This window comes from Coriobacteriia bacterium, from assembly GCA_013334745.1.
GTDB lineage: Bacteria > Actinomycetota > Coriobacteriia > Anaerosomatales > JAAXUF01 > JAAXWY01.
In genome coordinates this window covers 1-57,671 of record JAAXWY010000009.1, presented here as the reverse complement: position 1 = coordinate 57,671, position 57,671 = coordinate 1, and the positions used below count along the sequence as shown (strand labels likewise).

Sequence of the window (57,671 nt, the reverse complement as noted above, 5' to 3'; positions counted from 1 at the left end):
AGTCAGGGGCCGTGTACGTGTCCGACACGTACAACTACCGGCTTCAGAAGTTCACCGCCAACGGCGTCTTCGTTATGAAGACGATCAACGGCGCCGGCGGCCTGGACACGCCCGTCGGAATCGCGGCCACTCCTGCGGGAAACGTCCTGACCACCGATGTGACCGACTCTGACGTCAAGGAGTTCGGCGTTGCTCGGCAGTATGTGGGCGGCACCGTTGTGTACGACGGCACGGTGCAAGCCAACATCCTCGTCAGCGCATACAACGCATCGACTCACGCGTATGTCACGGCCGCGATGACGAAGCCCTCTGGGCAGTACTGCCTGTCCCTACCGGTCGGCATGTACCACATTCGATTCACGAGTGCGTCCTCGCCGTCATGGAATCAGTACTACAACAACAGCGTTGCCATCGGGAGCGCGATCGAGGTCGACGTCGTCTCGGGCGGCTACACGGCCGTGTCTACGGATCTGCGGTTCAACGCGCCCTCGACTCAGCGCATCTTCGGGCAGGTCCGCGACCACAACTACTCCGGTATGGGCGGCGTGAAGGTCACGGTCTATAACGGTGAGACGCACGCTGCGGTCCGCAGCGCCTATTCCGACGCGGGGGGCTACTACAGCGTCTCCCTCTCAGGTCTGGGTCCGAACTACTACCACGTCGGGTTCAGTGAGTGCAGTCCGGCGTCGTTCAATCAGTACTACGGCTTTGATATGGGCGAAACCTCCCTGGAGTCGGCGGCCCCTCTATGGGTCGACTACAACTGGGAGCGTGACCTCTGGGTCAACCTACAGCCTATCGGTGCAGCCGCATCGTACGTGCAGCACGTGTCTGACGGCCGCCTCTGGGTCCCCGAGGACGTGAAGCGCGATTCGCTGGGCAACGTGTATGTGCTCAACACCCAGAACCATCGTATCGAGAAGTACGACAGCAATGGCACGTGGCTCGCCCAGATCGGCGAGCATGGTTTCAACGACGGGCAGTTCCGCTACCCCAGGGCGTTCACCATCGACGCCGACGACAACATCTTGGTTGCCGACACCAGCAACAGCAGGATCCAGAAGTTCAACTCGTCCGGCGCGTTCGTCTCCGTGTTCGCCTACGTGTATGCGCCCGCCGGAGTCGCTGTGGACGCGGGCGGCAACGTGTACGCCGCCGCCGAGGACCACAACTTCGTGGTCAAGTTCGACTCGAGTGGTACGGAGATCGATTCGTGGGGCACCTACGGCGGAGACCCGGGATCGTTCAACTACCCCGGTCAACTCGTGGTCGATGGCGACGGTCACGTGCTGGTATGCGACCGTGGCAACGCACGCGTCCAGGAGTTCACCAATGACGGTACGCTGCTCGACGTCTTCGGCGGCTCCGGCACCGGCACCGGCCAGATGATCACGCCCACGGGCATCGCGGTCGACACCCATGGGCGCGTTCTGGTGTCCGATGGCCCGCTCAATCGCGTTCAGGTCTTCACAGGCGACCACGAGTACGAGGGTGTATTCGGCGTCTACGGCGGGGGTGCGGGAGAGTTCCACACTCCCTACGGGCTCTCGGTCGACGCAGCCGGCAACGTGTGGGTTGCTGACGGAGAGAACAACAGGATCGAGAAGCTCCGCCTGCGCCTCGCTGCGCCGAGCTACGTTCGCACCATCGGCTCGTACGGCTACGGTGACGGGCAGCTCAACTATCCCAAGGGCGCTGCATTCGACGCCGACGGCGATATCTGGGTGGTCGATCAGGACAACTCACGCGTTCAGAAGTTCTCCGATACGGGCACCTACACCGCGCAGTTCGGTTCGTGGGGAGAGAGCGCAGGGCAGTTCCGTGTGCCGGGCGCGATCAAGGTCGGCTCTAACGGCGACCTGTACGTCGTCGACTGCTGGAACCACCGTGTGCAGCAGTTCCATCCCGACGGCACGCACGTCAGGTCGTACGGCAGCTTGGGTTACGGCGGCAGTGGCACGCTCTACTATCCCACCGACGTCGCAGTCGATGGAGCAGGAAACGTCTACGTCACCGACCCGAACTACTCTCGCATCCAGAAGTGGGACGTCAACGGCACCTACCTCGGTCAGGTCGGTTCGTGGGGGAGCGGCGAGGGCTACTTCCAGTCCCCGGTGGGCGTGGCTGTGGATGAGTCGGACAACCTCTACGCTGTCGACGGAAGCAACTACAACATCCAGAAGTTCAGCAGCAGCGGAGCTTTCGTTCTGCGGTTCGGTGGCTACGGCTCCGGCTACGGCAACTTCGAGTTGCCCCAGCGAATCGACGTGGACTCGGATGGCTACATCTATGTAGGCGACTCGTACCTCAAGACGGTCCAGAAGTTCTTCCCCGACGGCGTGTTCGCAACGCAGTTCGGTTCTGTTGGGGAGAGCAACGGCTACTTCAACACTCCGGTCGGCATCGACGTCGATGCGAATGGTCGGATCCTTGTCGCCGATGACAACAACCAGCGCATTCAGATGTTTGCGACGCGCGAGTCGCTGTCCGGCCGCGTCACCAGTGGCGGAACCGCCCAGTCGCACGCGGTTGTCAGCGCGTTTGACGCGGTCACCCACGCACACGTGAAGGGCGTCTTCACCGACGCGGAAGGCTACTACGACCTTGGCATGCTGCCGATCGGCGAGTATCACCTGCGCTTCACCGGTACCGACCCCGTCGAGCTGGAGCAGTTCTACAGCCACGGTGTCAGCATCTCTGACGCGGAAACGCTCACCGTCTCCGCTGCCGGGCCGCTGTCCGTCTCGGCGGATCTCGTTCCGTTCCTCGTGCCGCCCACGATCAGTTCGTTCTCGCCGGGCTCCGCTCGGGTCGGGACTCGAATCACCATCGCCGGTTCGCACTTTGAGGATGCTACCTCGGTCAGCTTCGGTGGCGTGGATGTCCCGTGGGGAACGTGGATCTCCCTCACAGACAGCATCATCTGGGCCGACGTTCCTGCGGGCGCGGTGTCCGGCAAGATCACGGTCACCGGTCCCGGAGGTACCGCTGAGAGCGCAGGCACGTTCAACGTGATTCCCGCTCCGACGGTCTCGAGCTTCACTCCGGAGTCCGGTCCGGTCGGCACGATGGTCACGATCACCGGCGCTGACTTCGTCAACGTCAGCGGCGTGCAGTTCAACGGCACCGACGCGGCCACCTACACCGTGGTCGGCACCGGGACCATTCGCGCGACGGTCGCGGCCGGAACGACGACAGGTCAGATCTCCGTGTCGAGCGCCGGTGGCACCGGCACGAGCGCGGCCGACTTCACCGTGACGACCGCTCCGCTCACCCAGACGATCAGCGGTGTGGTGTCGAGCGAGGCCGGACCGATGAACCGGTGCGTCGTCACCGCGTTCACTGCCGACGGGCACACGTTCGTGAAGGGCGTATTCACCAACGCCAACGGCGAGTACTCGCTGTCGATTCCGGCGGGCACGTATCACCTGCGCTTCACCGGCACCACTCCGTCGAACCTGACGCAGTACTACAACCATGCCGTGCGCATCACCGACGCCGCGATCGTTTCGCTCGATCCGGGCGGCGCGATGACGGTGAGCACGAACCTGTCGCCTCAGTAGGCGACCGAGAACGACCTCAGGGTTTCTGAGGGGGGAACGAATGGAAGGGGCCGCGGCGAGATGCCGTGGCCCCTTCTTCGCTGCTGTGCGAAACATCACACGGTGTTCACACGCATGTGGGTAGATTCAACAGACAGGCGGCTCGAGAACAAGGTGGCGGTACACAATGAACCCACGGTTCGCGCGCGTGGCGATTGCGTTCGTAGGTGTTGCCCTCGTGGCAGCGGCGCTCTACGGGGCCTCGCGCCCGGGGTATACCGAGAACCCCGCGTCGGCCACCATCCCTCGAGCGGTGGCTCAACAGGCCGAGAGGCCTGCCGCGCCGGCACTGGGAACCTCGGCGTCACTCGAGCCGCCGGAGCGGCTCGGCACATCGACCGCGCCCGCGCTCTCGAAGGGCTCACCCGATCCGGCACCGTCGCGCTTGGTGTCGGTCAAGCGCGCCGCGGGTGTCTCGGCGGCTGACTTCGAGAGTGCAGCGCTCGCCGAGGGGCTTCGGGTCGTCGAGACGATCCCCGAGATCGGTTGGGCGGTCGTCGAACCCGTCGATCCGAGCAGGTCTGCCGCTGACGCAATCGAATCACTCACCGACCGACCGTGGGCGACGCTCGCCGAGCCGGTCTCGACGGTCTATCCCGCTATGACGCCCAGCGACCCCAACTACGGTCTGCAGTGGGGCTTCAAGAACAGCGGTCAGCTCGGGGGTACGTCGGGTGCGGACGCGAACTCCGAGCCCGCACTGGACTGGTCGCGTGGTGCCGATACTGTCGTGGCCGTCGTCGACACCGGTGTGGACTTCCGCGCGCCCGATCTTGCAGGCCGTTCGTGGGTCAACGCCGATGAGATCGCGGGCAACAGCGTCGACGACGACGGTAACGGCAAGGTCGACGACGTCAACGGCTGGGACTTCTACCGTAACGACGCCACCGTCTTCGACGAGGTCGACGGCGACAAGCACGGCACCCACGTCGCGGGCACGGTCGGAGCTGCGACCAACAATGCGATCGCCGGCGCAGGTATGGCGCCCGAGACCGCGATCATGAGCGTGAAATTCCTCGGCGAAAGCGGGGGCAGTGACGTCAACGGCGCGGCCGGCATCGTGTACGCGGTTGACAACGGTGCCGACGTGGTCAACTGCTCGTGGGGCGGCGGTACGAGCACGACGGTGCTGTCCGATGCCATGGCGTACGCGGCAGCGCGCAACGTCCTCGTGGTCATCGCAGCAGGAAACAGTGCGGTGAACAACGACGTGACGCCGTTTTACCCCGCGTCATTGGAGTCAACCAACATCGTCAGCGTCGCCGCGCTCGAGCAGTGGGACGGATTGGCGAGCTTCTCGAACTACGGTGCGACCACCGTCGACATCGGTGCTCCTGGTCAGGGCATCTACTCCGAGCAGCCGGTTCTTCCCGGCGCACTGCTCGTCGAGCAGAACCCCTACAAGATCGTCTACTACGGATTCCCGGTCGAAAGCGTGACCGACGCGACCGCGCGGCAGTCGCTCGTGACCAACTCTATGTCGGCTATCGCCACGACGACGAGTGATCCGGTACTCGTGGTGGATGACGGTTGGGGCACGATCTTCGGCGAAGGAACGTGGCGGCGCGCGCGCTACACGGCGGCGCTCACCGCAGCCGGGTATACCAACGTCACCGTGCATTCGACTCAGACGAGCGGCACGCCCACCGCAGGGCTCATGGCCGGCAAGGTCGTGGTGTGGTTCACCGGGGCGACGACCGCCGGCTACGGTGCGACGTACATGACCTTCTCGAGTACCGAGCGCACCCAGTTGACCACCTATCTGAACGCCGGTGGTCGCATGCTCATCTCGAGCGGCGATGCGGGCTACGACACCGCATGGGTCGGCGGTACGGCTCTGACGTGGTACCACGCGTATCTGCACGCTGCCTACATCGATGACGACCCGTGGACGGGTACAGGGGCCGGGCGTGCGGGCTCACTGATCGACGGCGTCGCGTTCACAGTCGATGACCCGATTCGCGGGACGGACGGCTACGATGACGTCGGAGCCTACGACGGGTACGCCACGCCGATTGCGGACTATGAGGGCTACGCGACCATATCGGGCACGTCGATGGCGGCCCCGCACGTCTCCGGCGCGCTCGCGCTCGCAATCGCGCGCAACCCCGGCGAATCTGCGGCGGCGCTGAAGGCGCGGCTCATGGCGACAACGGTTCCGGTGGCCGCGCTGGCGGGCAAGTGCGTGACCGGCGGGCGGATGGACACGGCGGCGACGACGGGCGAGATGGCGGCGCCGAGCGGGTTCTCGGCGTGGTACGCGGGCGTCGGCAGCGTCGCGATGTCGTGGGTCGACGATGGCGCCGATCCACACTTCGCAGCGACGCGCGTGCTCGCGCGCACGGGGGCGTGGCCGGCCTCGCCGAGTGACCCGCTCGCGACGCAGGTCTACGAGGGCGCCGCACAAGCAGCGACGCAAACCGGCATCCCCAGCGGGACGCAGGTCTACTACTCGGCGTATTCGCGGAACTCGCTCGGTACGTGGACCGAGGTCGCGACTGCGACGGCGACGGTCAGCGACCCGCCGGGCACAATCTCGGGGACGGTTCTGGGGCTGGATGGGCTGCCGGCGTATCGGATGGTGGCCAGCGCGTTCGATGCGACGAGCCATGCCTACGTCAAGGCCGTGTTCACCGATGTGAACGGTCAGTACTCGATGACCGGGCTTGCCCCTGGCGGCTATCACGTGCGCTACCTGAGCAGCGCCGGTACGGCGGTGGGAGCGTACCCGTACTTCGACCTCAAGCGCACCGTTTCCGATGCGACCACCGTGGCTGTGGCGTCGGGTCAGACGGCGACCGCGAGCATGCGGATGACGCCGGCTCCTGCGGCGTCGTCGATCGTGGGGACCGTGACGGCGAGTGGCGTGGCGCAGGCAGGCGTGGTCGTCAGCGCGTTTAACGCGACGACGCATGCGCACGTGAAGGGCGTGTTCACCGACGCGCTCGGGCGCTACGCAATCGCCGGACTGCCGGCCGGCAGCTACCACGTGCGCTTCACCAACACCACGCCAAGCACGCTCACGCAGTACTACGACCACCAGTCCACGATCTCGGCGGCGAGCGTGGTGACGATGGGTGAGTCGGCGACTGTCACGGTCACGACCGACCTTGCGGCGGTGACGCCGCCTGCATCCGGCTCCATCGCCGGAACGGTGACGGCTGCTGCGGTGCCGCAGAACCGTGTGGTCGTGGGCGCCTTCAACGCAGTGAGCGGTGCGTACGTGCGAGCGGTCTTCACCGACGCGGCCGGCGCGTACCGCATCGGTTCGCTCGCTCCCGGCAACTACAAGGTGCGCTTCTCAAACACCGCGCCGAGCACGCTGACGCAGTGGTACCTGAATGTGGCGACGATGGGTGCGGCAACTCCGGTGGCCGTGAGTGACGGTGTGACGACGACGGTGTCGACGGATCTGCTCGGGCTGTAATGGCATGGTCGTGGGGCGGTGACGGGCGCCGTGCGCGTCCGGTATCGGCTACGAGTCGGCGTTCTCGGCCTGCGCGCGTGCGATCCAGTCGACGACGCCGCGTTCGAGCGCTCGCGACTTCTCGATGCCGCCCAGGTCGCGCACGGTCCATCCGAGCGCCTCGCCGAGTCCGCCGATGACGGCCTTGGCGTCCGCGTCGTCGCCAGCGATGCGTAGTGGTGAGGGCGGCTCGGGGCCGGGGTCGCCCATGTCGGCGGCGTTGATCTGGTTGAAGGCCTTCACGACGCGTGCGCCCGGCCAACCACGCTGCAGCGTCTCGGTGCCGGAGTCGTCCGCACCGTAGGCGTTGGTGACGCCATCCGGGCCGAACGCGATGGGGTTGGTGGCGTCGAGCACCGTCTTGCCGGCCATGCGCGCCGAGCCGAGCTCGGTGATGAGCTCAGGGAGCAGGCGGCCGGGGATGGCGAGCACGACGACATCGCCGAAGTCGGCAGCAGCCTCGTAGGTGCCGGCCGTGCGCGCGGGGTCGCCTGCTGCGAGCCACTCGGTGACCGCGGGCTTTGCCGCGTCGCGGGTGCCGAGCATGACTTCATTGCCGATTCGGGCGAAACCGGTTGCGAGCGACATGCCCACGTTACCGGTGCCAAGTACTGAGATACGCATGATGGGTGCTCCTCAGGAATGGGTGCTGTCGTGAGGTGTATTCCCGAGTGCGCGGTAAACGTGCGGTTGCGGCTCCGCGACGGTGGCTACGGCTGCGCGATCGGCTGTGCGTGGGCGCGGACTGCCGCGGCGACCTGCGGCTTCTCGGCGCGGCCTTCGGCGACTGCGATGACGAGGTCGTAGGCCTGGTCCTGCGGGATGTCGAGCTCGATGCCGTTGAGCGCCAGGAACACGAAAGCCGCGTGGAAGCCCACACGTTTGTTGCCATCGATGAATGGGTGGTTCTTCACGAGATGAAATAGATAGGCAGCCGCCATCTCGTAGATGTCGGCGTGGACGTAGTGTTCGCCGAAGCCTGCCTGTGGCATGGCGAGCGCAGACTCGAGCAGGCCGGTGTCTCGAATCCCATCAAGCCCGCCGAAATGGTCGAGTTGCAGGGCGTGCAGGTCAAGCACCTCGTCGATGGTGAGGAAGTTGGGCATGACGCCTACTTCGAGAGACGTTCGAATGTGGACCCGTACCGTTCGAGCGCGGCCTTTGCAGCGTACTCAAACGCGATGCGGCGCTCCTCCTCGATCGAGACGACCGGCGTGATGGTGAGCGACCTGCCGTCGGTGATGATGGTGAACTCGCTGTCCTCGGTCGCACCGATGAGCTCGAGGATGGGCTTGTCGATGATGAGGGCACGGCTGTTGCCGTGGCGGACGAGCTTCTTGATCATGGCGTGCTCCTGACGGAATGCCGATGTATATACGAAAGACTACCACAAGGGTAACGGTAGGGACACGAGATGGCGGGTCATCGGGAGCGCGGGCTTGCCGAGTCGAGCACTTCCGCGCGTGCCTGCGACACGCGATCGGCCGCTTCCGTCAGCTCGCCGCCGGTGTGCAGGTAGCGCACTGCCGTCTGCATCTGCCGCCAGCCGTGGATCTCCATGACTTCCCGCAGCGTGGCGCCCGAGCGTAGGTAGAGCGATGCGCTCGAGTGTCGTAGGTCATGGATTCGGGTGTCGGGCGGCAGGCCGGCGCGGGTGACCGCCGGCTTGAAGACGCGCGCGCGAAAGATGTCGAGGTCGAGCGGACCTCCGGCGGGTCCGGGGAACACGAGGCCCGCTGGCGATGGCGGGCAGCGGCCGCGCCACTCAGCGAGCATCTCGGCGATGTGGACGGGGAGGGGCACGGTGCGGTCGTGACCTGACTTGGTCGAGCGCTGCAGCCGGTCTCGGTAGTAGGTCTTGTCGATGCGGGCAGTGCGGGCGGACAGGTCGACATCTGCCCATGTGAGCGCGCGTTGTTCTCCGGCGCGGGTGCCCACGTACGCCGCGAACGCGACGAAGGGGCGGGCATCGGGCGGAAGCTCCGTGAGTAGCCGCTCGATCTCGGGCGGGGAGAGGATGCGCCGCTCATCGGCGGCTGGCGCGCCCGGTTCGAACCACGGGCTCGGGTCTACCATGAGCGTCCCCATGCGGTGGTGCCAGCGCAAGCACGCGCGCAGGGGCACGAGCACGTTGGAGAGCCGCTTGGGGCGCACACCGGCCCGCGACAACGCGACCGTGAGCTGCGCGATCGCGACGCCGTCGATCGCAGCGAGCCTAGTCGCGCCGAGCAGCGGGTCGAGATGGGCGCGGTAGATCGATTCATAGTCCGCGAGCGTTGAGGCGCGCAGCGGACGCGCCGAATGGGTTCGGTATGAGAGCCACGCCTCCCAGGCGTCGGCGAAGGTGAGTGTCGGGTGCGAGTCCATAGAGCGGAGGGTAGGGGTGCGGGCCAACCGAGAGCTGACCGGAAGCTTGCCGTCGTTGGCACGGGTCTGCCGCTGGCAGTATCGATGATATACTCCGTCATACGAAGGAGGATATCGATATGGATATCGTAACCATCTCACCGAAGTTCCAGGTAGTGATCCCGAAGCACGTCCGAGAGCAGCTCAAGCTCGTACCCGGGCAGACGGTTCAGGTGCTCGCGTACGGGGACAGGATCGAATTTCTGCCTGTGCGGTCCGCCCGTGACCTGCGTGGGTTCCTCGCCGACACCGGCGTCAGCTTCGAGCGCGAAGAAGATGATCGGCTGTGAACGTCGTCGACTCATCGGCGTGGATCGAGTACTTCAGTGGTGGGCCGAACGGTTCGGAGTTCGCCGGGGCGATCGAAGATGCGGAGGCGCTGATCGTTCCGAGTCTGACGATCTTTGAGGTCTTCAAGCGTGTCGCCGCCGTCGCGGGCGAGTCACCCGCGCTCAAGGCGGTGGGTGTGATGACCACCGGGCGCGTGGTCGATCTGAGTGCGAGCGTCGCGCTGGAGGCCGCACGCATCTCGCTGGAGAACGGCCTCGCGATGGCCGACTCGATCATCCTGGCAACAGCTCGACTCGAGGGCGCGATCCTGTGGACGCAGGATGCGCACTTCGAGGGGATGGATGGGGTCGAGTTCAGGGAGAAGAGGGTCTAGTTCCTGACCCCCCCTCGTGAGACCCGAAGTAGCTTGAGTTATACGCAGATTGCCACTAAACTGCGTATAACTCATTGAGGGAGGGCTGCGATGAGACGGCAACCACTCGAAATACAAACCCTCTACGCCGAGCTTCTCGAGCGGTTGGCGGCCCACGAGGCGTCTCGCGCCATTGGTCACGTGCCGGGTAGCTTCGTTCTGAAGTCAGTCAAGGGATCTGAGTACTACTACTTCCAGCATAGCGAGCCCGGCGGTACGAAGTCCCAAACCTACGTAGGTCGACGGGACGCCGCGCTTGATGCTGTCGCGCAATCCCACGCCGATGCACACTCCGCATTGGCGCCTGACGTCGAGTCGATCCAACGCCTGTGTTCATTGCTGAGGGTCGGTGGGGCCATGGTTACCGATCAGGGTTCGGCGCGTGTGCTCCGCGCGTTGGCAGATGCCGGGGTGTTCCGGTTGGGTGGGGTGCTCGTCGGTACGCATGCATTCGTTGTCTTAGGCAATCTGCTGGGCGTCGTGTGGGAGGGCTCCTCGTTGCGCACGCAAGACGTCGATGTCGCAGCGGACCTGAGCATGAGCATCGTCGTTCCCGAATTGACCGCCGATGCACCGGGAGCACTGGAGAGTCTGGAGATGGGGTTCCTTCCGGTTCCGGCACTCAATCGCAAGGCGCCGAGCACTTCGTACAAAGTGCGAGGGCAGGGGCTGCGCGTGGACTTCCTAGCGCCTGCGAAGCGAGAGGGTCAGAAGCCGATTGTCTTGCCTCGGCTGGGCGCCTCTGCGCAGCCGCTCAGGTTTCTCGACTTCGTGACCGAGAATCCGGTCACGGCAGCGGTGATCAACGGTGGTGGAGTTTCCGTCAACGTGCCAGATCCCGCGCATTTCGCGCTGCACAAACTCATCGTGGCCAACGAGCGGCCCGCGGCCATGCATGCCAAGCGAGACAAGGATCTGTGGCAGGCATCGCAGCTGCTTGAGGTGCTTTCAGAGGAGCGCCCCGGGGACCTGCGCGCAGCCTGCGCCGATGTAACGAGGCGCGGTGCCGGCTGGGTCCGCCGAGTGAGCGACGGCGCCAAAGCGGTTGAGAAGGTCGCGGCCGGAAGGGGAATCGCGGTCTTGGAGATGCTGCGATCGTGAGCGGGCAGCGCTCCTTGGACCGCGCCGTTGAGCGCCTTCGAGCGTTCTTCGCCGCGCGCGATGACGTTGACGCCGCCTGGATCTTCGGAAGCGCAGCACGCGGTCACGCGGGCCCGCTGTCCGACGTCGATGTGGCGATTCTGCCCGCGGTCTCTGTGCCTCAGGACGGCTGGTGGGACCTGCGGGCCGATCTGATGTCCCGGCTACCCGGCGTTCTCGGGGCGTCGGTCGACGTGGTCGCTTTGCCGGAGGCGTCTGTGACCCCGGGCTTCGAGATCGCCTGCGACGGAGTACAGGCGCATGGCGACCAGAGTCGGCTTGCAGCCGAGGCGCTGCTGCGTGCCGTGACTGAGTACTGGGACTTCGAAAGCGTTCGAGCACAGGCGCGCGCGACGCTCGCCGAAAGGATGCAGGCCTACCTGCGTGAGCGAGGCGCAATGGGTGATCGCGAGGAGTACAGCGCGGTTCTCGCAAAGGTTCGCAATGCTGAGCCCGCCGAGGGTGACGGGCTGTAGTGTGACGCCGTTCGCGGGACGTGAGCGGTGGGTGGCGAGGCGACTTGACCCGTCCCGATGCTCACTCTATGCTCCGACTTAGTCGAACGACTAAGGAGTGTAGTCATATGACTACAATGCAGCGAACAATCACTTCCGCCGAACTCGCGGGTCGCCTTGGCGAGGTGCTCGACCAGGTCGAACGCGGTGCTACCTATACCGTCACACGCAGGGGACGGACAGTCGCCGTCTTGACGCGCTTTGAGCGCGCTGGCGATACGGTGCTGGCCGAGGAGGCGCAGGCGTCGTACGGCAACTCCGCAGTGTCGCCGCCTGATGCCACGGCGGATACCGCGATGATGCGCTTGCTCGCGGGCACGTCCATCCGGCAGGTCCTTGCCCTGTTCTTGAGGGACCCGGCGGCGAGACTGCACCAGCGCGAGATCGCGAGACGCGCCGGTGTCGGCTTGCGATCGGCCCAGCTCGCTCTGAACCGGCTTTGCGACTTCGGGATTCTGTCTGGCGAACGTGACGGCAACCGGCTGTACTACGGCGCCGAACGCACTGAGCGCTTCGAGGGGCTGAGAGCATTGTTGTCCCGCGAGCTCGGAATTGCCGAAGTCATCAGCCGACATCTCGCGCCGCTCGGTGACGGGGTCTCGCGAGCGTTCATCTTCGGTTCTGTGGCATCGGGCACCGATTCCGTGAGTAGCGATATCGACCTGCTCGTTGTGGGCTCTGCTAAGGATGATGATCTGGTGGGGCCAATCTCCGCAGCTCAGCGTGAGCTTGGGCGCGAGATCGATCTCGTGCGCTACTCGCCTGAGGAGTTTGAGTTGAGGCGCATACAGGGCAACCATTTCATCGGCGCCGTACTCGAGCGGCCGACAATCGCGGTGATCGGGGCGCGTGAATGACGGGGCAAGGGAGCGTGGCCGCGGGGAGGCGGAGTCATTGACAGAGTCAGACGGTATTACATACGATACCAATACGGTGTCCCGGGTGGTTGTGGATACCAATGTGGTGATCTCGGGCCTGCGTAGTTCGCGTGGAACGTCGTTTCGGCTGTTGGAGCTTATCGGAAGGCGACAATTCGAGATCGCGCTATCTGTTCCACTGGTCTTCGAGTACGAGGACGTACTCAAGCGTCAGAGTGAGGAACTTGGGTTGACGGCGGAGGACGTCGAGGCTCTCCTTGACTACTGGTGCAGTGTGGCGCACTTGCAGGAGATTCACTTCCTCTGGCGGCCGGCACTTCGAGACCCGAAGGACGACCACCTGCTCGAGCTCGCCGTGGCATCCGGAAGCGGGCGCATCATCACTCACAACGTTCGCGATTTCGTGCAGTCGGCTTCGTGGGGTGTTGTGGCGACAACCCCTCGGGAGTTCTTGAAGGGATTGGGTGTGACGAAATGAGCACGATCAGCTTGCGTCTACCGGAGTCGCTGCACAAACGTGTGCGCGAGTTGGCGAAGGCCGAGGATGTCTCCATCAATCAGTTCATCGCCACTGCACTCGCCGAGAAGATGTCTGCGCTGATGACCGTCGACTACTTGCGCGAACGTGGAGCGCTGGGGGATCGTCAGAGGTACGATTCGGTGCTCGCCAAGGTTCGCGATGCTGAACCGGACGAGGGAGACGAGTTCTAGCGGAGCTCTCCGCGACACGTTATTGCGTCTGCTCAGCGGGCTGTGTTACCTTGTGCGTCCGCCGTTTCGGCGCAATTGAACAGTGCGGGGTGGAGCAGTCTGGTAGCTCGTCGGGCTCATAACCCGAAGGTCGTCGGTTCAAATCCGGCCCCCGCGACCAAGAAACTAGCAGGTCAGCATCCGAAAATGGAGCTGGCCTGTTTGCTTTGTTGGCGGCTTTCAAAGATCCTGGCCGGCAGAGGGAAACGGCGCCCTTGCACACCGGTGTGAGGCGTCGATAGACGGGGGAGCGAAACATGGCGATCGTGCGTAGTCTTGAGCAGGCCAACCTCGGACACCGTTCGACTCACACCGAAGTTGAGGCCACTTACACAGTGGTGAACGATGACTCCGGCGACAAGATGTTGCAGGTAGACACCTATGGATCTGCTGATCGAGCCATCCCTGGTAAGAAGAGTCAGTCCATCCGTTTTGCGCCCGAAGCCATCGCACAACTGAAGGCGATTCTCGACTCAGAGTTCTAGGACGGACTGCCGCAAGTCAGCTCAGCAGATCCTCTTCTGACGGCTGGCGCCAGAGTCCCCAACCCTGAGGTCGTCGGTTCAAGTTCGGCTTCTCGCAACCAAACACTCGAGAATCAGCATCCGAAAATGGAGTTGGCCTGTCTTCATTCTGTCGGCGTGGAACTTCATCTATCTATGTGTGGAACGCACTCTCTACGCTGTGGCTATTCGGTTGATCGGCCCGACGGTCAGGTTCTCAGCCCGACAGAGGGTGAGGTGTCGGGCTCTCGAGGAACGCCATGCAGACAGGCTGATCGCCGACCAGAAGGAAGCGTGAAGACGTTGGCGTTCCACACATTTGTTCCACGAATCGTGACTTGAGTTGTGATGTCACCATGCCGGCGGATGAGACAACGTCGCGGTCAAAGGCCGCTAACCGCTTGTAGCTGCAGCCCGCGATAGGACGGCAGCCGTTTCGAGGACCCAAGACGCCTGGTAGCATCCGTCCGAGCGCCGACGAGTTAGTAGAGGCATAATACTGGCGGTTGCTGGAAAGCGGGCCGCGACGGAACACAGCCGGATCAATCCTCGGACCCTCAAGATGTAACACCCACCCAGGTCTGAGCCGGGAGCAGTCAGGATCCAAGTCGGGGCAACTGGGGTTGCATCGCTCGGCGGGAATCCGGTGGGGCGTGCGTGGCACAGGTCAATCAAATGCCAGCGGATTGTCCGAAGCTCGCCGCTGTAACAAGGCGGTATCAGCGCCGTGCACGCCCACAAAGAGAAGATGTCACCTAGGCGGAGGGGTATCAGTGAATCTCATCGAAAGAATCGTGATCGATGGTCTATGGGGAGACAAGTCCGTTAATCTTCCGCTGCACAAGGACGTCAACTTCCTAATCGGGCCCAATGGCTCGGGGAAGACGACGATCATCAACCTGGTTGTTGCGGCGCTCACTGCCGATCTGACGGCGCTGACCAAGATACCCTTCGAGACCATCCGGATCGACTTGGTGCCCTACCCCAAGGGTCAGGCGCGACCGAGTATTGAAGTGCGTGCAAGGCAGCAGCCCACGGCCTCGGGCTCCTTTACCTTCGAATGGGTGCTCAAGAGCGCCAAGGGCGCAGAGCCCGAACCTTTCCTCGTCGAAGAGACGCCCCATCTCGTCCAGACACGCTTTGCCCGCCGCCGCGTTGGAGTCGTGCAATCGTCCGACACCTTTCGCCTTAGGCACAGACTGAGCGAGTTCTTGAATCTCACTTGGCTCTCTGTCCACAGGGCCCAACCCTTCCGTAACGCCGAAGCCGATGAGTCCTTTGATTCGACTGTAGACACCAAACTCAACGATCTTTCGGATCTCCTCGTCCGCTACTTCTCCGAGCTCGATCAGGCAAACAGTGTTGAGGTGAGGAAGTTCCAGGAGACGGTGTTCTTGTCGCTGTTGGCGAGAGAGAACATGCGTGTCAATGTTTCGTCCGTTTCGCCGACTGATCTTCCAACCGAACAGCGGGCCCTACTGGACATCTACGATCAGCTGCGAGTGCCGGCGACTGTCTTCAAACGGCCAGTCGAGACTCATTTTCGGCTAGTCACAGAGGCATCAACGAGACTTGTGGGAACAAGCGGCGAGTTCTCTTGGGACGATATCGCCGCCCTTGTGCTAAGTGACCGGACCCACGCGATAGTCAAGGAATGGAACATCCTGCGTGAGAGACAAGCTGCGATATCGGAGCCTCAAGTCAGGTTCCTGACAGTTGTGAACTCACTGGTCAGAGGCAAGTCCTTCTCCATCGGTGCCACCAATGAGCTCGAGGCGACCCTAGCTGACGGCGCGGCATTGCCCCTGCAGGTGTTGTCATCTGGCGAGAAGCAGATGCTCATCATCCTCGGCGAGGCACTGCTACAACGGTCTCAGCCGACGATCTACATCGCGGACGAACCTGAGCTGTCCCTTCACATTGAGTGGCAGCAATCACTGGTTCAGAACGTCCTTGGCCTCAATCCAGCAGCCCAAATCCTGTTTGCCACCCACTCGCCCGACGTTGTTTCCACGTACGGCTCATGCGCTGTTGATGCCGAGGACGTTATCCAGTGAGCCTGACTCGAACCAACAGTGGGCTGCAGAACCTCCATCTCTTCCTCAAGGCGGACGTAGTTGTATTCATCGAGGGTGGCACGTGCGTGTTTACCTACGACCAAGTAACCGCCGGTCAGTGCAGTAGCGTATCCGCAGATATGGTCTATTGGCAGCGCGTCTTCGCGCACTACCTGCCGACGACTCGTCTGTCCTTTCGCGCGGTGGGGTCCAAGCCCACCCTCAAGACGATTGCGGATAAGATCTCGAGTTTCGGCCTGAAGCACGTCTTTGTTGCGATGGATCAAGACGCTGATCGGTTCTCGAACTCATTGATTACGGCTCCCGGCGTCTTCTACTCATGGGGTTACAGCTGGGAGAACGACCTCCTTCATGCCTGCACCCTGACTGAGGGCGTTCTAGGGCTTTGCCCGATTGACAGGCTGACGTATGAACAACCCATAGCGCATCAGGTCAGACAAGCGCTCAGCGACTTCTACGACGAGGCAAGGTGGTACATCAAGGCCGATGTTGCGCTGATGGCTGTGACTGGCGAGGGTCTGTTTCACCGGGGCAAGTGGAAGAAGTATCTCGACTATCCCGAGAACCACTCGGCAGCGCCACGTTTCAATCGCGCAGGTCTCAGACAGGCGTTCGAAGACAAGCGGCGAAGACTCGGGCCGCGACTTCCTGCGGTCTCCAACCCGCAGGAACTCGACCCCAAGCGGTACTGCTTCGGTCACATGTTGGGCACGTTCCAATACAGACTCCTCACTCATCTGGTCAAGCGCTTCAGCGGGTCGCTTGGGTTCTCTGAGGATCACGCCAACACGCATGTCGCTCAGGCGCTCATGACGTGCTGGACTCAACCAGATCTGGCATCGCTTAGGAGTCATCACGACCTGCAGTTCGGAAGGTTGTAGCGCGGGGCTGATCCGGCACGCCGGCCACAACTAGCGGATTGCGGAATCTGGCGTCGAGATCGACGCGATTGCCGCCTCGTCGTATGAACATCGGGTTGTCAGCCCGAAGGGATGGTGGTGCCAAGGAATCGACTTTGGCGCCGGTGAAACTGCTCGTTAGGTACCCCGCTGAGTGGTTCCACGAGGACGTCCCGGGAGTGGGATAGTCCAGGCGCGTAGTTCGTCCTATCGGGGATTGTCCGGTGCGTGAAGTAGGTCGCCCGATCCTCTTCTACTCAACCCGACTGTCAGGCTCCCAGCGAGTAGGGATGCCAACAGGGTGGAGGTCGGCATCAGCGCAGCTGGCGGGGCCCCTTTCAGTTGTGTCGCGGGCGACCGCAGAGCTGAGCGTTCCACGCCGGAACCACTCAGCGGCTCGACGCAGAGCTCAGTGTGAGCCCTTCGCTTCGCTCGGGAAAGCCGAACCAGGCGTCCTGGATCATCGTGGTAAACTGGCTGAAGTGCGCGGACGTGGCTCAGTTGGTAGAGCACAACCTTGCCAAGGTTGGGGTCGCCGGTTCGAATCCGGTCGTCCGCTCCATCGCACCTATCGAAGGCTGGTCCGAAGGTTCCGGAGTGCGGGCCTGTACGGCCAGTCTTCTCTTCTTGAAAGGGCGCCCCGAGGGCGCCGAACACGGCGACGTGGCCAAGTGGTAAGGCAGAGGCCTGCAAAGCCTTTATCCCCGGTTCGAATCCGGGCGTCGCCTCCATGACCTCTTCCATTCAGGCGGAGAATGCACAATGGGGTGAGTTCGACGGCACGTAGAAGCATTGCGCCCTCATTGAAGAGCGTGATGCACAGACAGATGTCGGCGACGCGCACGAAGAAGATGAGGCCGGAGCTTCGAGCCCGACGTAGCATGCATGACCTGGGGTACGGATACCGTCTTCACGTGGCAACACTCCTGCGGAAGCCGGACATCGTCCTGGAGAAGCGCCAAATGGCTGTCATCGAAGTGCGAGGATGCTTCTGGCATCAGCACGGTTCCAAAGGATGCTGAACGCCTCGCGCCAACACGGAGCATTGGACTCCCAAGCTCGAGAGCAAACGTGAGCGCGATCGAGCCAATGAGAGGGCCCTGGCCGCGCTCGGCTGGCGTGTCATGGTCATCTGGGAGTGTGAGATGGACGACGAGCCACCGCTCCGCAACAGGATTGTGCAGTTCCTTGAGACCTAGAGCATCCTGCCAACATGTCAGTCCACCCCCATATAATGGGGTACGGGCCCTGTAGCGCAGGTGGCTCGCAAGTAGCCGAGAGGACTAAACAGCTGTGTCAGACACCCGTTTGGACCCGACAAGAGACGAACGCATCGCTGCAGAGCCAAGCGGCGGCCGGAGGACCTTCAAGGTAGCTTCCATGTTCTCAGGTTGCGGTGGGATGGACCTTGGATTCATCGGCGGATTCGAGTTCATGGGGAAGACGTACGAGAGGCTGCCGTTCGAGATTGTCTGGGCGAACGAGCTGAATCGTGCTGCCTGTCGCACGTACAACAGGAACTTCGGCCATCCGATTCTCTGCGGCGATGTCTGGGAAGTGCTGGACACCGTGCCGGGCGAAATAGATGTCCTAATTGGCGGCTTCCCTTGCCAGGACATATCGATCAACGGCAAAGGCGCCGGGGTCGACGGCAAACGTAGCGGGCTATACACGGCAATGGTTGAGGCGATCAAACGTACGCAACCGACAGTCTTCGTCGCCGAGAATGTCAAGGGCCTCCTGATGAGGAACAATCGCGATTCTCTGAGTCGAATACTCGAGGATTTCGGCGCACTTGGTTACACGGTGACATACCAGTTGTATCACACGGCTGACTACGGGGTTCCGCAGAGCAGGGAGCGGGTGATAATCGTCGGCACGAAGCCGAACGTCGGCACCTTCGTGGCACCGGCGGTGGTCCACCAGCCAGACAGCTGGCCGACCGCGCGCGATGCGATTGACGATCTAGCTGATCGCGAATGGGACGAGCAGTTCAGCCACGTGTGGAGCGTTGCCCGGCGAAGCTCCGAGCAGGGCAACCGTCGTCTCGAGGCACTGCGACCGGGGTATACGATCAGGGCCGAATGCCACGGAAACATCCAGTTCCACTACGAACTCCCTCGTCGCATCTCCATGAGGGAAGCAGCGCGAATCCAGTCGTTCCCCGACAGCTTCGTATTCGACGCGAAACTGCGTGAGACCGAAAGGCAAGTTGGAAACGCTGTGCCGCCCGTGTTTGCTTGGCACATCGCGAGGTCCGTCGGGCGCGTACTCGAGGCTGGTGAGTAGATGGATCGCCACTCGTTCGAAGAAGTGTTGGATGCAACGTGCGCACTGCTTACGGACGAGGCCCAGGCGGAGCTCTTCACATCATCAAAGCAGTTTGAAGATCGCGTCCGTGAGGTGTTGGCAGATCTCCTGACCGACCAACAGGTTGAGCTCCATCCACCCGCCCAGTGCTTTCCGGATATCGCCCTCGGGGAGTTCGGTGTCGAGGTCAAGTTCACGCTGAACGATACATGGCGCAGCGTGGCAAACAGCATTTTCGAGGGTCAACGAGACCCCGATGTCCGGTTGATATACGTGGTCTTCGGAAAGATGGGCGGTCATACTGCAGTCCGTTGGGATCGGTACGAGGATTGCGTGATGCACGTGAGGACCTCACACGTGCCGCGATTCGAGCTTGAGATAGGCGCGTCCCAGTCCCTTTTCAAGAAGATGGACGTCGACTACGAGCGATTTTCCGAGCTCGCTGCCGAGGAGAAGATGCACTACGTTCGTGAGTACGCTAGAGGACGCTTGAAGGACGGGGAGCGTCTGTGGTGGCTTGAAGAGAAGGACGAGCCTGAACACAGCCTCCCCATGGCGGTTCGTCTCTACATGGACCTAGAGCAGGACGACAAACGTCGATTTCGCGCTGAGGCTGCGCTTCTCTGCCCACAGGTGGTCAAGCCTTCGCGCTCAAAGCACAAGTACGATGATGCCGCGTTGTATCTCCTGACCTACTACGGCATCCTCTGCTCACAGGCGCGCGATCTCTTCTCGGCCGGCAGTGTCGCCATGCGTGGCGACGACACACGGGGCGGAAACTACGTCGAGCGGGCGATCGCCGATATTCAAGGCGAGATGATTGAAGCGGCGTGGCGGCTGGAGGACGCGCTATTCCAAGAGTACTGGGGCGAGATACCTCCGCCGGAAGAACGCATCGACTGGTGGCTTAAGCGAGCGGATGACATGGCGATTGATTGGAAGCCATCGGAGCGCCTTTTCGCGAACAAGGGGCGTAGGGGTCCTCGGACGCACTACTAGGCTTCCGGCTGCTCCAGCGTGACCACTCGAAGCAGCGACCTGTTCACGGCCTCAAATCTGATGGGAGCCCCTGCCTCAATCGAGCGAAGAACCCGACATGGCACCTGAAATCGGCCGTACTTGTCGATGCGCCTGCCGGCCAGGCGGTGGCCAAGGAAGTCAACGTCAAACTGCTCGTCGAGGAGTTCGGTCACGCGGCGATCGCGAGTGAAGAACAGATAGCCACGTCGCAGCTCCGATGCCCACACGTTGCGGGTCGTGCCCATCTGTATCCGACGTATACCCTGACCAGCGGCCATCTGCTCGCTCTCCGTTTCCGGCATCTCGACAAGTCCGCTCGCAATCGAGCCCTCGGGTCGTTCGGCGCGTAGGTCTTCCGCTAATCGAATTCGGATGGCGTTAGGCCAGGCATTCCAGGAGACCGTCCGCACCCTGGACATGCCACGATCCAGTTCCACACGGTCTGCGTGCATCACCCATAGCATGGGTACGATTGAGGGTAATGGCAAAGCGATATCGGCGCCAAGTGTAGGGTGCAGACGGGCGACTCAGAGTTCTCGGCGCGACGCGAGCATTTCGCGAATCACGGGACCTAACCGTGACATCGCTGACTCAATCTGACTGAGCCTCCCTGTTGGTCACCCATCGTTTCAGGGGGGCTCCAAGTTGATGGGCGCCATCCCCGCGATTCGCTCCGCGCTTCCGCCTTCGCCCATCTTCGAGAGCAGATACGAGACGAGATCCTCCTGGCGTGCCTGGCCGAACACCATGCGGTAGATGGCCAGAGATCTGGTCAGACGCAGGTATGAGTCCGCGTCGCGAGACAGCGGCGAGAAGGGCACCTGTCGGACAACTCGGGCGTCTTTGCTCGTGAAGACCTCGGGGTAGATCCAGTAGGGCACCAGGTCCGATGCTGCGTCGGACTTACCCTCACTAGCTGAGTCGAAGGCCACCCGCCACGGGTCGGGCACGGGGCCCTCTCCCTCGAGCACGTGTGACGAGCCAAGCTGGCCGTGCCGCCGCGCCACGTTCTTGCGCACAGCGTGACCCTTGTAGCGGTGTACCCGACCCTCGCGTTGCTCGAGATCAACAGGGTTGCCGGGCAGATTCCAGTGCACCACCGAGTGGCAATACGAATGGAAATCCAGACCCTCCTGGCCTACTGAAGTTGTTATGAGCACGAAGGGCCTGAAGGGCGAGTTGAACGCCTCTCGCACACGCTGGAGCCGATCGGCCTTCTGGTCGGTGTCTCCGGCATCGTTGAACGGCAGCGCGAAGAGGCTGCGCAGCGCGATGTCCTTGCCCCGACCGTTCTTGTCGTAGGACTGCGGCCGGAGTTGCGCTGAGCCAAGCGACACAGCCGCAGCCAGCACGCGCGATACATCCCCGATCGTAGTGCCGGGCGTGGATTCGGCGTTACCCGTTGTCTCTCGCAGGAGGTGCGCGTACTCATCGAGTACCGGTTGGATGCCCCCAGCGAGACAGTACGACAAGACGCGACGCCAGTACGCTCCGGTCTTGCGGGGAGCGAGGCCGCGTACCACGGAGATTGCTTCCTCTCCGTTGAAGAGTGCGCGGAATCCCCAGGCGATGGCGGCGGCTGCATCGAGAGCTACGGGGAGCTCATCGGGCGGAAGATCGGGCGCGACGCGCAAGAGCGACCTCAGCCCGCACACTGCAGGGCCCGCAAGTCCGGTAGACGCAACGGCGGCCAGAAGATCCTTCGGCGGAATACCGAGCTTCAGTTCGCCCCGCAGCAGTCGGCCCACCTCGTCGACTGCTCGGCGCGTCGCACGAGAACCGTCCTCGGCCGTCGCCTCCGCTTCCTCGACGAACACGCTTGCGAGTCGGTTCCAGTCGAACCACTCGGCAGTTGCGGCTGGCGATGCGATGGCGTCGAGAAGAATCGGGGCGGCCCAGTACCAATCGACGGAGCGCGCCGCGGGGTCGATTGAATCGCGGTACGCATCGAGCATGCGTTCGAGATGCGGTTTCAAGATGCGCTCTGCCTCGATTTGGAGCTTGAGGGCAGAGGCGAGTTTGCCGTTGCCGAGCAGCCTACCTAGAACAAGCGGATCCACCGTGTCGGCCAGGAACCTGCTGGGGTAGACGAGTGTCCACAACGACGCCGTGTCCAACGTCCCTTCCTTGACCTGAAATCGGAGTGGCCGACGCTGCCTTCGCGTCGTATAGACGGCTGGCTCCTTGCCCCACCCGGGATCGACTCCAAGCATGCGGCGTTCTGCCTCGTAACTCAGCAGGGATGCCACTGCGCGCGGTACCACCGCCCATGACGAGAAGACCAGTCGCTTGGTGAACGGCCGCATGTCCACGCTCTTGAATGGCTCGGCCAAAGCGTAGTACGGCATCGTGGGCGGCAGCCAGAGCAGCTTCCAGAGACCCTTTTCGATAGTCTCCTCGGCAAGCCATTGGGTTCTGGCGTGCGACGGGTCGATCTGCTCGTAGGCGTCGATTGCCTCGGGGTTCAGCGACAGTGCATTGCCCGCTCTTAGCTGCGTGGAGGCGAGCTGCGCGAAGGCGGCATCTTCGGCGATTCGATCGGTGATCTCACGATGCACCTTATAGTTGGTCAGGTAGCTGAGTAGGTAGGGCGCTGACTTCCAGTACTCCATCACGTCGGGCTGCTTCGCTTCGCGTGCGAGGCATTGCATGCCGCGATACGCTCCCAGGTCCGTTGCAGATGGCGCGATGGGACCGGTTGGCAGGATCTGCAGCATTCCGTCGCGGTCTTCGCTCGTCGCCAGACGCTCAGTCCGCACCATGAATCGCCGCAGCTCGGAAGCGAGCGAGTCACGTGTCTCCCCTAGGCGTACGTCGTCGCCGGCCTCGCCGGCTTCGTAGAGCGCAGAGCGGTAGTCATCGACCAGCCGCGTGAGATCTGCTGGGTTGGACTCGCCACGGCGTAGGAATTCGAGGGTGTCCAGGAAGTCCGAATAGTGGTCGTCGCCAGACTCGTCACCTGCACGGGTGTACATCTTGTAGGGCGTCGCCGAGAGCAGGAGCGTGCGCACCGCCGCGGGGCTGGTCTTGTCGGCATCGGGTGCATCCGAGTACTCGAAGAGCTCATGGGCGAGCTGAGCTGCGGCGTCGGTCCCACTGAGCAGCGGCTTGAAGCGCTGAAACTCGTCAAGAATGATGAGGTCGGGCTCGAGCGCCTTGAGGCACTCTTGGGCCAGCGTGTGCCTCATGTCGCGAATCCAGGCAGCGACCTTCCAACGGATCTCGTCGGGGATTCTGCCATAGGATTCGCGGCGTCTGGGCAGGAGCGTACACAGCTCGTCCCATCGCTCCTTCAGATCGGGACGCTTCTGAAGCGTATCGACGAAGTCGCGCCCCAGCGCGCTCTGCCGCAGCTTGTCGCGCCGTTCCGGTTCCTTCACCCAGCTCTCGAACCAGCTTCGATTCATACCGCCATGCAGGATGTTGAACGGGGCGGAACGTCCCGCGATGCCCCATGCCTGGTCGATCAGGTGGTAGAGAACGACGCGCTCTTCTGCGCTCCCAAGGGAGTAGCCGAACTGAAACGACGTTGCTGGAGTCAACGAGACGAAGTTCACCCGGTGCTCTTCGCCCGGCTGCAGCTCAAGCCGGTCGAGCACCAATGGCAGGAGTGTGAGCCGGGTTGCCTCTGTGGGCGAGTCGACCCCGGGGATGCGCAGCCGGTTCAGGTTCTGGCGTGCGATCTCTCCGCTGGAGCACATGTAGACGATGTCGATTCTCGGGCACTTGTCCCACAGGTGCTCAACGGTCTTCGCGACGATTCCCTTTGCCACGAGCGTCTTGCCCAGGCCGACCTCGTCGGCGACCAAGAACCGATGGGTGCAGTCATCATCGAGGTAGAGGCGCTGAAAGACATACTCGGCAGTGCGGCGCTGGAAGTCCTTCAGGTTGCCCATGACGGGGCCCGAGTCGTAGTGGCTCAGCTCGTTCATCACTTGTCCGCCTCGGGGTCGAGCAGTGTCTGCGCGTGCGCCCATATCGGATCCCAGATCGTGTCGAACCCTTCGGGCAGCAGCGCGGCGGATTTCGGGTCCGCCCGTAGGTCGGAGACCAAACGGTTCACCTGGCTAAGTCGCTTCGGTTCCCGATCGAGTGCTCGTACCAGAGATTCGAAGAGAGTCGGACCGTAGTCCTCCAGGCCAGCGAGACCGGAATCGCCGCGCTCGCCCAGATCGCGTGCGCGAGCTAGTGACGACCCAGGGGCTGCACCGTCAAGCGACGCGAGGAGCATCAGATACCGCAGCACGTTCCCGCGATCGCGCAGGATTGACCGCAGAATCGATTCGCGGCGTCCCGGTGGTTCGCCGGTGAGCGGTAACCTGCGCACGAAGCTCCGGGAACTTGAGCGCGACTCCACCGTGGCCTTGAGTTCGAAGGTGAAGAACGCAGACAAGGTCTCGATGTCCATCGGCCCCCAAACGCCGAGGCGTCCGGACATCGCCGCATTCAGCTCGACGCCGGTCATGTTCGGCGCGAGCGGGGAGACGGTCACTCGCGCGCCTGGACTGGCGAGCGGCGCCTCCGTGTGGAGCTCGAGCCGGAATGCGTCCGAGGCATCGTCCGCAACCACCCTCGCGCCAATCGGCCATCCGGCGACGCAGTACTCGGCCTCATCGAGCAGCGCGTCCAGCCGCTTTTCGACATCGCTATCGGTGTCTTCAGTCGTGTCCGTGGGCTCGTATTCGAGAAGCATGTCTCGCAACGAAGTCGCGCCCGTCTCACCGAACTCCAGCAGCTTTTCGATTCGCATCGAGCGATCGGCGTCGAGCTCCACCATGAACTCCACGTTTCCCGACATACCGGCATGGGTCGCATTTGCCGAGCCGGTGAGGATTCGGACTCGCCCCTGCCCGTTGTGCATCACGTAGAGCTTCGCGTGTAGGCCGGCCATCGGGCGCTCATTTTCAAGCGCGTCTGATGGTGCACCCGAATCCGAGGGCTCCGCTTCAGCAGCATCGTTCAGCACGTACATCTCCGCGTAGGGCTCAAGCTTCTCGGCGGGCATGTCGTTGAGCGATGAAGTGCGCGAGATGATGATGGGGATCCGAGCCCTCGAAGCGAGATCCGCGACCGTGTCTTGGGTCAGGAAGGGCGAAACAACGAGAAGCTGCCGCCACCCAGTGCCAATCATGTTCCGGCTCGAGTACCCGGGTATCCCAAGCGGCCAGAATCCGACGTCCGGGGAGAACCCGAGCGGAGTCTCCCAGCGCACTCGTCGGCACTCATCGGCGATCGTTCTGATCTGGCTCGCGCGGTCCGGGGACAGAGGCCGTGTGGCCATGTTGGCGACCTCGGTGACGAAGTCCGAAAGCGGCCGGTTCGCGGAGAACCCGTTCTGCCGGTCGATGAGCTCTCCGTCAAGTACGAGCACCGTATCCCAAGAACGGTCGAACGTGAGGTTGCGCGAGAGGCAGAGGAGACGGTAGCGGGTCGCCTTGTTCTCAGCGGTGTACCGCAGCACCCACACCTTGGGGTGGAATGCTCCGCGACTCGGTAGCGCCTCGTAGACGCAGTCTTCGACGTAGGCGAATAGCGGCCGCTGGTTCTTTGGGACCGAGATCTTGCCTGCCTGACAAAACAGCGTGATGCGATCCGCGTTTCGCCGTAGCGCTTCAATGAGCGGGAGCGGCTCGAGTACGTTCTCGCCTTCACCATCTTCGGTGTCAAAGAACGTGAATGGCAGCGCGGCCACCATCAGCGCGACCAAGTCCAAGGTGTACGTGGTGCCGAACGCCGCGCTGAGTTCGTAGCCCGCAGGCGGTCGAAGCGCATCGAGCAAAAGGGTCCGGGAGTTAGGCTCAAGCATCGTTGCCCCCGGCCAGGCCCTCGACGATGTCGTTGATGATCAGCTGAGACGTGCCCCACCTGAAGTCGAGCTGCTGCGCACCCGAGAACCCACCCCACATGTCGAGCGCCCGCTGGTTGGCCAGGCGGGCCAGCGCACCTTTGAGCGAGGTCTCCCTGTCGCGAATCAAGGTGCGGAACTTGGGGTCGTCCGCCAAGGTCGAAGGCGTGCTGATAGCCGCATCAAGCCAGGTGTCGACGAATCGCCGCGTCTGAGGACGAATCGACGACGCACGGTCGGCCATGGCCCAGAAGTCCCTGCGCTTCCAGCCATTCAGGCGCTTCGCGCCGTCCTCCATGAGGGCGACCCAGTCATTCCAACGGCCCTCGAAATCCGCAACCTTCTCGGCTTGATCATCGGCGACTCGCTTCTGGGCGAGCATGAGGTTGTAGAGGATGGCGGCGCCCAGGATCGTCTCGGAGAAGTTGCGCGCGTGGAGGAGCTGCTCGGTGTGCGAGTCCTCGAACTGCGACGCGAGTGGGTGCTCCCAGACGTAGGGCACGCCGTCAGTTGGCTCCGGAGAGTTCGTTACGAGCCACGAAAGCAGCGAGTCGCCGACTCTGCCGCGTAGGCGATCCTTCAGGTAGTCGGCCTCCTCCCGCGTCAGCCGCAGGTTCATGCCGATAGGGAAGTCGTACGGAATCTTGGGAAGCCCAGGATGCCAGTTGGGAGTCGCCGCTCTCCAGACGTCCTCATCTCCCGCGTACTCGGGAGCGGCGTCTCTGGCGGCGTAATAGCTGTCCAACGAGCGGTAGTAGCTGCTTTGCGAATCGGGGTAGAGGCGTATGCCCCAGACGCCGAGACCCTGCCAGTAGATGCTGCCGGGCAGTCGTTGCAGGCGCTCGCGAGCGTCTCGTCCAATCACGCCGTCGGTCTCTCCAGATGCCAGTAGGGCGTTGATCAGCCCGACCTCACGATTCCGTGTGACCGATTCGATATCCGCCGAGGCGGTGCGGCGCGATTCCAGGCGGGTGTAGATCCACGGCGCGAAGAGGAAGTACCGGGCGCGAGTCATCAGGGTCGTTGTGCCGGGAAACAGCAGGTCGGCGATCGAGTCCCGAATGATGCCGATGCCCAGCTCGTCGCGTGTGTCCCGGTCGCGGAAGGCGTCGACGACGTCCATCGCCCGACGCCGCTCCTTGTCCGACGAGTCGAGCCAGGTCAGGCTGCTCATCGCGCGCGCCGACGCGCACGGCTGTTGCCACGCACGGATTGGAGCGCTGGGACTTGGCTCATCGGTTCCCCCTGACCAGCCGTATCGTCAATGCGAGGCTAGCACAGCGGGCACTAGGTACTCACCACAGTTGTCGACAGCCGTGCGCGAGGATGTCATGCAGTGGGTTCGGCTTTACTCCCAGGCCAACAATGCCGAACATAGACGTACTGCCACCGTTCGGGGGAACGCGTGTGACTGTCACTGACCCAGCCAACCTCAATGGCAACCCGGACCTCTTCATCCGGATTGCCGAGAATGCGCTCACCGTCGCCGATGAACTCCGCGAGGACTACTTCAAGTCCACGCTGGGACTCGCGCGTTCGATGCGCGATGAGTTTCGGCGAGGCGAGGGCACCTACCGAATCAGCCGCATCCCCCTCGATGAGCAGACGCCCTGCGCTGTCGCGTTCGTGGACGGCGGACTGTCGAAGATCGACGTTGGACTTGGCGTGCCCCTGATTGTTCGCGCGGGTATCTTTCGTGTGAAGCAAGGCGAGCGGGATCTGGAGAAACGCGAGACGTTCGACCATTTCCCGCTCATGCTCGGACAACTCCGCGGCGGCCTGAAGGCGAGTTCGAAGTACGGCGACGTCGTGCGGGAGCTCGTTGAGCTCGGGGCTCTAGTGACAGCGCTCGAGGACGAGCGCTTCTCGGACATTCGAGTCCTGATGCTCCACGGTCCGCTGCAGTTTGTGAGCGGCCCGTTCTTCGAGCACTGGTTCTACCCCGAAGACTACGAGCAGATGCTCGGTATGTCTGATGACCGTCCGCATGTTCAAGAGGTCCTCGGTGCGTTCGCCGGCTGGTGCGAAGCATGCGTGCACCGCGAGACCGGCCGCTGCAGCCAGGACCTTGAGGATCAACACCTACCGGCCGTTTGCATGATGGCATTCCTGCAGGAGTACGTGTTCAGGCGTGCCGCGGAGAATGGCGTTCTCCTTTGCGGTGTGGTCGAGCGTTCATTCGGCCGCAGCATCACCAAGTACGTCGTCAAGCGGATGCTCGATCGGGAGCCCGAGGTCTTCGGTTCACTGCTCGAATCGCTCGCGATTGATTCGAAGGCTGCGGGCGTCCAAGCGGATGCGATCCTCGACGCGACTCGCTACAACGATGCGGTGCTGCTCGCTCTCGCACTTGATCGGGGCGAACAGCTCGATTGGTATCCGGTCGAGCCCACTTCTCGGATCCGTGATGAGCGCGCTGCGCTATTCCCGCACGTGCAGACGACGTTTGTTCGCACAACGTCCGCCAAGTACCCGATGCGCATCGAGGTGCCTGCTTCGTACGTGTCGGCAGACCTTGATGAGATCGTATGCAGGTCATTCGAGTACGCCAACCTGCTTCCGAACTACGCGTTTCCAATCGGACTCGACATCGTGGACAAGTACGCCGCGATACCTGGATGGATGACGAAGGCGTACAGACAGCTGATTCTTGCGCAGTACGGACGGCTGCTGGCGGGCGAGTATGTGGACATGACCGACGTCGAGCGACTACAGATGATGGTCCTGACTCAGGGCCAAGGTGGCCGCAAGCGCACGGACAGACCGGGGGTATAGAGCGTGTCGGAACAACGAAACGGCAAGGCTGTTGGGACGGTTGTGGGTGTCAGCTCCACGAGCGAGTTCCAAATGCAGGTCAAACCCGACTCGGTTCGCGCTCAAGACCTGGTTGCGGTCGACACCTGGGAGGACGAGAAGCGGTTTCGAGTGTGGGCGAAGGTCGGCACCATTGAGCGGCTGAACCCACTCTTCCCACGCGAAGCCGCGCAGGAGCTGGCGTTTCAGGGCCGGGATCCCATGGACTCCGTCGTCTCGATGTCACGAGAGATGATCACAGCGACATGCACGGTGGTCGGTGTGCAACGCGACGGGCGGCTGGAACCGCCTAAGTACCCGGTACAGCCGGCTGGTCAGGTATACATCCCGCCCGCCGATGAGATCGAGTCGTTCCTTGTTGGGGATACCCCACAGCATCGCAGGCTCTATTTGGGCAAGGAGCGAGGAAACAAGGACGTCTCCGTCTACGTCGATGCGCACATGGTCGTGTCTCGGCACTTGGCCGTGCTCGCTTCCACGGGTGCGGGCAAGACAGTGGCTACACGCAAGTTGCTTGAGGAGCTGATGGTCAAGCGCTACCCAATCTTGATCTTCGATCCCCACGGGGACTACTCGGGGCTTCACGTTGCGCAGCACACCGAGGTCACCACCTACTTGCCGGAAATCCGCATTGGCGACGAAGAACCGGACGCCATTTTGGGGTTCGTGGCGGGACTGTCGGGCGAGACGCTTACTGCGCCGCAGGAGTCATTCCTAGCTGCCGCAATTGAGGTCCTTAGCGAGCCCGATCTGCTGCGCCAGTTCAACGCCGCCCTGCTTGAGGTGGAGCGCCCAGCGCTTGTGAAGACCGCTGCTAGGGACCACTTCTACGCGCTCGCGGAAATCTGCGAGAAGGTCATGGACTTCAAGAGCGCTGACGACCGGGCCAGTCTGCCGCGCGAGATCATGAGGGTATCGGCTGCGCTCAATGTCGGCGCCAGCACTGCCAACGCCGTTAGGCGACAGACGCGCAAGGCGGGCTGGCAGTACTGGAACATGATGAAGACGAACCGGAAGTTCGCGCGCGAGTCCAAGCCACTCCCGGCGAACAAGGAGCTCAAGTCCATCATCAAGCAGGCCGCGGTAGCCATCGTGTCACTTGAGGGATACTCCGATGCCCTGAGGCAGTCGCTCGTCGCGTCGATTATGCAGCGGCTGCTGGCAGAGCGAATCGATGACAACGTGCCGCGCTTTCTTACAGTCATCGAAGAAGCACACAACTTCATTCCGAACAGAATCGACGGCTCTGATGCACCGTCGCTGCCCGTCATCAAGCAGATTGCGACCGAGGGCCGCAAGTACGGGATGGGACTGGTGTTCATCAGCCAGCGCCCGAGCCGCATCGACGCCACTGTGCTGTCGCAGGCGAACAGCTACTTGATTCTCAGGATCGTGAATCCAAACGACCAAAAGTACATCCGAGATGTCGTGGAGACGATGGGGGAGGACGAGGCGAGATCGCTCCCCAACTTGAACACGGGAGAGGCGCTACTGTCGGGACTCTATACTCGGATTCCCGTGATGGTCCGGGTCGAGAAGAGCATCAGCCAAGGGTCTCACGAGGAAGAGGACTTCCTTGCGTACGTCGCCAAGCGCGACGGCGGGGCGATGAGGGCGGCTGAGGATTAGGCGCTATCAAGTCGGTATCAGGCTGGAACAGCGCGGCGCCTAGTGCACCGCCGCCGCGCGGCCTAACAGATCGTCCGGAGAGATGTCAGACCCACATGCCACGCTACCAGCGGGAATACGCTAATGTATCGAGCGGGGGAGGGCGGCACGTGACGTATCGCGACATCACACTGCAGAAGGCCTATGACTCGGGCTCGTCGGATGCCGACGTCTTGCTAGATTTCTACGTGCCGCTGCTCGAGAAGTCGGTGTCGTACGACAGGCTCTCGGGGTTTTTCTCGTCAGGGGCGCTTGCCGTTGCTGCGAGGGGCATAGCCGGCCTCATCCACAACGGCGGCTCGATGCGCATCGTAGCTAGCCCCAACTTCACGCGGCGAGATCTGGAAGCGCTCCAGAACGCGGGGGACGAAGGATTGTTGGCCGCCGCAACTGCCGCCGCCGAATCGGCCCTGAATCTCGACGAGCTGGCAGACAGCATCGCGCGCGATCACGTACGCGCTATGGCGTGGATGCTCGCCGAGGGTCGGCTCGAGATCAAGCTGGTCGTCCCATCAACTACCGCAGACTACGGAGACGGGCTCTTCCATCAGAAGGTCGGGATCCTGCGCGACGGGGTGGGCAACATCGTTTCCTTCGGCGGCTCCATCAACGAGACGGCCGCTGGCTGGACCGACAACATCGAGGAGTTCAAGGTCTTCCGAAGCTGGGAGGCCAGCGAACGGGAGTACCTCAATCGCGATGAGGAGCTGTTCCGGCGGTACTGGAACGGCGGCACGCAAAGGGCGCGAGTGGTTGCTCTTCCGGATGCAGCGCGCAAGAAGCTGATGTCGTATGCGCCCACTGACGTTGAGGAGCTCGACCTGGATTTGTCCAAGCTTCGGAAGCGCCGCCCAAGTGGACCGAAGTTCCAGCTGCGGTCATATCAGGCGGAAGCAGTCGACGCGTGGTTTGACCACAACTGCCGCGGCATCTTTGAGATGGCTACCGGCACAGGCAAGACCAAGACGGCAATCGCCTGTATCGCGCGCCTCGCAGAACAACCGGGGAAGCAGCTGACGGTCATCACGGCGCCGTACCAGCACATTGCTGTGCAGTGGGCGGCGGAACTCGAGGGCAAGCGGCTGGTCACGACCTTTGGCGCTGGCAACTGGCGAGCTGAGCTGAACAATCTGGCATCCGACGCGAAGCTCGGCCGCGCGAGGGAGGCCTATGTCGTGGCGGTCCAGAACACGGCCTCCATGCACGACTTTCTCGAAACCGTTGAGGGACTCGCGAAGACCTACGACCGTGTTGCCTACATTGGCGACGAGTGCCATGGGCTCGGTGCCCCCGAGATGCGCAAAGCGCTGGGTGAGTTCTACACGCATCGGCTCGGGCTGAGCGCAACACCGACCCGCTGGTTCGATGATGACGGTACCGCCGTACTACACGACTTCTTCGGCGAGACGGTGTTTGTCTTTGGTATTCACGAGGCGCTGAACTGGGTTGATCCGGTCACGGGACTCACTCCGCTGTGCCCATACAAGTACTGGCCGCGTTTTGTCTCGCTCGATGGCGAAGAGCTTGAGGAGTATCAGGAACTAACAAACAAGCTGGTGACGCTAATGAGCGCCGAGCAAGGCTCCGAGGCCCATGACATCTACGAGCGCCTGCTGTTCAAGCGTGCCGATATCGTCAAGAAGGCCTCTGCGAAGATCGGCGAACTAGGCAGGATTCTCGACGAGCTAGGCCAGGTCGATCATTGCCTCGTCTACTGTCACAGTTCCGAGCAGATGCTGGAGGCGCAGGAGCAGCTCTGGAAGCGGGGGATTCGATACAGCCGTTTCACTGGTGCGGAAGGCACGACGCCTTCCGACGAGTTCGGCGGACTCAGCGAACGAGAGCACATTCTCGGGAGTCTTGATCGAGGCGATGTTGATGCGCTAGTCGCCATGAAGTGCCTGGATGAGGGCGTAGACGTGCCAAGCGCACGCCTCGGGATCATTCTTGCCAGTTCAGGCAATCCGCGGGAGTTCGTCCAGCGCCGGGGGCGCTTACTTCGGCGAGCGCCGGGTAAGGACTTCGCATTGATCTATGACTTGGTTGTGACACCCAACATCGATTGGCTTGCGGATGAAAGGGTTAGGGACATCGAGCGGAAGCTTCTCGCTAAGGAGCTTCAGCGCGTCGATGAGTTTGCCGAGAATGCGAGTAATGGTCTTGAGGCACGCACGGAGGTACTAAGGCTTCTCGCCAAGTTGTTGTGACGATAGGGGGACGGCATGGCAGGCGACACACTGGTCGCGCAAAGGATCGCGCGCATGGAAGAAGACGATGCGGTCAAGAGGTGCCTTCAGGCTCTATTCACCCATGAACTAGAGACAGCGGATCAGGTAATGCCGCATTTCAACGCGGAGTACGAGAGGGCAATCACCAAGTTCGCCCCAGCCTGGGACCCATCGCTTGCAGAGGGTGAGGCTGAAGCGGAGTGAGAATCCAGCGAATCAAGATTGAGAACTTCCGCCAATGGCAGAGCCTTGACCTCGATCTGGGCGACGAGCGCTCTGATGTCACTATCGTCGTGGGGAGTAATGGCGCAGGCAAGACCAATCTACTGAACAGCATCATCTGGTGCCTGTATGGTCGCGAGGACTACTACAGTCGGGACATGGATGCCTGTCCACTTGTTAGTCAGGCCTCGCTCGACAGCGCTGATGAGGGTGCGCTCCTCGTCTGCAGCGTTACCGTCGAGCTGGGCTTCGCAAATGGCGGATGGGCGGAGATAACCCGTGCCCAGGAGTTTGTTAAGTCGGGGAAGACCGCCCAGCGCCATCAGGCCGAGCTCAAGGTGCTAACGCGAAAGTCTGCCGACAAGGGGTGCGTCAGCGAGGCGAATCCTGAGCACTGGATTGAGCGTACCGTACCCGCCAGACTCGAGCCCTACTTCCTCTTCGACGGCGAGCGACTCGACAACTTCTTTAAGAACGCGGAGGCGCAGAAGGTCGAGGATGCAGTGCTTCAGATCGCACAGATCGATCTGCTGAGACGGCTGATCGATCACCTCGAGAAGGTCTCCTCGAAGCTCTACTCCAAGGCGGCGCGTGCCGGCGGCGGCGGCGATGCTGAGATTCAGGCCAGCCGGCTCGATGACACGCGAGCGCGCTTGGAGAAGAAGATCGAGGAGATTGCGCAGTATCGCGCCGCGATCTCCACCCACGACGACGTGGTTCGCATGCTTGAGTCGAAGGTTGGAGACATTGCGGCTGTCGCGCAAGATGTTCGTAAGAGGCAGGAACTGCAGTCGCAGTTCAACCAGATCGGTGCAAGCGTCGAAGAGAGTTGGGCGGAACTGCACAAGTGGTCCGGGAAGTCAGCGCCGGGTATCTTGGCGTTCGAGGCGCTCCAGGGGCTACGTTCGACTATTGATGCCGCCAGAGCCGAACGGCGTCTGCCGCCCCCAGTAGCACCCGATATTCTTGAGGAACTGCTCGGCAAGTTCGAGTGCGTATGTGGGAATCCGCTCACCAAGGGATCCGACGGTCGCAAGCGGATCGAGGAGCTGCTGGCCGAGTACGAGCACATTGGGCAGCTGGGTGACGTGCTCTTATCCCTCGAACCAGGGATGAGAGCTGTGCTTGCGGGAACCTCTGCTTCTCCTCAGACCGCAGAGAGCATCATGAAGCGGATCGATGACTGGGAGACGCGGGCACAGAATGTCGGGCAGGAGCTTGAGGTTCTCAATGGCCGACTTGCCGGTAATGAGGATAGCCAAGTCCAGCAGATTGAGCAGGAGCTTCGACGCGCAAGGACAGAACTTGAGAGGGCGCGATTGGAGCTTGCGAAGGCGGAGATTCGTGCGGAGGAGTTTCGCGAGACAATCTCGGAAATCGAGAAGGATCTTGGAAGACTCAAGTCCCAAGACGCAAAGCTCGCCGGGCTAATCAAGGAGGCTCAGTTCGCCAAGCGCTGTCTGGCTGTGGCGCGAGGCACCTATGACGAGCTCACGACAGAAGTGCGCATGAAGGTGGCCAAGTCGCTTGACGAGAACTTCCGGAGCATGATCTGGACGAAGGACCTGGTCGAGTCCGTCACCATCAATGAGAACTACGGGGTTTCGGTTACCAACTCGAGGGGCTTTGAGATCCTGCCGGTTCTATCTGCCGGTCAGCGTGAGTGCCTTGCGCTGGCGTTCTCGCTGGCACTCAGTGAGGTTTCCGGGTACGAGTTCCCCATGGTGATCGACACGCCGATGGGTCGGCTCAACCGCGACGTACAGACGTTTGTCGCTCAGGTGTTCGCTGAGACCACGAAGGCGGCGGACGGTCACGGACCTCACCAGCTAATGATGTTGATGACCGACACGGAGTACACAAAGGACGTTGCCCGGGTGTTCGCGACGCGCAACCCAACGGTGTTCAAGATCAACTTCGACTCGAAGCAAACCGTGTCCACGCTCGAGGGGGTGCGATAGATGGCTGGTCGAACGATTCTTCAGTTCAGCAAAGATAGCGTCGACACCTACAAGCAGTTGGGTGAAAGCCTCGGCGGACTTACGAACCTCGAGGTCTTCCTGATCGCCATGGCCTGGGGATTCAGGAACGGTATTCGAGCCGAGAAGGTAGTCAAGTCGAACACGGGGCCGCGCCTTGAGTACTTCAAGGACAGCGACATGGCGATCGTTGCCGCCGTCCAGCTTGCTACCACAGATGATCCGGACTCACTCCTTGACCTGGATGCACGGTACGACATGGCTGAGCAATTCGCCGAAGGCGGAATTCGCCTACTGAAGAGCGAGATGGAGAAGCAAGGGGACTTCGCACGGATGTTCTCCGCAGAGATCAAGACGGTTGCCGACGAGATACTGATTGTGCCGCTGTGAGTCCCACCAACGGGCAGTTCGAGGGCAAGGACTTCTGGGAGAGCAACCCTGACTTCGACGCCCTAGTAGAGCGAACTCGAAACCCAGATTCGCTGGAACGCTGGGCCGCGATCTTCGAGCTTGGTGAGCGCGGGGATGCAAGGGCGGCGGATCGGCTCAGGTTGCTTACGAGCGACAGCGACGAATTCGTTAGGGATGCGGCCAGATCTGCTCTGGCGAAGATCAACGTCGAGGTCCTCAGAGAATCCGGCACGCTTGAGGCTGATGGCTCGACGTGTGTGACTAGAGCCAGGCGCATGCGGACCCATCTCGACGCGCCCGTCTACACCGCCTGGAAGACCCGGCCGGTGCCAACTCCCTCACGGGGTGGAACCTGGGTCATTCACACTGTCGTTCAAGAGATCGTCGAAGTTGAGGGGCCTGTGACGGGCGGGCGGGTGCTCAGCCTATACTGCCGGGCGGTGTCGCCAAACACTATGTCCCAAGTACCGCACGCGCCCATACGGTCCGCAATTGAGAGACTGGTCAAGAAGGGCAAACTGGTTCGCTGCGACGACTTCAGTTCGGACAAGGTTGAAGAGTGGACGTTGCAGCGAGTTGGCAGTCCTTGCGCCTGCGTCCGGCAGCGGGGGCTGCGCGAACTCAAGGAGATTCCCGCGACAGAAGTGCGCGAGGCGCTTCTTTCAATGGCGGGGCCGGCTGCTCGACGTAGGGGGCTCGATCACGAGCGCGCCTTCGAGTTGATCGTGTCGTTCTATGCGGCAGAGAAGGAGCTCGAGAAGATAGGGCTGCTGCTCACGAACCAATGGCGGGGACTGCTGAACGCCTGATGGGGGATGCGATGGACTTCGCGGAGGAAGAGGAGCTGCGGCTTGAGTCCTTGCTGGAGCAGCTTGAGGACGACAGCCCTGACGTGAGATGGCTCGCGGCGATCGGGCTGAGGGAGCTGGGCGACCCCGCAGCCGCACCAGCGATAATCGAACGGGTTCGGGCCGAGAGCGACGAACAGGCCCTGAGGGCCATGCAGGCTGCGCTTAGGGCGTTGGGCAAGACGATTTCCGCCGAGCAGGCGAAGACGCGCTCTGTCCGGGCTATTGAACACGCGCAGAAGCAGTCGGAGTCCAACACGCCGGTTGACGATTCGGTAGATGCCTACCTCGACTCAATTGGGAGGATGCCCCTGCTCACGGCAGCGCAGGAGATAGATCTGGCCATGAAGATCGAAGCCGGGCGCGAAGCCTCCAGCCCAACCAGTTCAGCGTTCGGTGATAGGGATAGCATTGATCGCTCTGAGGTGCGTCGCCTAGCGCGGATCCGACGAATCGGACTCGATGCCGAGAAGCAGCTGGTCGAGGCCAACCTGCGCCTCGTCATCTCGATCGCCAAGCGCTACGTAGGACGCGGCATGCCGCTCCTCGACCTCATCCAGGAAGGCAACCTCGGTCTCATGCGGGCCGTCGAGAAGTTCGACTACACGAAGGGCTTCAAGTTTTCCACGTACGCGACCTGGTGGATACGCCAGGCGATTACCCGCGCAATAGACAACCAGGCACGGATCATTCGCATTCCGGTGCACCTCTTGAGCGATGTCAACGAAGTGATTCTGTGGCGAGAGTGGCTCGCGATACTCTACGGGCGAGAGCCGACGCCCGAAATAGTGGGCGAGTGGCTTGATATGCCCGTTGAGCGAGCGAGGTTCTTGCTGGACATCAGTCGGGAGCCTGACAGTCTCGACATTCCCGTGTGCCAGGAAGCGCGGGGTCCAGGGACGCAGGACGACTACGATCCGCTCACCGATTACGGGGAAGAACGTGCCGAGGGTATGGAGCTCGGGGACTCGATCGTGGGAATTGATGCGGATACGACAGTTGAGACCGTGAACTCCCACTGGCTGCGAGAAGATGTGGTCGCCGCTTTGGAAGGACTCGAGGAGCGCGAGCGGCGGGTACTTGAGCTTCGTTTTGGTCTGTTGGATGCAGCCCCGAAGACACTCGAGCAAGTGGGGCGCGAATTCGGCATCACTCGCGAGCGAGTTCGGCAAGTAGAGTCCAGTGCGCTAGACAAGCTAAGGCATCTGGGTAAGGGCATCAGACTCAGAGACTACCTACGCTGACAGTCTCCGGAAGGTGCCGGCACCGTCGATACAGGGCGACGAGGACCCCACATGGCCCGCATGATCCCACTCCACATACCCGCCTCGGTCGACTCAGAGGCAGAGCGCATCCTCTTCGACGAGCTTGCACGTGCATGTTGCGCGGACTGGATCGTGCTGCACTCGCTTGACCTCGCACAGCGCGGCACAGGGCCTCTCGGCGAGGCGGACTTCGTGGTGATCGCGCCGGGGTACGGCGTGATCGTGATCGAGGCCAAGACGTACCTCGCGCGTACGCCGGCGGGCGAGTGGCTCACACATCCCAACGGTCCGCCCAAGCAGCGCAGCCCGTTTCAGCAGGCTGGCAACGCGATGCACCGCATCCGCGAGTGGGTGCGCACGCACGGGCTGCCCGACGTGCTCGCGACCTGTGTAGTCATCGTGCCGGACATGGACGTCTCGGCGGGGCGCGACCAGATCGAGTGGTCGGCTCGGCAGCTCATCGATCGGGCGCGGTATCGCTCCAAGAGCCTCGAGCAGCTGCTCATCGACGAGTTCGATGCGCAGCGCGCCGAGCTGCAGCATCCCCCCGAGCCGCTCACGCTCGAGCAGGCGGAGCGCATCGTGCGCGTGCTGCGCGGCGAGGTCGAGTGCTACATCAGCCCCAGGGCGCGCATCGAGAGCCAGCTTGCCGACGTGCGTCGATTCACCGAAGAGCAGTTCCGCGTGCTCGACCAATGGGATGGCAACTCGCGGGTGCTCGTTGACGGGCTCGCCGGCACCGGCAAGACGCTGCTTGCCATCGAGGCGGCTCGGCGAGGTGTCGAGAGCGGCCGGCGCGTGCTGTTCCTGTGCTACAACCGCCTGCTCAGCGAAACGCTGAAGGCGGAGACCGCTCCTCTCGGCGAGCTGTGCACGACCGTCACGATTCACGAGCTGATGCAGGGTGCCGCAGGCGAGAAGTGGAAGCCCGGACTCACGCATGAGTATTGGGAGACCGAGCTGCCGGAGAAGGCGTTCGATGCGTTCGCGGAGCGCTACGCTTCGCATGATGCCGCGCAATACGAGGAGCTCGTGGTCGACGAGGCGCAAGATATCCTCGGCAATCCGAACTTCCTGACGGTGCTCGACACCGTATTGCTGCGCAGTCTCGCCGGTGGGCGATGGCGCGTGTTTGGCGACTTCGGGCACCAGGACATCTTCGGTCGCGGCTGGGGCGATCCGCGCGAGGTGTTCCAGCGCCATCTGGGCTACGAGCCGCCGGTCGTGATGCTGCGCGAGAACTGCCGCAACCTGCCCAGGGTTGCTCACCTCGCCGGGGCGCTTGGCGAGGTGGCGGGCGGCTACCACGACTGCGTGCGCGACGACGACGGATTCAACCCGCGAGTGCTGTTCTACGACGGTGCCAAGACCGCGAAGAAGGCACTCGTCGACGCGCTTGAGGGGCTGTCGTCGGAGGGCTTCGAGCCAGGGCAGATCGTGGTGCTGTCGCGACACAGCGTGCGTAACTGCCTGGCGGCGTCGGTGGATGTTGCGCCGTGGCGTGATCGGCTGCGGACGCTCGCGGAGGTTGGGACGGGCGGCTACACGGGCTACGACTCGATCCTGCGGTTCAAGGGTCGCGAGGCGCCGGCCGTCGTGGTGACGGACGTGGATCCGCTCGGCGACAGCCGCCCGTGGGAGGACCTCGATGACGTACGTTCGCTGCTGTATGTGGGCGTGACCCGCGCCCTCAGCCGCGTGGTCGTGATCGCGCATGAGAGCTGGCGCGACCAGTTGCCGTGGGCGCCGATGGACGGGATGGGGCTGGAGAGCGGGGAGAGTGTCAGAGCTGAGTGGGAGAGTCAGCCTCGGACGGAATCATGAGCTGTACCGTTCCTTCGGTGCACGCATGTTGTCGCGCCGCGTGAAGAGCGGCAGACTACTGGAGAAACCGGTTGGTCAACGAGGGGGGTTCGCATGTCGTCGGACAAGGATTTTGAACGACTCATTGCCGAGAAGATGAAGTCGCAGGCCGAGGAAGGTGGCCTCGACCCCAACCGCATCAATCCTGAAGACGTGTGCGTCAGTACCACAGGCCGCACCGTGGAAGTCAGCTACGGCGACGCCAAGGTGGTGCTCCCGGCGCCCTCTCAGCGAACCTTGGATGAATGGTTCAAGGAGAATGGCCAGCAGATTGCGGGTGCCATGATGGCCCTTGGCGGCGTTGTTGTGGGTATGGCCGGCGCCGTTGGCGCCGCGGTCTACATGAACAAGAACAAGTAGCTCTCGCCTATCACCCCTGTGGACCATCACGCGGCCCCGGTGTATACGCAACGGGCGCATTTTCGGGAGTTGGGAACGAATTGGGCAACGAGATTGAGATCATCGGCGACGGCGACGGTTTCGCGTTTCTCGGAAACGCGACGGACGTTGAGCGCTTTCTCCGCGATCAGAGCTTGGACCAAGTCCCGTCGAAGAAGCTCGACTTGAACCGTCTGAAGTCAAGCGCGGCCGTTGGTGCAGACGTCGCGAAGAAGATCACTGAGAACTCGGGGCGCTGGGTGAAGTTGACGCCTGAGTCCGCGACCGCGGTAAGGAAGTTCGGTCTAATGGCGACCAAGACCCCGGGTGTCAGCCATGCCATGGTTGGCAAACCTGGCGAAATCCAGAAGTGGATTCAGATAGCCAAGGGCCCCGCTATGCTTCTGAGCGGTCCGACGGCAATCATCGCGCTGTCCGCGATGATGCAGCAGCAGGCCGTGCAGGCGCAGATGGACGAGATGCTCGAATATCTCAAGGCCATCGACGAGAAGGTCGATGACATCCTCCGCAATCAGAAGGACGCGGTACTTGCGGACATGATCGGGGTCGATCTGGTCATCGAGGAGGCTTTCACAGTCCGCGAGCAGACTTGCCGGGTCTCTGAGACCACATGGTCGAAGGTCCAGGCGACGTCCATGATCATCGCGCGCACGCAGGCGTATGCAATTCGTCAGCTTGACGGGATCGCTGGCAAGCTTGAGAGAACGACCGACGCCGGCGAGATGGCCAAGGCCGCCAAGGGTGCCGAGAGCAAGGTTCGGGAATGGCTTGCAGTCCTCGCGCGCTGCCTGCTACTTCAGGACGGGATTGCAGTGCTCGAGCTCGACCGCGTGCTTGATTCTGAACCAGAGGAACTCGAGCAGCACCGCCTGGGGTTGGCCGCGGCCAGGCAGAAGCGCGTCGAACTGCTCGCTCAGAGTACTGGCTGCTTGCTGACGCAGATGACGGAGACTGTGCGCAAGGCGAACTCCAAAGTCCTCTTCAATCCACTGAAGTCGCCCGCCACGGTACGTTCGAGCAAGAGGGTCTCGGACGACGTACACGAGTTTCGTGGGCGACTTGGTCTCGATTCCGATCAAGAGGACTGCGAAGCGAAGCGCTGGAGCCAGGCGGCGACCGAGACGAGAGACCAAGTTGTCTCCGCCACGGTCGAGGGCGTGAGTGCTGCCTACCATCTTGGCGCAGAGACGGTCGACCACGCCGCTGCTGCATTTCGCCCAGTCGACGCGGACGGTGACGGGGCAGGCAAGGCCCCGGTCCTGACTGCTGCCGAGGAGGCTGGTGCCGCGATCAAGGGCGCGGCCGCTGATGCCGCGGGTGCGGTGAGTGCCGGCGCCAAGACGGCAGGCGCGGCAGTGGGCGGGCTGGTGGCCGGCGCCGCTGACGCGGCTGACTCGCTATTTGGGCGCAAGAAGGATGCGGCCGCGCCGGAGGAGCCTGTAGAGGCAAAGGACGGGGTCACGGAGACTGGCGACGCGTAGTATCTCTGTGTCGCGACCGCTCGGAGCGCGGCGACCTGGTTGTGCCGACGGCTGCAGTTATCTGCGAAGCAGCCAGATCGCGTCTTCGCTCTCTAAAGCAAAAGGCCTAGGGGCCAAGCAGCAGGTGTGATCCGTGATCACGCGTCTAAACCTCAGTGCTCAGCGAGAACGATGATCCGGTCATCGCAGCACAGTTGCACCTGCTCTGACTTAAGCGGATTGGTGTGCACGCCGTAGGCTACGGATGCGTCCCGAGCCTCACGCCTGATTCGAAAGCCGATTGCCGTCTCACCGCGGCGTCTGGCCGACTCGACGATTGTGTAGAAGTCGACGGGCTGTTCACATGAGATGTAGTCGCCAGCAGGCTTGAGCGTTAGTTCTGAGCCTCCGTGGTCGAAGAGCTGCTCGAATACCGCATCGAGATCAGCGTTCTCCGACAACTGAGCCATCATCAGACTCGTCAGGTGCTCGCTGACGATGAAGTCATCGACTTTGGCCACCTCGGCCAGATCGCGATTTCGCATATCAAGCATCTCACTGACGATCGCAGCAGTCGTCTTGTCCCTGTCGGCGATATCGCGAAGATGAAGCAGCGTCACAAGCGTGATCGCATCCGCAGCTTGTGCACCGAGGTCGCGGTATGCCAGCACGATCACATGGTCGTATCCTGCCGCCTCCAACTGCTCGAGCATTTCGCGGTTGCGGATATCGGCCGTCAACACGGTGAGCTTCTGATTCACGAGTTCACCGCCAGATCGCATGATCTGTTCCTCAACGTCAGTGAAGCGGCTAACCACCGTTAGTGATGAACCCGGTGACACGTAGGCGTCGAGTTCGTGGGTGATGGCGGGTCCGGACACGTTCCAGCCGAGTATCAGCGCGCGCTCGGGTGCCGGTTCTGTCATCTCGCAGCATCGGATCGCATCCGCCGGGATCTCCGATCCGGGGCCAATAGAGGGCGTGAAACGGTCGTCATCCTGCGCGATTGCGATGACTCGGTCGCCTGATTCGAAGAGCGCATCCATCTGCGGATTAATGTGCACGGATGCGTCAGCGCGCTGAATGCCGATAACCGCGGAATTCTCATAGGCGGACAAGAGCTCGCCGTAGCTCCGTCCGGTCAGGGCGGGGGCATCGGCGAAGTACACCTCGTCACCACCGAAATCCAACAGCTCGCTGTAGACCACAGACAACCCACATTGACGCGAAGTCTGTGCGATCACCCGGGCGATCAAGTCCGAAGATAGTACCGACAGCATCCGATCACCGCTGCCAACCATACGCATTACATCGGAGCTTCGCGGATCCGACACCTGAGTCACAACGTGATAGGGCCCATCCTTGCGGTTTGGGTTCTTGGCGAGAGCAAGAACCACCTTGATCGCGTTGGTGTCCGGGTCTTCGCTGGTGGGCAGCACAATCACTGCCCGAGCGGAGTGAGGGTTGCCGATCTCAAGATCGACCATGTCAATCGGATTGCCCGAACGGCATATCACAGAGGTATTGCCGGTCTCGGGGACTTGCGCTCGTATCGCATCCTCCATCACAACCTTGTCCTCCTCCGCGAGGACGACAATGGCGGCACCTGTCTTGCGATTGGCGTTCGCCACCACCAGCTCGGAGATTATCGTGAACACCTGGGGGCACCAGCCTAGGATGAGGGTGTGGTCGTTCTCCACGACAAGCGATCGACCCTTACGGAGTTCCTCGATGCGGTGGTTGAGCCCGTTGCTGATGATGCCGATCAGCGCGCTGATCACGAAGATGCCGCCGACAGTCACGAACAGCATCGCGAACAGATACGCCCATGGCCCGGAGTCGCCGCCCATGGTGCCCGGGTCTAGGGTGCGCAGGCCGGCCTTCCACAAGAGCAGGCCGAATCCCTCGTTGGACGGCGCCGTCCGTGTGAGTCTCACAAACAGGGCAGCGCTGAAGACGATTGTGAGTGAGAGCCCGAACAGGGCAAGTAGCATGGCCGGTGTACCACGCGACATAATCTTGTCGAAGCGGTACTGAATGCGCTGCCTCAGCGTGATGCGCTTCAAGAGCCCTCCCCTGGTGCGGCCTGCCCGTTGACGGCCTCAAACTGCCGGCAAATGAGCCCTATAAGCCCTCTGCGACCGCACACATCAGTGCACGCCCCCGTCGCGAGACTGACGTTATCACAAGGCTACTCGTACCGGAGTGCGCGGCTACGTTGGCTCGGCCCAACTGTCAATGTTTGCAGCGTTCGGCCTTGGATCGCGGGTTCGACTTGTCGGCACAGTACGTGCTTAAATGTCGGTACAACTTGTACAACAAATCGGATGCATTGGAGACTCGATGTCGCCCAAGGTCACTCAGAAGATCACGCCCACGCACCCGGGGCTGAAGCGTTCCAGACAGGTTCGCACGGGGGTCGTCACAAACACGCTCTGGCGACAGGCTGACGGGGTGCAGGTCCACGTCTTCAAGATCGGCGAGACACGAGAGAACCTGCCCCGGATGGTGAGCTCTCTGCAGTCTGGCGAAACCTCAAGTTATGTCGTTGGACCGTATGGCAAACCATCGATAGCCCTCGTCTCATACGAGAGGTTCAGACCACTGATTGTGAAGGGCACGAAGAACGAAAGGTTCGCAATGCTGATTGCGGACGAACTCCTAGCCGATGCCCCTCAACATCTTTGGACCTCGGCAATCGAGGAACTGAGTGCGCTACCAAAGAGCGATCTCCTGACTCTGTGGAAGCTGACAGTCGCCTCATCTGACGATGAAGTTGAATCCCTACGGGGACAGATGCATCATGCCGAAGTCCTCGACAGGTTGCTTCTTAGGATGCGGGTTGCGAATTCAATCGCGGAGGCGCGCGACGCGGGCCTTTATGATGCGGCAGAGAGCATGACCAGCACCGTGTTCGATTCACGCCGTTAGTGGGTGACTCGTGAACCATGGGAGCTTCCTCGTAGCCCGCTTACGCCCCGCGGAAGTCCTCGCCGAATGGGACTGGCTGAAGGCCGAGGACGAGCCGTTCCAGCGCGAGGACCCGGTCGATTTCCTCCTGTCGACTGAGATTCAGGCCGTCTACTCGCTGTACAGACAGGAGTACTCGAAACTAGACGCAAAGCTGAACGTCCCGATGCCCGACGCGCTGCTCGAGTACAACCGATGGGTTTTGTTCAGCGATGAGCACGGCGTGCTCGTGGCATTTGCATGCTTCAAGACCACTGATTCCGGGCTGAAGCTTGGCATTCTGGCGACAAACGGAGACTCACTCGCGAAATCCGCCGCCAAACGGCTCACGCGATCTGCGCTCGCGTTGGCGGGAGTGTACGCTGAAGTCTCGGGCGGACTGGAGCGCTCGCTTTCCGGGCGCGTTCCCGTCGTCCCCTCCGACGTTGCCGAGGTCGTGCTCGGGAAGCCAATCATGAAGTTGCCCGATGGGGAGCACTACCGACGATCAATTTCCAACGTGGGGGCTCGGACCAAGATCATGGTGGGGCTGCCACCCGCGACGCCGCAGTAGCCGTGTGGGGTTTTGGTCCGTTGACCTTGCTGCCCGGCCCTCGGGTTCCCAACGCGGCAGGCCCTGTCCCGCCGGGTTCCCAGCCCGACGGCACCACCACTAGATCGACAGCCGCAGATTCTTGTCGACCGTCTCGGCCAACGCGGCCGGCACGCCGTGCTCCTCGGCCAAGTCGCGCCATCGTGAGACGCTCTCGATCGTCTCGTCGATGGTCTCGTCGATCACGCGCTTCGTGAAGCGGGGGCTCAGTCGCTCGAAGCCGTAGAAGTCCTCACGAGCGAAGTGGTCGCGCTTGCCGTTGAGCCTCATCCAGTGGCTGCTCACCCAGTCGCTGTCAGGCTTGTAGCTGTACGCCAGATCGTAGGCGGGAGCCAGACGCCATGTGTTCGTGTCATCAAGCATGAACGAGACGTTCTTGGAGTGGTCGTCGTGGTTGCGGGCGACCACGTTAAAGACCATGCGCCTGAAGAGCTGCATCGCGTCTTCGGCGCCGAGCCCCAACTCCCTGGCGGCCGCGAACACCTCCTCGTAGGAGTACGAGCCGGCCTGTTTGTAGCTCACGTGGGCGAGCGCACTGAGCGTCTGCACATGGCGCCGTGAGTTGCCGTCCCGGTCGAAGCGCTGGGTGATGAAGTGGCGCCTTTCGCCCTCATCGAGCAGGCGGCAGGGCATCATGTCGATCCCGCAGGCAGTCGCCATGAGGTGGTAGACGAACTCCATCGCGCCGAAGCCCATGGGGTCTCCGAACGCCTCCAGATTCGCGCTGCGCTCGCTGACGCCGTCGAACTTCATGATGTAGTGCGTGAATCCGCTCGGCGCATCGACCTGACCTGACCGCACCTCAGTGAAGTCATCGTTGAAGGCGAGTACGGCCTTTGGCCTGGCGCCCCCTGCGCTTACACCCACCGACATCAACTCGAGCATTGCGTCCGGGTCCGTCTGCCCACGACTGCCGAGGTCAACGCCGAACTCCGCTCGGCTATCCAGCACCTCTTGGGCGATGGAGACGAGAGTCTCGATCTCGACGTGCTGCGAAGCATTGAGGCCCTTCGTGCGAAGTGCCGGGTGATACGTGAGAGCTCCCATGCCTCGCTGGCCCGTGTACTTGAGGCGCTCGAGCGGGGTGACGTCAGCCTTCGATCTACCTTGGCCTGCGATCCACGCATCGAGTACAGCGTTGCCGAAGTCGTCCGGCAACGAATCGGCGATCATTCCCGGCAGTCCGTGGAACGCTGCCCGGTCCAGCTCGGGGAAGGCGTAGATGCGCCTCGAGAGCGGCATCTTCAGAGGAGCGAGCTCGATACCGGACTGGGTGAAGGCTGGTTCGAACTCAAACGCACCGACACCTCGCTCGGTATCGAAGCTGACCGCACCGACGTCGCGCGACCCGAACCTGACCATGGCGACATCGGTCACCATGCGGACTCATCCGTCGATATCGAACGCCGCTTGCGTGCGCCGGATGCCCGCTGCCGCTCCCGGCCTCTCAGTTTCGCCAGCTGGAGAGGCGAGACCTCTTGCACCGGCAGGAACGCATCGAGTCGGTTCGCCAGGTCGAGCGCCAGAAGTATCGCCGCCAGGTTCTCGAGCTGGACCTTTCCCTGCTCGGCGTTGAGGACGGTGCTTCTGCTCAAGCCCGCACGCGACGCCACTTCCGCCTGCGTGAGGTCGGCGTTGAGCCTCGCATTCCGCAGCCGGTTGCCCAGCTCCTCCGCGATGGCGAGTGGGGGCATCCTCTGTAGTTCCATAATGTAGTCCAATCTATATATAACAGGGGAAAGAGCGAGTTAATGTATCCGATATTCGACATTATAACAGACACAGTGGAACGGTAGTGCCATCTTCCATCAGTCATATGACTACTGTAGTATTCATTATATGAAACCCACCAGTGACATCGTTGAAGCGCTGTTCGGCGGCCAGGCGCGAGTCTCAGTCCTGCGCGTGCTCTTCACGCAGTCCGAATCGATTACGGGACGCCATATCGCGCGGCTCGCGGGTGTGAGTCAGGCCGGCGCCGCGCGCGCCCTCGAGCATCTCGCCGACCTCGGCGTCGTGACCCGGCGCAGCGTCGGCCGCGCGGTCCTGCATGAGCTCGCAAGAGAAAACCCGCTCGTGCAGCGCATCGTCACGCCGGTGTTCGAGGCGGAGCGGAATTTGCCGGTCATGCCGATCGCCCGGGCGGAAGCGGACCCGTCCGTATCGGCGCGCGTGAACCCACACGTGCGCCCGCACCTCGCGGCGCTCGAGGCCGCCTGCCGCAGGCACCGAGTCATCGCGAGTGCGCTATTCGGCTCGGCGACGCAGGTGGAGCAGGGCGTCGTACCAAACGACCTCGATATTCTCGTGACGTTCGAGCCGCTTGAGCCGCGGATGAAGGCGCAGGAGTACGCTGCCCTCGCTGCAGAGCTGGAGTCGATCATGGGGATGCCGGTCGACGTGATGGTGTCGACCGCGGTCAACAATGCCTATCTCGCCGACGAGATCGAGCGCAGCAAGGTGGTGCTTTATGAGGTCGCGTGACGTTCGCGTTTGCCTGGCCGACGTCCTCGCTGCGGCCGATGCGATTGACCAGTTCGTTGAAGGCGAGACACTCGAGAGCTATCGCGCGGACCTCAAACTCCGCTCTGCCGTCGAGCGCCAGTTCGAAATCATCGGGGAGGCGTTGAATGAAGGGCGTACGGCAGACCCCGCGCTCATCGAGACGATCCCGCGAGCGGGAGCCATCATCGGCTTCCGCAACCAGTTGATTCATGGCTACTCGTTGGTCGATGACGAGATCGTGTGGGGCAACGTCGAGCTGTTACCCGAGTTGCGACAAGCCGTCCAAGGCATGCTACTGACGTAGGTTCGTCACTCCGTCTTCCGCAACCCGTCGTGCGCCCCCGGGGTCTCGTCCACGCGGCTGAGACCTTAGGTACGTGCAGAGCGCAGACTGCCTGGCGATAGCGAACAAAACCTCTATTGACACAATTCGGATAGCGACTAAAATCTCTATATGAGCATGACTAATAGAGAAAGAAGTCTCTAATGGCTACTCGGAACAGCATCGGACAGGCTCGTGAGGTACTCGACCGACGGCTTACGCCGCTGCAGCCGGCGACGCAGTTCGCCCCACCGCGGCTCGGATGGATCCGCGCAATCCGCGATGCCTTGGGAATGTCGGCTGCGGAACTCGCGACTCGAATGGGGATCAGTGGTGCCTCTGTGCGCTCGCTTGAACAGAAGGAGCTGACGGGTGGCATCCGCGTGTCGTCGCTTCGGCGCGCGGCCGAAGCCATGGACTGCACACTCGTCTACGCCTTCGTCCCGAACACGAGCCTGGACGCCACGGTGCGCCGACAGGCGCAGCGAGTCTTGGATGAACAGATCGGCCGCACGCGTCAGACGATGGCGCTTGAGGCCCAGGAGGGCGAAGTGCGTGCCTCGGCAGTGGACGCCCAGCTGGACTCGATCATCGGTTCGGCCCGTCTGTGGTCAGGGCGCGGGACCAAGCGGTGAGCGTTTCAAGCCTGTTCGACGAGCCCACAGGAGCAACGCCGATCGATCCGGATGACGCCAAGGGACTGATTCCGACATGGGTGGCGACTCGGGGCGACCTGAACAACGCGGAACAGGAGAACATCGCCCGGGCCATCGCCTGGACCTCGTCGCGAGGTGGCCCGCAATCCGTGGAGGCACTGCTGTCAGACGAGATGCTTCGAGCTTTGCACAAGCGGATGTTCGGCGACGTCTGGAGATGGGCCGGCACGTATCGGCAGCATGAGACCAACTTGGGCGCGCCCTGGCTCTACGTGCCCACTCAGGTCCGAGAACTGCTCGCCGACGTGCGCGTCCAGACGTCGAACGCGAGACAGCTACCATGGCCAGCCGATGAGCTCGCGGTGCGGTTCCACCATCGCCTCGTTGCGATTCATCCATTCCCCAACGGCAACGGGCGCCACGCGCGCCTAGCCGCCGACCTGCTCGTTGAACTCCTGGGCGAGCAGTTCTTCTCGTGGGGCGCACGAGACCTCAACCGAGAGGGTGCGGCTCGGGAGGCGTATCTGGACGCACTGCGACGGGCGGATCGAGAGCTCGACTACGGGCCGCTGCTGCTGTTCGCCCGGTCGTAGCGGCAGCTACTCGCGGCGGCCCACCATCACCCCAGCTCGTCGCGATCGTTCATGACCTCGATGCCCGCGTGCGCACCGGTCCCCGCGAACACGACTTGCGTGCGTCCGCCACGCAGCGAGCGCAGCGTGACCTCGATCGTCCCGCCGAGCGACTCGGCGGCGCGTCCCTCCATCGCACCGAGCACCGGCGCCTTGAGGACGAGCGCCTCGCAGCCCTGGATGTGGATCTCGAGCTCCTCGCGCTTATCGGCGAGCATGAGGTGCGCCTCGTTCACGCCGGTCTCGATGCTTCTGAGCCTCGCGCCCGTGTACGTCGCGAACCGATGCAGCTGCCCGTCGAGTAGCAGACCCGCGATGTTGCCCACGAACGCGCCGGTCATCCACGGTACCTTGGCCACGGACACACTCACCGAGACGCCCGGGCGGCCGAAGTGGTTCGACTGCGCCCAGATCCACGAGCTCGGGAAGCTGCGCCCCCAGTCCTTCTCGATGTAGCCGCGGCCGCCGTCGAAGTCGAGCCGCTCGCCGTCGACCTCGAGCCAGCCGGAGAGCGAGTGGTCCATCGACAGCACGCCGTGGTAGGTCTCCATCCTCGGCACGAACCGGTACCAACCCATGATGCCGGGCGAGAATGCCGTGACCGGCCACGGCGACCAGGGGCCGAAGCGCACCTCGCCGCGAACCCGCCGGGCGCCGTCCTCGAGGTCGAGCGTCATCCCCTCGGTCGAGAACCTGTTGGGGCCCACGTTGATCGCGAACGGCTTGGTTGCATCGAAGCCGAACTGCTCGGCGGGGTAGGCGAAGTAGTGCATCTCACCGCCGGCGGGCACGATCTGCACGAACGAGTGGCAGGCGCTGCCGTCGGCCGAGTACGCGATGCCGGGGATAACGGCGACGATGCGGCGCTCGGCAGCGTCGACCTGTTTGAAGTACCAGCCCTCGAAGTAGCGCCGAGTCGTGCCGGCGCCTTGGTACTCGGCGGGATTCCAGATTCGGCGAAGTCCTGTCATGGCTAGGTTGGCAGCCTGACTCGGCTACTCGATCCCCGCGTGGGGTTCATCGTTCTCAAACCTGGGCATCGGTGTCTCCTCATCGCTTCGGCGGTCGCACGTAGTTCCATAGCTTATGTCTTTACCCATCCGTGCCATCGGCGAGCGGTAAGCCTAGACGAATGCGATGACTTAGCATATGCTAACCCGCGTAGACCACGACCCGCATACGGAGGTAGTTCGATGGATTCACTCGTGATCACGTTCAGGGAAGGCATCGAGGCCGCACTCGTCGTAGGCATCATGCTGGCGTTCGTTCGCAGGTCCGGTCGGCGTGAACTCGGTCGATGGATCTTCGCCGGCACCGTCTCGGCTGTCGCCTTCAGCGTTGCCGTCGCCGTGGCGCTTGGGCGCTTGGGCATAGAAGCAGAGAGCCCGATGCTCGAGGGCGTGCTCTACGCCGTGGCGGCGATCGCGGTGCTGTCGATGGTGTGGTGGATGTGGCGCAACAGCAGAAGCATCCGCGGCCACGTCGAGTCAAAGATGGGCGCCATCGTCGATGACGGGCGAAGCGCCGCCCGCACCGGCCTGGGACTCTTCCTGCTCTCGTTCTTCATGGTCGCCCGAGAAGGGGTCGAGACCGTGCTCTTCCTCGCCGCCGGCGCACTCGGTGAAGCCGGGTCTGCGAGCGTCCTGATCGGAGGGTTGGCAGGGCTGGCTCTGGCCGTCGTGTACGGCGTCGCGTTCGCTCGCGGTAGCGCCCGGATCGATCTGAAGCTCTTCTTCACGCTGACATCCGTGGTCCTCGGACTGCTGGCCGTCAAGTTGATCGGTGGATCGATACACGAGTTCGAGGAGGCCGGAGTCATTGCGATGTCCGAGACGGCCGCCCACTTCTTCGATGCGTTCAGCGACAGCGTGGTCATCGACTGGCTGTTCCTGGTGCCGCTGGTCGTGCCGCTGGTCGCCCCGTACGTGAAGCGGGGGTCGGGTCGCGGGCACACACCTGCCGCGACCGGCGCGTAGCTGGCAGGTCAGTCTCACCCGTGTCAGCCCCGACTGCTACTCTCGCTGTAGGGGAGTTCGACGAAGGGCGGGGCATGAGCGAATCCGACACAGCGACCGTCTATCCGTTTCGCATCATCACCCCTGGTGAGTCTGCGCCCATCGTCGCGCACGTCCCGCATTCGGCGTGGCGCATCGCCGAAGGGGCCCGACCGCAGTTCCTGCTCTCCGACGACGAACTCCGGCGTGAGGTCGTGCGGCTGACCGATTGGCATGTCGATGAGCTGTACTCTTGGGTCACCGGTCTGGGCGCCAGGGTCTTCATCAACACCGTCTCGCGCCTCATCTTCGACCCGGAGCGATTCGTAGACGACAGCCAAGAGCCGATGGCCGCGGTCGGACAAGGCGCTTTCTACACCCACTCGACGCAGGGCGAGCTTCTTCGAGAGCTCACCGACGAGGATCGTGCGAGGCTGACACGCGACCTCTACGAGCCGTACCACGAGGGCCTCTCGGCGACTGTCGACTGGTGCCTCGAGCGGTTCGGCAGCTGCCTGATCCTCGACTGCCACTCGTTCGCAACGACGCCGCTTCCCAGCGAACCGAGCCAGGACGTGCCCCGTCCCGACATCTGCATCGGGACCGATTCGGTTCACACCCCTGCCAGACTCGCCGAGGCGCTCGAGTGGGCGTTTCGCGGCGAGAAGCTTGTCGTGGAGCGAGACACCCCGTTCGCGGGCACGCTTGTGCCACTCAAGCACTACCGGTGCGACCCGCGCGTGCAGTCGCTGATGATCGAGGTGCGCCGGGGCCTGTACTGCGACGAGTCGACCGGCGAGCCGAACGCCAACTTCGATCTCGTGCGCGCCATGCTTGAGCGCGTAGTGACATATGCGGTCGGGACTACCATGAAGGGGGAGATACCGTGAGACACGCTTCCGAGGTGTTCGAGGGTGCGGGGCCGGATGTGGCGCTCGCACTTGCGCTGGCCAGCGCCGTTCACGCCGAGCAACGCGACAAGGCCGATGCGCCGTACATCGACCACCCGCTGCGAGTGGCGCACAAGTTCGAGGACGATCCTGCACGGATCGTTGCGCTGCTGCACGATGTGCTTGAAGACAGCGATACGCCGCAGGCGGATCTACGCGATCGGTTCTCCAGCGAGGTCGTGGATGCGGTCGTCGCGCTCACGCGAGTTGCGGGCGAGCCGTCGGACATCTACTACCGGCGCGTTCGCTCGAATGCGCTGGCGCTGCGCGTGAAACTCGGTGACATCCACGACAACCTCGAGCCATGGCGCTTCGCCAAGCTGAGTGTCGAACGACGGCAGCACTTCATGCGCAAGTACGGCGCAGCGCTGATCGCGCTCGCGGAGTAGTCCCGCCCTTGGCGCCCGGACTGCCCAAGCCCTCGGTGTCACACCCACGTGTTGTACAGTTGATGTACGGATTGCCGTCCCGATGACGGCACGCGGGATTTGAAGAGCAGATTGCAGCCGCGAAACCAACTGCTAAAGCGCCATGGGCGACGCCCGTGGCCAAGAGGGAGAACGCCATGGAGCAGCGCCACGGTCTGGACTTCGAGTTCACCGCTCAGGATCGTCGGGAGTTCGAGGCGATCGCCGCGATACCCGCCCCTGCGTTGCATGCCTGCGAACGAGCACAGCTGCGAATTCGCGCGGCGAGCGAATGGATATCGCGCGCCGGTGCACGCCTGATCTACGATCGCCTGCCCCAGCCGGGGGAGCACGCCAGCCGAGTCGTGACGGGTGTGTTCAGGTGCCAGTTCGACCAGTCCCGCTTGCCGTCCGCAGCGGTTGAGGCACTGCTCAGCGCGGATGACGCGTTCTTGGTCGTTGAAAGCTTCGCGGCTCTCTCAGGAGTCGACGGCGGTGGGGAGGTATTCCGCAAGCGACGCGCGTCCGATCGGGCACCTGACGGTGACTCCGCGCCTGCACAAGGGCCCGCGATCATCACGTTAGGAATCGCGTGGGACCTCTTTGCGAAGCGAACAGGTGGCGCGCCCACGTACGTGCTGATCGACTCCCCGGGTTGGGAACAGCTCGGCCGGTAATCGAGATAGGAAAGCTTCTGATGCTCAACAACAACACTGTCCCGCTCGACGACAATCGGCTCTCCTTCCTCACGACTCATCTTGGCGAGGACGGCTCGGCGCCCTCCTTTTCCATCGACGTCGAGAAGGCCGAGGACAGTCACTACAGCTTCTCGGCCACCCAGATGAGCGCCCTCGACTCCTACCTCGTCGAGCATCACCCGGGCGCGACGCTCGTCGAGCGCCTGCGCGCGTTCATCGCAAGCTTCGAGCACTCCGGCTACGCGGAGCGTGAGCTCCGCAATCTGAGCGCGCGGCTCGGCATCGATATGGACGAGCGACACTTCGACAGCTACGACGACTATCCGGGACTGTAGCCGTCCAAGTCGCCTCCGCGGCGGCGTCGCCCCAGTTCCCCTGTCAACCCCATCTGACCTGCGAGTTCGTTGCGCCTCGCGTGCGCGCGTTTCGCGCCCGCGCGTACGAATAATGGAGCCTCAGGACGAACCCGACGGATCGGAGGCGATGAGACGATGTGGCTCTACGTGGATCGCGAGGCGTTCCAGATGTGGACGCAGTCATCTCCCGAGGAGTTCGACGCGTGGCACGCCGCGCGTGTCCCCGCGACGGCGGCGGAGTCCATGTGTGCGTGGTACGACGAGCCAGAGTGGGTCGCCGATTCAACTCGGCATCTTCGATGGGTATCGGACACGATTCGGCAGTACGCCGATGAGATCGGCACGCCATACGGGCTGTGGCCCGACGAGGCCCTCGGGTTCGTCCGCTTCAACGCTGTGCTCACCCCGGACTTCGGCCCCCAGGGCTTCTGGGGAGTGCTCCAGGGCGCCGGCGTTGCAACCCTGCGCGTAGACGAGCCTCCACGTGCGCTGTCGCGCTGGCGATGGGAGTCGGTGCGTCTGCCCGTCTATCGTGCCTGCGCGACGTACGAACTGGAGCGCTGGGTCCGGCAATCGATGGACTGGCGCTGGACCCGCCCCATCGGGGTCGGAGGCCACATCCGACAGGTCTCGGACGGCTCGCTCGAAATCCTCCCGATCATGATCCGCGACTACTGGTGAGATGGTCACCACACGCATCTGCCGAGACGCACGCAGGCCGCCCGCGCATATGCGAGCGGCCTGCAGAGAGCTCAGTCTCGTTGCGCTATCTCGCCCAGACCACCGCGCGACGGTTCTTGAGGCGACCCTTGGCCGTCCGGTTCGAAGCCACAGGGTTGGCTCCGCCGTAGCCGTAGGTCGTCACGCTCGCCTTGCTGCCGTGGTCCCGCAGCTGCGTGATCAGGTACGCGCGCACTGCCGCGGCTCGCGCTGATGACAGCTTCTTGCGCGACTTGATGGTGCTGCCACCATCAGGGTCGTTGGACGTGTACCCGCCGACCCGGACGTGCAGTAGGTCCTTCGCCGCGATTCGGTGGGCCCATGCGCGCAGCGCGCGCCTCGCGCCGGGACGAAGCTTGGTCGAGTTCATAGCGAAGTGCACGCTGCCCACCGTGTCGTAGGAGTCGCGCACGAACATCGCAGCGAGCACGTGGTCGGTCGTGACCACGCTGAAGTCGACCGTGTAGCTTGTTCCGATCGACTCGCCGTCGATCTTGGTCGCCACGAGGTGGTACCCGTTGGCTGCCTCAATCTGGAACGTCTTGCTCGTACCGGCGACCACCGTCTGGACCTCAGACGGGCTGATGGTGCCGCCGATGCCTGCGGCCGGGCTCAGCGTGTGTGTGCGGTACTCGTACGCGCCCATGTCCACCGCATCGCCGCGAGCGTAGCCGTCCTTGTCGGTAAGGGGAGCGTCGATCGGCGTACCGACGCCGATGCAGGGCGAGTCGGCGTTGAGGTGGAAGTTCGCGGCTTCGGTGTCAACGAAGCTCGGCGCGGCATCGATGTTGCCATCGTAGCCGCCGCCGCCCTCGACATCCGAGTAGCTGGCGCTGCAGTTGTGCAGGTTTTCGCCGTTGCCCCAGACGATGCAGTTGAAGATGTACGCAGATGCTTCGTCACAGTACACGCCATCTCCGGAGTTGCCGGCATCGTTGCCGTAGATGGTGCAGTTGACCAGGCGCAGGTAAGCGTCCCAGTCCAACGCTGCGGCTCCACCGTCGCCGGCTGCCGTGTTGCCGACGAATACGCAGTTGGTCGCGTGTGCATCGCCGTCATCTTCCGCCCACGCGCCGCCGCCATCGTCGCCCGCGGAGTTGTCGAAGAAGTCGCAGCCGATGAAGAACAGATCGGCGTATTCGTCCGAACCCACAGCGCCACCATCGGCGGTCGTGGAGTTGTTGCTGATGACGCAGTCGGTGAACGTGGCGTCGCAGTCATAGGCGCTGATTCCGCCACCGTCGTTATCGGCGCGGCTGTTGCTGATGGTGCACCGCAGAAACGTCGGCGAGACGCTTTCGCCGCAGTACATGCCACCACCGCGGCCGTAGAGCGACTCGTTGCCGTCGATGGTGCAGTCAACGAAGTCGGGATGCGCCCGCTCGGCGAAGCACAGCCCGCCGCCGTACTCGTCAGAGTGGTTGCCGCTGACGTCACACTCGCTTACCTGCGCGTCTGAGTTGTCGGCGAAGATGCCACCCGCACGGTAGCCCGCGGTGTTGGTCGTGATCGTGGAGTCGCTGATCGTGGGGCTGCAGTCGTGGATGTAGATCGCACCGTCGTCGTTTGCCCTGTTGCTCGTGACGACCGAGTCGGTCATGACCCCGTCCGCGCTCCAGAAGTAGACGCCGGCACCGTCGTTGTAGCTGGTGTTGCCCGTGAAGGTGCAGTCGGTGATGGTGGGCTTGGAGTTCTCGGCGAACAGCCCTGCGCCGTCGACCGCGGTGTTGCCGGTCATCGTGCAGGCGGAGATCGTCAGGTCGGAGCCGTTGAGGGCGACCATGCCGCTGCCGTCGCCGGCGCTGTGCGTGAGCGTGAAGCCCGAAATCGTCGTCGCCGAGCTGATCGCCGACGCATAGACCGTCGGTGTCGCACCGTCACTGCCGTCCGCCGTCAGCGTCGTGACATCCGCGCCGGCACCGATGAGCGAGACGCCGTCCTTCATCCGTACCTGGCCCGCGAACGTGCCGGCGGCTACCATCACCCGGTCACCGGGCGAAGCTGCGTCGACCGCAGCCTGTACGTCGGTGTAGTCGCCACCCGAGGTCGCGACGTGGATGTCGACCGCGAGCGCCTGCGCGGGCAGCACGAGCGCGGCGACCACGAGCATGCCCAAGGCACCGGGAACGAGACGGGTTGGTGAGAACGTGCGCGTGCACTTCATGGTATCTCCCCCCACGAAACGGACTCTGCGGCCCCTCACGGTTTCCCATTCCGAGAGAGGCACCGAGGTTTGTATTCCCAATTCCCCACACTCGTTGTCGGGACACGCGCATCGCTGGTGCGGCCGTGCGAGAATGGCGACATGGGCGGTAGCGATCGAAACGGGGCGACGGTGCGCGATACGAGCAGGCGAGCGAGCCTAGGCGACACGCGGATTCCAGTCGCACTCATGGTCGCGGCCGCGGTGGCGCTCGCGTGTGCGCTGGCGCCCGCCACGGCGCGTGCGGCCGACCCCTCGGTCGTCCTCGGTGCCAGTCCGGTCGCGATGCCTGCGGCAACTGCCGCCCCCGGCGCAATCGTCATCGACTACGCCGGCGGCTACACCTCGGCCGCGCCCTACAAGCTCAGGCGCGCCGGCGTGGGCATCGTCATCCGGTACGTGGGCGCGTCGAAGTGGAAGTCGCTTACTCGCGCCGAGGCCAACCGCCTGCGCGCGAACAACATCGACGTCATCGCCGTCTACGAGACGAGTGCGGGCTGGATGCTCGGCGGGTACAAGGCCGGCGTGAAGGCCGCGAAGATCGCACGCCGAGCCGTCCGAGAGTGTGGCGGCCCCAGCGAGCCCTTCATCTACTTCGCGTGCGACGTGCCCACCTACCGCTTCTCGACGGTCAACGCGTGTCTGCGCGGCGCAGCGTCGGTGATCGGCAGCGAGAACGTCGGTATCTACGGCAGCTACGGCGTGTGCAACGAGGCCCTCAAGGCCGGCGTCGCCGATAAGGCCTGGCAGACGATCGCCTGGTCGAGCGGCCGGGTGCTGCCTACCGCGGCGCTCTACCAGACCGCACCCAAGGTCCACGGCAGCGTCGGAATCAGCGACTACGACTCGAACTACGCACGCACCGACGACCTCGGCCAGTGGGCGTTCGCGCGCGGCAGCCTCACCTGGCAGCAGGCCGCCCCTGCGGTCGCCGAGACGCTCACCGCGATCGACTTCGCGCCGAGCGCGAGCACTGCGACCACCGCGTTCGCGGTCGGTGACGGCGGCGCAGCCATCGCCACGACCGACGGCGGCGCGACCTGGTCGGCGCGAACACTGCCGACGACGGTAGCACTGAGCGCGATCGACTTCGCCGACACCCAGACCGCCTGGGTCGCCGGAGCCAGCGGCACGATGCTGCGCACGACCGATGGCGGCGCGACCTGGGTCCCCCAGTCGAGCGGGACCGACCGCTTCCTTTATGGCGTGTCGTTCGCGGACGCCAGCACCGGCACGGTCGTGGGGGCCTACGGCACGCTCCTCTGCACGGCCGACGGCGGCGCGACGTGGACGCCGCGGCCGAGCGGGACGGCGGATCATCTCTTTGGGGTTTCGCGCCAGGGCACCGGCTCGGGCACGGTCGTGGGGAATCACGGCACGGTCCTGCGGACGAC

At 62.9% G+C, this 57,671-nt stretch carries 52 protein-coding genes and 3 tRNA genes (1 of these 55 running past the window's edge); 42 read left to right on the top strand and 13 right to left on the bottom strand.

The genetic code is table 11. From position 1 onward, the window contains the following. Together HGB10_04165 and HGB10_04160 are read left to right on the top strand one after the other, a co-directional pair. Nucleotides 1–3,563, top strand: the 3' portion of a protein-coding gene (locus tag HGB10_04165) for a hypothetical protein (protein NTU71000.1). 742 nt of this gene lie to the left of the window's left edge; only the last 3,563 of its 4,305 coding nucleotides appear in the window; its start codon lies off the left edge, out of view; it ends in the stop codon at nucleotides 3,561–3,563. 166 nt (nucleotides 3,564–3,729) lie between these two features. Next, a complete protein-coding gene (locus HGB10_04160; GenBank protein NTU70999.1) occupies nucleotides 3,730–7,029 on the top strand; it encodes a S8 family serine peptidase in 3,300 nt (1,099 codons plus the stop codon). A gap of 48 nt (nucleotides 7,030–7,077) precedes the next feature. On the opposite strand, the gene HGB10_04155 is transcribed toward HGB10_04160, so the two are convergent. The 4 genes from HGB10_04155 to HGB10_04140 form a co-directional block, all read right to left on the bottom strand. Next, nucleotides 7,078–7,692, bottom strand: coding sequence for an NAD(P)-binding domain-containing protein (locus tag HGB10_04155; GenBank protein ID NTU70998.1), 615 nt, complete (start codon nucleotides 7,690–7,692; stop codon nucleotides 7,078–7,080). An 86-nt stretch (nucleotides 7,693–7,778) separates the two neighbouring features. Beyond that, complete coding sequence (locus HGB10_04150; GenBank protein NTU70997.1) at nucleotides 7,779–8,174, bottom strand: type II toxin-antitoxin system death-on-curing family toxin; 396 nt, start codon at nucleotides 8,172–8,174, stop codon at nucleotides 7,779–7,781. A gap of 5 nt (nucleotides 8,175–8,179) precedes the next feature. Beyond that, nucleotides 8,180–8,413: an AbrB/MazE/SpoVT family DNA-binding domain-containing protein gene (locus HGB10_04145; protein NTU70996.1), complete on the bottom strand. Its 234-nt coding sequence runs from the start codon at nucleotides 8,411–8,413 to the stop codon at nucleotides 8,180–8,182. Between the two features lie 77 nt (nucleotides 8,414–8,490). Then, nucleotides 8,491–9,435: a site-specific integrase gene (locus HGB10_04140; GenBank protein NTU70995.1), complete on the bottom strand. Its 945-nt coding sequence runs from the start codon at nucleotides 9,433–9,435 to the stop codon at nucleotides 8,491–8,493. Nucleotides 9,436–9,554: 119 nt separating this feature from the next. Between HGB10_04140 and HGB10_04135 the strand changes: the two genes are divergently transcribed. The 16 genes from HGB10_04135 to HGB10_04060 all read left to right on the top strand — a co-directional run bounded on the left by HGB10_04135 (nucleotide 9,555) and on the right by HGB10_04060 (nucleotide 20,249). Continuing rightward, nucleotides 9,555–9,764 (top strand): AbrB/MazE/SpoVT family DNA-binding domain-containing protein, encoded by a 210-nt coding sequence (locus HGB10_04135; protein NTU70994.1) that lies wholly within the window; start codon nucleotides 9,555–9,557, stop codon nucleotides 9,762–9,764. Beyond that, nucleotides 9,761–10,138 carry a type II toxin-antitoxin system VapC family toxin gene (locus HGB10_04130; protein NTU70993.1) on the top strand — a complete coding sequence of 126 codons (378 nt, stop codon included), beginning with the start codon at nucleotides 9,761–9,763 and terminating at the stop codon, nucleotides 10,136–10,138. The genes HGB10_04135 and HGB10_04130 overlap by 4 nt, the downstream gene beginning before the upstream one ends. A gap of 90 nt (nucleotides 10,139–10,228) precedes the next feature. Beyond that, nucleotides 10,229–11,278 carry a hypothetical protein gene (locus tag HGB10_04125; GenBank protein ID NTU70992.1) on the top strand — a complete coding sequence of 350 codons (1,050 nt, stop codon included), beginning with the start codon at nucleotides 10,229–10,231 and terminating at the stop codon, nucleotides 11,276–11,278. Then, complete coding sequence (locus tag HGB10_04120) at nucleotides 11,275–11,793, top strand: nucleotidyltransferase domain-containing protein (GenBank protein NTU70991.1); 519 nt, start codon at nucleotides 11,275–11,277, stop codon at nucleotides 11,791–11,793. The genes HGB10_04125 and HGB10_04120 overlap by 4 nt, the downstream gene beginning before the upstream one ends. A gap of 107 nt (nucleotides 11,794–11,900) precedes the next feature. Then, entirely contained in the window at nucleotides 11,901–12,689 is a 789-nt protein-coding gene (locus HGB10_04115; protein ID NTU70990.1) for a type II toxin-antitoxin system prevent-host-death family antitoxin, read from the top strand. 85 nt (nucleotides 12,690–12,774) lie between these two features. Next, complete coding sequence (locus HGB10_04110) at nucleotides 12,775–13,188, top strand: putative toxin-antitoxin system toxin component, PIN family (GenBank protein ID NTU70989.1); 414 nt, start codon at nucleotides 12,775–12,777, stop codon at nucleotides 13,186–13,188. Then, nucleotides 13,185–13,421 carry a toxin-antitoxin system HicB family antitoxin gene (locus HGB10_04105; GenBank protein NTU70988.1) on the top strand — a complete coding sequence of 79 codons (237 nt, stop codon included), beginning with the start codon at nucleotides 13,185–13,187 and terminating at the stop codon, nucleotides 13,419–13,421. The genes HGB10_04110 and HGB10_04105 overlap by 4 nt, the downstream gene beginning before the upstream one ends. 83 nt (nucleotides 13,422–13,504) lie before the next feature. Further along, nucleotides 13,505–13,581: transfer RNA gene (locus HGB10_04100), tRNA-Met, on the top strand. Between the two features lie 136 nt (nucleotides 13,582–13,717). After that, nucleotides 13,718–13,945, top strand: a complete 228-nt coding sequence (locus tag HGB10_04095; protein NTU70987.1) for a hypothetical protein — start codon at nucleotides 13,718–13,720, stop codon at nucleotides 13,943–13,945. Nucleotides 13,946–14,736: 791 nt separating this feature from the next. Next, nucleotides 14,737–16,020, top strand: a complete 1,284-nt coding sequence (locus HGB10_04090; GenBank protein NTU70986.1) for an AAA family ATPase — start codon at nucleotides 14,737–14,739, stop codon at nucleotides 16,018–16,020. Beyond that, nucleotides 16,017–16,922 carry a hypothetical protein gene (locus HGB10_04085; protein NTU70985.1) on the top strand — a complete coding sequence of 302 codons (906 nt, stop codon included), beginning with the start codon at nucleotides 16,017–16,019 and terminating at the stop codon, nucleotides 16,920–16,922. The genes HGB10_04090 and HGB10_04085 overlap by 4 nt, the downstream gene beginning before the upstream one ends. Before the next feature lie 504 nt (nucleotides 16,923–17,426). Then, a tRNA-Gly gene (locus HGB10_04080) sits at nucleotides 17,427–17,502 on the top strand. 95 nt (nucleotides 17,503–17,597) lie between these two features. Continuing rightward, nucleotides 17,598–17,671 (top strand) — tRNA-Cys (locus HGB10_04075). Between the two features lie 84 nt (nucleotides 17,672–17,755). Further along, nucleotides 17,756–17,962, top strand: a complete 207-nt coding sequence (locus HGB10_04070) for a hypothetical protein (protein NTU70984.1) — start codon at nucleotides 17,756–17,758, stop codon at nucleotides 17,960–17,962. Between the two features lie 358 nt (nucleotides 17,963–18,320). After that, a complete protein-coding gene (locus HGB10_04065) occupies nucleotides 18,321–19,229 on the top strand; it encodes a DNA cytosine methyltransferase (GenBank protein NTU70983.1) in 909 nt (302 codons plus the stop codon). Next, nucleotides 19,230–20,249: a restriction endonuclease gene (locus HGB10_04060; GenBank protein NTU70982.1), complete on the top strand. Its 1,020-nt coding sequence runs from the start codon at nucleotides 19,230–19,232 to the stop codon at nucleotides 20,247–20,249. Here the strand turns inward: HGB10_04060 and HGB10_04055 are convergent. The 4 genes from HGB10_04055 to HGB10_04040 all read right to left on the bottom strand — a co-directional run bounded on the left by HGB10_04055 (nucleotide 20,246) and on the right by HGB10_04040 (nucleotide 27,289). Next, nucleotides 20,246–20,548 carry a hypothetical protein gene (locus HGB10_04055; GenBank protein ID NTU70981.1) on the bottom strand — a complete coding sequence of 101 codons (303 nt, stop codon included), beginning with the start codon at nucleotides 20,546–20,548 and terminating at the stop codon, nucleotides 20,246–20,248. The genes HGB10_04060 and HGB10_04055 overlap by 4 nt on opposite strands. A 351-nt stretch (nucleotides 20,549–20,899) precedes the next feature. Beyond that, entirely contained in the window at nucleotides 20,900–24,202 is a 3,303-nt protein-coding gene (locus tag HGB10_04050) for an SWF/SNF helicase family protein (GenBank protein NTU70980.1), read from the bottom strand. Next, a complete protein-coding gene (locus tag HGB10_04045; GenBank protein ID NTU70979.1) occupies nucleotides 24,202–26,076 on the bottom strand; it encodes a hypothetical protein in 1,875 nt (624 codons plus the stop codon). Before HGB10_04045 ends, HGB10_04050 begins: the two co-directional genes overlap by 1 nt. After that, nucleotides 26,069–27,289, bottom strand: coding sequence for a hypothetical protein (locus HGB10_04040; protein ID NTU70978.1), 1,221 nt, complete (start codon nucleotides 27,287–27,289; stop codon nucleotides 26,069–26,071). Before HGB10_04040 ends, HGB10_04045 begins: the two co-directional genes overlap by 8 nt. A gap of 233 nt (nucleotides 27,290–27,522) precedes the next feature. Between HGB10_04040 and HGB10_04035 the strand changes: the two genes are divergently transcribed. The 11 genes from HGB10_04035 (at nucleotide 27,523) to HGB10_03985 (ending at nucleotide 41,293) form a co-directional block, all read left to right on the top strand. After that, nucleotides 27,523–28,890, top strand: coding sequence for a DNA double-strand break repair nuclease NurA (locus tag HGB10_04035; protein ID NTU70977.1), 1,368 nt, complete (start codon nucleotides 27,523–27,525; stop codon nucleotides 28,888–28,890). Between the two features lie 3 nt (nucleotides 28,891–28,893). Next, nucleotides 28,894–30,558 (top strand): ATP-binding protein, encoded by a 1,665-nt coding sequence (locus tag HGB10_04030; GenBank protein ID NTU70976.1) that lies wholly within the window; start codon nucleotides 28,894–28,896, stop codon nucleotides 30,556–30,558. A 149-nt stretch (nucleotides 30,559–30,707) separates the two neighbouring features. Continuing rightward, complete coding sequence (locus HGB10_04025) at nucleotides 30,708–32,804, top strand: DEAD/DEAH box helicase family protein (GenBank protein NTU70975.1); 2,097 nt, start codon at nucleotides 30,708–30,710, stop codon at nucleotides 32,802–32,804. Between the two features lie 54 nt (nucleotides 32,805–32,858). Further along, entirely contained in the window at nucleotides 32,859–33,029 is a 171-nt protein-coding gene (locus HGB10_04020; protein NTU70974.1) for a hypothetical protein, read from the top strand. Beyond that, nucleotides 33,026–35,008, top strand: coding sequence for an AAA family ATPase (locus tag HGB10_04015; protein ID NTU70973.1), 1,983 nt, complete (start codon nucleotides 33,026–33,028; stop codon nucleotides 35,006–35,008). The genes HGB10_04020 and HGB10_04015 overlap by 4 nt, the downstream gene beginning before the upstream one ends. Then, a complete protein-coding gene (locus tag HGB10_04010; GenBank protein NTU70972.1) occupies nucleotides 35,009–35,416 on the top strand; it encodes a hypothetical protein in 408 nt (135 codons plus the stop codon). It begins immediately after the preceding gene. Beyond that, the gene (locus tag HGB10_04005) at nucleotides 35,413–36,246 is read left to right on the top strand and encodes a HEAT repeat domain-containing protein (protein ID NTU70971.1); all 834 of its coding nucleotides are present in this window, start codon (nucleotides 35,413–35,415) and stop codon (nucleotides 36,244–36,246) included. Before HGB10_04010 ends, HGB10_04005 begins: the two co-directional genes overlap by 4 nt. 11 nt (nucleotides 36,247–36,257) lie before the next feature. Continuing rightward, a complete protein-coding gene (locus HGB10_04000; protein NTU70970.1) occupies nucleotides 36,258–37,529 on the top strand; it encodes a sigma-70 family RNA polymerase sigma factor in 1,272 nt (423 codons plus the stop codon). Nucleotides 37,530–37,580: 51 nt separating this feature from the next. Next, a complete protein-coding gene (locus HGB10_03995; protein ID NTU70969.1) occupies nucleotides 37,581–39,374 on the top strand; it encodes an ATP-binding domain-containing protein in 1,794 nt (597 codons plus the stop codon). A gap of 93 nt (nucleotides 39,375–39,467) precedes the next feature. After that, nucleotides 39,468–39,773 carry a hypothetical protein gene (locus tag HGB10_03990; protein NTU70968.1) on the top strand — a complete coding sequence of 102 codons (306 nt, stop codon included), beginning with the start codon at nucleotides 39,468–39,470 and terminating at the stop codon, nucleotides 39,771–39,773. A gap of 80 nt (nucleotides 39,774–39,853) precedes the next feature. Beyond that, a complete protein-coding gene (locus HGB10_03985; GenBank protein NTU70967.1) occupies nucleotides 39,854–41,293 on the top strand; it encodes a hypothetical protein in 1,440 nt (479 codons plus the stop codon). Nucleotides 41,294–41,445: 152 nt separating this feature from the next. Here the strand turns inward: HGB10_03985 and HGB10_03980 are convergent, their stop codons facing one another. Beyond that, complete coding sequence (locus tag HGB10_03980) at nucleotides 41,446–43,338, bottom strand: potassium transporter TrkA (protein ID NTU70966.1); 1,893 nt, start codon at nucleotides 43,336–43,338, stop codon at nucleotides 41,446–41,448. Nucleotides 43,339–43,615: 277 nt separating this feature from the next. Between HGB10_03980 and HGB10_03975 the strand changes: the two genes are divergently transcribed. After that, nucleotides 43,616–44,203, top strand: a complete 588-nt coding sequence (locus tag HGB10_03975) for a hypothetical protein (GenBank protein ID NTU70965.1) — start codon at nucleotides 43,616–43,618, stop codon at nucleotides 44,201–44,203. 10 nt (nucleotides 44,204–44,213) lie between these two features. Next, the gene (locus HGB10_03970; GenBank protein ID NTU70964.1) at nucleotides 44,214–44,795 is read left to right on the top strand and encodes a hypothetical protein; all 582 of its coding nucleotides are present in this window, start codon (nucleotides 44,214–44,216) and stop codon (nucleotides 44,793–44,795) included. Between the two features lie 99 nt (nucleotides 44,796–44,894). Here HGB10_03970 and HGB10_03965 read toward each other — a convergent pair whose 3' ends face one another. After that, nucleotides 44,895–46,214 carry a type II toxin-antitoxin system HipA family toxin gene (locus HGB10_03965; GenBank protein NTU70963.1) on the bottom strand — a complete coding sequence of 440 codons (1,320 nt, stop codon included), beginning with the start codon at nucleotides 46,212–46,214 and terminating at the stop codon, nucleotides 44,895–44,897. Next, nucleotides 46,208–46,543: a helix-turn-helix transcriptional regulator gene (locus tag HGB10_03960; protein ID NTU70962.1), complete on the bottom strand. Its 336-nt coding sequence runs from the start codon at nucleotides 46,541–46,543 to the stop codon at nucleotides 46,208–46,210. The genes HGB10_03965 and HGB10_03960 overlap by 7 nt, the downstream gene beginning before the upstream one ends. A gap of 196 nt (nucleotides 46,544–46,739) precedes the next feature. Between HGB10_03960 and HGB10_03955 the strand changes: the two genes are divergently transcribed. The 4 genes from HGB10_03955 (at nucleotide 46,740) to HGB10_03940 (ending at nucleotide 48,910) form a co-directional block, all read left to right on the top strand. Beyond that, nucleotides 46,740–47,318: a hypothetical protein gene (locus tag HGB10_03955; GenBank protein ID NTU70961.1), complete on the top strand. Its 579-nt coding sequence runs from the start codon at nucleotides 46,740–46,742 to the stop codon at nucleotides 47,316–47,318. Continuing rightward, nucleotides 47,305–47,643, top strand: coding sequence for a DUF86 domain-containing protein (locus HGB10_03950; protein ID NTU70960.1), 339 nt, complete (start codon nucleotides 47,305–47,307; stop codon nucleotides 47,641–47,643). The genes HGB10_03955 and HGB10_03950 overlap by 14 nt, the downstream gene beginning before the upstream one ends. Nucleotides 47,644–47,825: 182 nt before the next feature. Next, on the top strand, nucleotides 47,826–48,296 hold the full coding sequence (locus HGB10_03945) for a mobile mystery protein A (protein ID NTU70959.1): 471 nt from the start codon (nucleotides 47,826–47,828) through the stop codon (nucleotides 48,294–48,296). Further along, entirely contained in the window at nucleotides 48,293–48,910 is a 618-nt protein-coding gene (locus HGB10_03940) for a mobile mystery protein B (GenBank protein NTU70958.1), read from the top strand. The genes HGB10_03945 and HGB10_03940 overlap by 4 nt, the downstream gene beginning before the upstream one ends. Before the next feature lie 26 nt (nucleotides 48,911–48,936). On the opposite strand, the gene HGB10_03935 is transcribed toward HGB10_03940, so the two are convergent. Then, nucleotides 48,937–49,920, bottom strand: a complete 984-nt coding sequence (locus HGB10_03935; protein ID NTU70957.1) for a hypothetical protein — start codon at nucleotides 49,918–49,920, stop codon at nucleotides 48,937–48,939. A 222-nt stretch (nucleotides 49,921–50,142) separates the two neighbouring features. On the opposite strand from HGB10_03935, the gene HGB10_03930 reads away from it, so the two are divergent. The 6 genes from HGB10_03930 (at nucleotide 50,143) to HGB10_03905 (ending at nucleotide 54,035) form a co-directional block, all read left to right on the top strand. Continuing rightward, nucleotides 50,143–50,925 (top strand): hypothetical protein, encoded by a 783-nt coding sequence (locus HGB10_03930; protein ID NTU70956.1) that lies wholly within the window; start codon nucleotides 50,143–50,145, stop codon nucleotides 50,923–50,925. 74 nt (nucleotides 50,926–50,999) lie between these two features. After that, nucleotides 51,000–51,833, top strand: a complete 834-nt coding sequence (locus tag HGB10_03925) for an N-formylglutamate amidohydrolase (protein NTU70955.1) — start codon at nucleotides 51,000–51,002, stop codon at nucleotides 51,831–51,833. Next, nucleotides 51,830–52,282, top strand: coding sequence for an HD domain-containing protein (locus HGB10_03920; protein NTU70954.1), 453 nt, complete (start codon nucleotides 51,830–51,832; stop codon nucleotides 52,280–52,282). Before HGB10_03925 ends, HGB10_03920 begins: the two co-directional genes overlap by 4 nt. 176 nt (nucleotides 52,283–52,458) lie before the next feature. Further along, a complete protein-coding gene (locus HGB10_03915; protein NTU70953.1) occupies nucleotides 52,459–52,977 on the top strand; it encodes a hypothetical protein in 519 nt (172 codons plus the stop codon). 20 nt (nucleotides 52,978–52,997) lie between these two features. Continuing rightward, nucleotides 52,998–53,333, top strand: coding sequence for a hypothetical protein (locus tag HGB10_03910; protein ID NTU70952.1), 336 nt, complete (start codon nucleotides 52,998–53,000; stop codon nucleotides 53,331–53,333). 156 nt (nucleotides 53,334–53,489) lie between these two features. After that, entirely contained in the window at nucleotides 53,490–54,035 is a 546-nt protein-coding gene (locus HGB10_03905; GenBank protein ID NTU70951.1) for a hypothetical protein, read from the top strand. A gap of 85 nt (nucleotides 54,036–54,120) precedes the next feature. Here HGB10_03905 and HGB10_03900 read toward each other — a convergent pair whose 3' ends face one another. Then, on the bottom strand, nucleotides 54,121–56,238 hold the full coding sequence (locus HGB10_03900; GenBank protein ID NTU70950.1) for an OmpA family protein: 2,118 nt from the start codon (nucleotides 56,236–56,238) through the stop codon (nucleotides 54,121–54,123). Between the two features lie 141 nt (nucleotides 56,239–56,379). Between HGB10_03900 and HGB10_03895 the strand changes: the two genes are divergently transcribed. Then, a partial coding sequence (locus tag HGB10_03895) for a DUF1906 domain-containing protein (GenBank protein ID NTU70949.1) occupies nucleotides 56,380–57,671 on the top strand: 1,292 nt, incomplete at its 3' end.

Bases quoted from the DNA above. Each gene is read 5' to 3' on its own strand.
- HGB10_04125 (NTU70992.1), top strand. From the start codon at position 10,229: ATGAGACGGCAACCACTCGAAATACAAACCCTCTACGCCGAGCTTCTC.
- HGB10_04040 (NTU70978.1), bottom strand. From the start codon at position 27,289: ATGAGCAGCCTGACCTGGCTCGACTCGTCGGACAAGGAGCGGCGTCGG.
- HGB10_03935 (NTU70957.1), bottom strand. From the start codon at position 49,920: ATGACAGGACTTCGCCGAATCTGGAATCCCGCCGAGTACCAAGGCGCC.
- HGB10_04155 (NTU70998.1), bottom strand. From the start codon at position 7,692: ATGCGTATCTCAGTACTTGGCACCGGTAACGTGGGCATGTCGCTCGCA.
- HGB10_04000 (NTU70970.1), top strand. From the start codon at position 36,258: ATGGACTTCGCGGAGGAAGAGGAGCTGCGGCTTGAGTCCTTGCTGGAG.
- HGB10_04050 (NTU70980.1), bottom strand. From the start codon at position 24,202: ATGAACGAGCTGAGCCACTACGACTCGGGCCCCGTCATGGGCAACCTG.
- HGB10_04020 (NTU70974.1), top strand. From the start codon at position 32,859: ATGGAAGAAGACGATGCGGTCAAGAGGTGCCTTCAGGCTCTATTCACC.
- HGB10_03990 (NTU70968.1), top strand. From the start codon at position 39,468: ATGTCGTCGGACAAGGATTTTGAACGACTCATTGCCGAGAAGATGAAG.
- HGB10_04070 (NTU70984.1), top strand. From the start codon at position 17,756: ATGCACAGACAGATGTCGGCGACGCGCACGAAGAAGATGAGGCCGGAG.
- HGB10_03930 (NTU70956.1), top strand. From the start codon at position 50,143: ATGGATTCACTCGTGATCACGTTCAGGGAAGGCATCGAGGCCGCACTC.
- HGB10_04140 (NTU70995.1), bottom strand. From the start codon at position 9,435: ATGGACTCGCACCCGACACTCACCTTCGCCGACGCCTGGGAGGCGTGG.
- HGB10_03925 (NTU70955.1), top strand. From the start codon at position 51,000: ATGAGCGAATCCGACACAGCGACCGTCTATCCGTTTCGCATCATCACC.
- HGB10_03975 (NTU70965.1), top strand. From the start codon at position 43,616: ATGTCGCCCAAGGTCACTCAGAAGATCACGCCCACGCACCCGGGGCTG.
- HGB10_04095 (NTU70987.1), top strand. From the start codon at position 13,718: ATGGCGATCGTGCGTAGTCTTGAGCAGGCCAACCTCGGACACCGTTCG.
- HGB10_04135 (NTU70994.1), top strand. From the start codon at position 9,555: ATGGATATCGTAACCATCTCACCGAAGTTCCAGGTAGTGATCCCGAAG.
- HGB10_03960 (NTU70962.1), bottom strand. From the start codon at position 46,543: ATGGAACTACAGAGGATGCCCCCACTCGCCATCGCGGAGGAGCTGGGC.
- HGB10_03965 (NTU70963.1), bottom strand. From the start codon at position 46,214: ATGGTGACCGATGTCGCCATGGTCAGGTTCGGGTCGCGCGACGTCGGT.
- HGB10_04060 (NTU70982.1), top strand. From the start codon at position 19,230: ATGGATCGCCACTCGTTCGAAGAAGTGTTGGATGCAACGTGCGCACTG.
- HGB10_03910 (NTU70952.1), top strand. From the start codon at position 52,998: ATGCTCAACAACAACACTGTCCCGCTCGACGACAATCGGCTCTCCTTC.
- HGB10_03995 (NTU70969.1), top strand. From the start codon at position 37,581: ATGGCCCGCATGATCCCACTCCACATACCCGCCTCGGTCGACTCAGAG.
- HGB10_03905 (NTU70951.1), top strand. From the start codon at position 53,490: ATGTGGCTCTACGTGGATCGCGAGGCGTTCCAGATGTGGACGCAGTCA.
- HGB10_04105 (NTU70988.1), top strand. From the start codon at position 13,185: ATGAGCACGATCAGCTTGCGTCTACCGGAGTCGCTGCACAAACGTGTG.
- HGB10_04055 (NTU70981.1), bottom strand. From the start codon at position 20,548: ATGGCCGCTGGTCAGGGTATACGTCGGATACAGATGGGCACGACCCGC.
- HGB10_03945 (NTU70959.1), top strand. From the start codon at position 47,826: ATGGCTACTCGGAACAGCATCGGACAGGCTCGTGAGGTACTCGACCGA.
- HGB10_04145 (NTU70996.1), bottom strand. From the start codon at position 8,413: ATGATCAAGAAGCTCGTCCGCCACGGCAACAGCCGTGCCCTCATCATC.
- HGB10_04065 (NTU70983.1), top strand. From the start codon at position 18,321: ATGTTCTCAGGTTGCGGTGGGATGGACCTTGGATTCATCGGCGGATTC.
- HGB10_04045 (NTU70979.1), bottom strand. From the start codon at position 26,076: ATGCTTGAGCCTAACTCCCGGACCCTTTTGCTCGATGCGCTTCGACCG.
- HGB10_03915 (NTU70953.1), top strand. From the start codon at position 52,459: ATGGAGCAGCGCCACGGTCTGGACTTCGAGTTCACCGCTCAGGATCGT.
- HGB10_04150 (NTU70997.1), bottom strand. From the start codon at position 8,174: ATGCCCAACTTCCTCACCATCGACGAGGTGCTTGACCTGCACGCCCTG.
- HGB10_03950 (NTU70960.1), top strand. From the start codon at position 47,305: ATGAGGTCGCGTGACGTTCGCGTTTGCCTGGCCGACGTCCTCGCTGCG.
- HGB10_04115 (NTU70990.1), top strand. From the start codon at position 11,901: ATGACTACAATGCAGCGAACAATCACTTCCGCCGAACTCGCGGGTCGC.
- HGB10_04010 (NTU70972.1), top strand. From the start codon at position 35,009: ATGGCTGGTCGAACGATTCTTCAGTTCAGCAAAGATAGCGTCGACACC.
- HGB10_04160 (NTU70999.1), top strand. From the start codon at position 3,730: ATGAACCCACGGTTCGCGCGCGTGGCGATTGCGTTCGTAGGTGTTGCC.
- HGB10_03900 (NTU70950.1), bottom strand. From the start codon at position 56,238: ATGAAGTGCACGCGCACGTTCTCACCAACCCGTCTCGTTCCCGGTGCC.